The organism is Salmonella sp. 5800, from assembly GCF_046558195.1.
GTDB lineage: Bacteria > Pseudomonadota > Gammaproteobacteria > Enterobacterales > Enterobacteriaceae > Salmonella > Salmonella enterica.
In genome coordinates this window covers 173,015-229,008 of sequence record NZ_JBGDOX010000003.1, presented here as the reverse complement: position 1 = coordinate 229,008, position 55,994 = coordinate 173,015, and the positions used below count along the sequence as shown (strand labels likewise).

At 52.9% G+C, this 55,994-nt stretch carries 52 protein-coding genes, 1 tRNA gene, 3 pseudogenes and 1 riboswitch (2 of these 57 running past the window's edge); of the genes and pseudogenes, 25 read left to right on the top strand and 31 right to left on the bottom strand.

From position 1 onward, the window contains the following. A pseudogene (locus ACLJZ5_RS08355) lies at positions 1-1,138 on the top strand (terminase large subunit); it begins 524 nt to the left of the window's first position. A gap of 87 nt (positions 1,139-1,225) precedes the next feature. Beyond that, complete coding sequence (locus ACLJZ5_RS08350; RefSeq protein ID WP_001650757.1) at positions 1,226-2,074, top strand: hypothetical protein; 849 nt, start codon at positions 1,226-1,228, stop codon at positions 2,072-2,074. A gap of 43 nt (positions 2,075-2,117) precedes the next feature. Here ACLJZ5_RS08350 and ACLJZ5_RS08345 read toward each other — a convergent pair whose 3' ends face one another. Together ACLJZ5_RS08345 and ACLJZ5_RS08340 are read right to left on the bottom strand one after the other, a co-directional pair. Then, positions 2,118-2,264 carry a hypothetical protein gene (locus ACLJZ5_RS08345; RefSeq protein WP_001804916.1) on the bottom strand — a complete coding sequence of 49 codons (147 nt, stop codon included), beginning with the start codon at positions 2,262-2,264 and terminating at the stop codon, positions 2,118-2,120. A gap of 228 nt (positions 2,265-2,492) precedes the next feature. After that, positions 2,493-2,568 (bottom strand) — tRNA-Ile (locus tag ACLJZ5_RS08340). A gap of 125 nt (positions 2,569-2,693) precedes the next feature. Between ACLJZ5_RS08340 and mug the strand changes: the two genes are divergently transcribed. Beyond that, entirely contained in the window at positions 2,694-3,200 is a 507-nt protein-coding gene (gene mug / locus ACLJZ5_RS08335; RefSeq protein WP_000237776.1) for a G/U mismatch-specific DNA glycosylase, read from the top strand. Positions 3,201-3,323: 123 nt separating this feature from the next. Here the strand turns inward: mug and rpoD are convergent, their stop codons facing one another. The 3 genes from rpoD to rpsU all read right to left on the bottom strand — a co-directional run bounded on the left by rpoD (position 3,324) and on the right by rpsU (position 7,517). Then, on the bottom strand, positions 3,324-5,306 hold the full coding sequence (gene rpoD / locus ACLJZ5_RS08330) for an RNA polymerase sigma factor RpoD (protein ID WP_071991605.1): 1,983 nt from the start codon (positions 5,304-5,306) through the stop codon (positions 3,324-3,326). A 14-nt stretch (positions 5,307-5,320) separates the two neighbouring features. Next, positions 5,321-7,066, bottom strand: a complete 1,746-nt coding sequence (dnaG, locus tag ACLJZ5_RS08325; RefSeq protein WP_000918865.1) for a DNA primase — start codon at positions 7,064-7,066, stop codon at positions 5,321-5,323. Between the two features lie 235 nt (positions 7,067-7,301). Beyond that, complete coding sequence (rpsU, locus tag ACLJZ5_RS08320; RefSeq protein ID WP_001144069.1) at positions 7,302-7,517, bottom strand: 30S ribosomal protein S21; 216 nt, start codon at positions 7,515-7,517, stop codon at positions 7,302-7,304. A gap of 227 nt (positions 7,518-7,744) precedes the next feature. Between rpsU and tsaD the strand changes: the two genes are divergently transcribed. Together tsaD and ACLJZ5_RS08310 are read left to right on the top strand one after the other, a co-directional pair. Next, complete coding sequence (gene tsaD / locus ACLJZ5_RS08315) at positions 7,745-8,758, top strand: tRNA (adenosine(37)-N6)-threonylcarbamoyltransferase complex transferase subunit TsaD (protein WP_001264391.1); 1,014 nt, start codon at positions 7,745-7,747, stop codon at positions 8,756-8,758. A gap of 23 nt (positions 8,759-8,781) precedes the next feature. Next, complete coding sequence (locus ACLJZ5_RS08310; RefSeq protein WP_012219240.1) at positions 8,782-8,925, top strand: hypothetical protein; 144 nt, start codon at positions 8,782-8,784, stop codon at positions 8,923-8,925. Here the strand turns inward: ACLJZ5_RS08310 and ACLJZ5_RS08305 are convergent. After that, a pseudogene (locus ACLJZ5_RS08305) lies at positions 8,881-9,024 on the bottom strand (fumarate hydratase); the annotation flags it as partial. The gene ACLJZ5_RS08310 and the pseudogene ACLJZ5_RS08305 sit on opposite strands and share 45 nt — an antisense overlap. Next, the gene (gene plsY, locus ACLJZ5_RS08300; protein ID WP_001272784.1) at positions 9,008-9,619 is read right to left on the bottom strand and encodes a glycerol-3-phosphate 1-O-acyltransferase PlsY; all 612 of its coding nucleotides are present in this window, start codon (positions 9,617-9,619) and stop codon (positions 9,008-9,010) included. The gene plsY and the pseudogene ACLJZ5_RS08305, both read right to left, overlap by 17 nt. Before the next feature lie 106 nt (positions 9,620-9,725). On the opposite strand from plsY, the gene folB reads away from it, so the two are divergent. Next, complete coding sequence (gene folB / locus ACLJZ5_RS08295; RefSeq protein WP_000355776.1) at positions 9,726-10,085, top strand: bifunctional dihydroneopterin aldolase/7,8-dihydroneopterin epimerase; 360 nt, start codon at positions 9,726-9,728, stop codon at positions 10,083-10,085. A gap of 97 nt (positions 10,086-10,182) precedes the next feature. Then, positions 10,183-11,004 carry an undecaprenyl-diphosphate phosphatase gene (gene bacA, locus ACLJZ5_RS08290; RefSeq protein ID WP_001281933.1) on the top strand — a complete coding sequence of 274 codons (822 nt, stop codon included), beginning with the start codon at positions 10,183-10,185 and terminating at the stop codon, positions 11,002-11,004. Positions 11,005-11,108: 104 nt separating this feature from the next. On the opposite strand, the gene ACLJZ5_RS08285 is transcribed toward bacA, so the two are convergent. Continuing rightward, positions 11,109-12,350: a multifunctional CCA addition/repair protein gene (locus ACLJZ5_RS08285; RefSeq protein ID WP_000708447.1), complete on the bottom strand. Its 1,242-nt coding sequence runs from the start codon at positions 12,348-12,350 to the stop codon at positions 11,109-11,111. A gap of 62 nt (positions 12,351-12,412) precedes the next feature. Continuing rightward, the gene (locus ACLJZ5_RS08280) at positions 12,413-13,027 is read right to left on the bottom strand and encodes a TIGR04211 family SH3 domain-containing protein (RefSeq protein WP_001125344.1); all 615 of its coding nucleotides are present in this window, start codon (positions 13,025-13,027) and stop codon (positions 12,413-12,415) included. A gap of 241 nt (positions 13,028-13,268) precedes the next feature. On the opposite strand from ACLJZ5_RS08280, the gene ACLJZ5_RS08275 reads away from it, so the two are divergent. The 3 genes from ACLJZ5_RS08275 to hldE all read left to right on the top strand — a co-directional run bounded on the left by ACLJZ5_RS08275 (position 13,269) and on the right by hldE (position 19,012). Further along, positions 13,269-14,570: an inorganic triphosphatase gene (locus ACLJZ5_RS08275; protein ID WP_001527984.1), complete on the top strand. Its 1,302-nt coding sequence runs from the start codon at positions 13,269-13,271 to the stop codon at positions 14,568-14,570. 117 nt (positions 14,571-14,687) lie between these two features. Beyond that, complete coding sequence (gene glnE / locus ACLJZ5_RS08270) at positions 14,688-17,531, top strand: bifunctional [glutamate--ammonia ligase]-adenylyl-L-tyrosine phosphorylase/[glutamate--ammonia-ligase] adenylyltransferase (RefSeq protein WP_024798010.1); 2,844 nt, start codon at positions 14,688-14,690, stop codon at positions 17,529-17,531. A 47-nt stretch (positions 17,532-17,578) separates the two neighbouring features. Further along, on the top strand, positions 17,579-19,012 hold the full coding sequence (gene hldE, locus ACLJZ5_RS08265; protein ID WP_000867682.1) for a bifunctional D-glycero-beta-D-manno-heptose-7-phosphate kinase/D-glycero-beta-D-manno-heptose 1-phosphate adenylyltransferase HldE: 1,434 nt from the start codon (positions 17,579-17,581) through the stop codon (positions 19,010-19,012). A 159-nt stretch (positions 19,013-19,171) separates the two neighbouring features. On the opposite strand, the gene ACLJZ5_RS08260 is transcribed toward hldE, so the two are convergent. The 3 genes from ACLJZ5_RS08260 to ACLJZ5_RS08250 form a co-directional block, all read right to left on the bottom strand. After that, positions 19,172-19,231 carry a type I toxin-antitoxin system Ibs family toxin gene (locus ACLJZ5_RS08260; protein WP_001804776.1) on the bottom strand — a complete coding sequence of 20 codons (60 nt, stop codon included), beginning with the start codon at positions 19,229-19,231 and terminating at the stop codon, positions 19,172-19,174. Between the two features lie 238 nt (positions 19,232-19,469). Continuing rightward, positions 19,470-21,149 carry a flotillin family protein gene (locus tag ACLJZ5_RS08255; RefSeq protein WP_001748644.1) on the bottom strand — a complete coding sequence of 560 codons (1,680 nt, stop codon included), beginning with the start codon at positions 21,147-21,149 and terminating at the stop codon, positions 19,470-19,472. Positions 21,150-21,167: 18 nt separating this feature from the next. Continuing rightward, entirely contained in the window at positions 21,168-21,788 is a 621-nt protein-coding gene (locus tag ACLJZ5_RS08250) for an OB-fold-containig protein (protein ID WP_000171739.1), read from the bottom strand. Positions 21,789-22,045: 257 nt separating this feature from the next. Here ACLJZ5_RS08250 and glgS point away from each other — a divergent pair, with 257 nt between their 5' ends. Further along, positions 22,046-22,255, top strand: coding sequence for a cell surface composition regulator GlgS (gene glgS, locus ACLJZ5_RS08245; protein WP_000928927.1), 210 nt, complete (start codon positions 22,046-22,048; stop codon positions 22,253-22,255). 74 nt (positions 22,256-22,329) lie between these two features. On the opposite strand, the gene ubiK is transcribed toward glgS, so the two are convergent. Next, positions 22,330-22,626, bottom strand: a complete 297-nt coding sequence (gene ubiK, locus ACLJZ5_RS08240) for a ubiquinone biosynthesis accessory factor UbiK (RefSeq protein ID WP_024798441.1) — start codon at positions 22,624-22,626, stop codon at positions 22,330-22,332. Between the two features lie 132 nt (positions 22,627-22,758). After that, positions 22,759-22,957, top strand: a riboswitch (FMN riboswitch). Between the two features lie 105 nt (positions 22,958-23,062). Between ubiK and ribB the strand changes: the two genes are divergently transcribed. After that, positions 23,063-23,716 carry a 3,4-dihydroxy-2-butanone-4-phosphate synthase gene (gene ribB, locus ACLJZ5_RS08235; protein ID WP_001076978.1) on the top strand — a complete coding sequence of 218 codons (654 nt, stop codon included), beginning with the start codon at positions 23,063-23,065 and terminating at the stop codon, positions 23,714-23,716. 170 nt (positions 23,717-23,886) lie between these two features. Here ribB and dsbI read toward each other — a convergent pair whose 3' ends face one another. From dsbI to ACLJZ5_RS08220, 3 genes are read right to left on the bottom strand one after another with little or no spacing between them, the layout of a single operon-like run. Then, positions 23,887-24,564 carry a protein-disulfide oxidoreductase DsbI gene (dsbI, locus tag ACLJZ5_RS08230; RefSeq protein ID WP_000345576.1) on the bottom strand — a complete coding sequence of 226 codons (678 nt, stop codon included), beginning with the start codon at positions 24,562-24,564 and terminating at the stop codon, positions 23,887-23,889. A gap of 14 nt (positions 24,565-24,578) precedes the next feature. Continuing rightward, entirely contained in the window at positions 24,579-25,250 is a 672-nt protein-coding gene (locus ACLJZ5_RS08225; RefSeq protein ID WP_000096230.1) for a thiol:disulfide interchange protein DsbA/DsbL, read from the bottom strand. 19 nt (positions 25,251-25,269) lie between these two features. After that, entirely contained in the window at positions 25,270-27,066 is a 1,797-nt protein-coding gene (locus ACLJZ5_RS08220; RefSeq protein ID WP_024798442.1) for an aryl-sulfate sulfotransferase, read from the bottom strand. A 399-nt stretch (positions 27,067-27,465) separates the two neighbouring features. On the opposite strand from ACLJZ5_RS08220, the gene ACLJZ5_RS08215 reads away from it, so the two are divergent. Continuing rightward, complete coding sequence (locus ACLJZ5_RS08215) at positions 27,466-27,642, top strand: hypothetical protein (RefSeq protein ID WP_000469259.1); 177 nt, start codon at positions 27,466-27,468, stop codon at positions 27,640-27,642. A 66-nt stretch (positions 27,643-27,708) separates the two neighbouring features. Here the strand turns inward: ACLJZ5_RS08215 and zupT are convergent, their stop codons facing one another. Beyond that, positions 27,709-28,482 (bottom strand): zinc transporter ZupT, encoded by a 774-nt coding sequence (gene zupT / locus ACLJZ5_RS08210; protein ID WP_000115871.1) that lies wholly within the window; start codon positions 28,480-28,482, stop codon positions 27,709-27,711. Positions 28,483-28,622: 140 nt separating this feature from the next. Between zupT and ygiD the strand changes: the two genes are divergently transcribed. Then, on the top strand, positions 28,623-29,411 hold the full coding sequence (gene ygiD / locus ACLJZ5_RS08205; RefSeq protein WP_024797614.1) for a 4,5-DOPA dioxygenase extradiol: 789 nt from the start codon (positions 28,623-28,625) through the stop codon (positions 29,409-29,411). A gap of 61 nt (positions 29,412-29,472) precedes the next feature. Here the strand turns inward: ygiD and ACLJZ5_RS08200 are convergent, their stop codons facing one another. From ACLJZ5_RS08200 to tolC, 3 genes are all read right to left on the bottom strand, one after another. Continuing rightward, complete coding sequence (locus ACLJZ5_RS08200; protein WP_024797615.1) at positions 29,473-30,636, bottom strand: glutathionylspermidine synthase family protein; 1,164 nt, start codon at positions 30,634-30,636, stop codon at positions 29,473-29,475. 5 nt (positions 30,637-30,641) lie between these two features. Beyond that, positions 30,642-31,313, bottom strand: a complete 672-nt coding sequence (locus ACLJZ5_RS08195) for a DUF1190 family protein (RefSeq protein WP_000831528.1) — start codon at positions 31,311-31,313, stop codon at positions 30,642-30,644. 212 nt (positions 31,314-31,525) lie between these two features. After that, entirely contained in the window at positions 31,526-33,007 is a 1,482-nt protein-coding gene (tolC, locus tag ACLJZ5_RS08190) for an outer membrane channel protein TolC (protein ID WP_077914007.1), read from the bottom strand. Positions 33,008-33,207: 200 nt separating this feature from the next. Between tolC and nudF the strand changes: the two genes are divergently transcribed. Genes nudF through parE form a run of 5 tightly spaced genes read left to right on the top strand, consistent with a single transcriptional unit; the run spans position 33,208 to position 37,612 of the window. Continuing rightward, entirely contained in the window at positions 33,208-33,840 is a 633-nt protein-coding gene (nudF, locus tag ACLJZ5_RS08185; RefSeq protein WP_001231950.1) for an ADP-ribose diphosphatase, read from the top strand. Beyond that, positions 33,837-34,259, top strand: coding sequence for a DUF1249 family protein (locus ACLJZ5_RS08180; protein ID WP_024797616.1), 423 nt, complete (start codon positions 33,837-33,839; stop codon positions 34,257-34,259). Before nudF ends, ACLJZ5_RS08180 begins: the two co-directional genes overlap by 4 nt. A gap of 24 nt (positions 34,260-34,283) precedes the next feature. After that, a complete protein-coding gene (gene cpdA, locus ACLJZ5_RS08175; RefSeq protein WP_000444735.1) occupies positions 34,284-35,111 on the top strand; it encodes a 3',5'-cyclic-AMP phosphodiesterase in 828 nt (275 codons plus the stop codon). Continuing rightward, on the top strand, positions 35,111-35,692 hold the full coding sequence (gene yqiA / locus ACLJZ5_RS08170) for an esterase YqiA (RefSeq protein ID WP_000105725.1): 582 nt from the start codon (positions 35,111-35,113) through the stop codon (positions 35,690-35,692). The genes cpdA and yqiA overlap by 1 nt, the downstream gene beginning before the upstream one ends. Before the next feature lie 27 nt (positions 35,693-35,719). Beyond that, positions 35,720-37,612 carry a DNA topoisomerase IV subunit B gene (gene parE / locus ACLJZ5_RS08165; protein ID WP_000195318.1) on the top strand — a complete coding sequence of 631 codons (1,893 nt, stop codon included), beginning with the start codon at positions 35,720-35,722 and terminating at the stop codon, positions 37,610-37,612. A 124-nt stretch (positions 37,613-37,736) separates the two neighbouring features. Here the strand turns inward: parE and ACLJZ5_RS08160 are convergent, their stop codons facing one another. From ACLJZ5_RS08160 to qseB, 4 genes are all read right to left on the bottom strand, one after another. Further along, on the bottom strand, positions 37,737-38,051 hold the full coding sequence (locus ACLJZ5_RS08160) for a putative quinol monooxygenase (protein WP_000958587.1): 315 nt from the start codon (positions 38,049-38,051) through the stop codon (positions 37,737-37,739). 31 nt (positions 38,052-38,082) lie between these two features. Beyond that, positions 38,083-38,664, bottom strand: a complete 582-nt coding sequence (locus ACLJZ5_RS08155; RefSeq protein WP_000065416.1) for an NAD(P)H-dependent oxidoreductase — start codon at positions 38,662-38,664, stop codon at positions 38,083-38,085. A gap of 106 nt (positions 38,665-38,770) precedes the next feature. Next, entirely contained in the window at positions 38,771-40,120 is a 1,350-nt protein-coding gene (qseC, locus tag ACLJZ5_RS08150) for a quorum sensing histidine kinase QseC (protein ID WP_000779334.1), read from the bottom strand. Beyond that, on the bottom strand, positions 40,117-40,776 hold the full coding sequence (gene qseB / locus ACLJZ5_RS08145; protein WP_001221574.1) for a quorum sensing response regulator transcription factor QseB: 660 nt from the start codon (positions 40,774-40,776) through the stop codon (positions 40,117-40,119). Before qseB ends, qseC begins: the two co-directional genes overlap by 4 nt. A 151-nt stretch (positions 40,777-40,927) precedes the next feature. Between qseB and ACLJZ5_RS08140 the strand changes: the two genes are divergently transcribed. The 5 genes from ACLJZ5_RS08140 to ftsP all read left to right on the top strand — a co-directional run bounded on the left by ACLJZ5_RS08140 (position 40,928) and on the right by ftsP (position 47,107). After that, on the top strand, positions 40,928-41,320 hold the full coding sequence (locus ACLJZ5_RS08140) for a YgiW/YdeI family stress tolerance OB fold protein (RefSeq protein ID WP_000731552.1): 393 nt from the start codon (positions 40,928-40,930) through the stop codon (positions 41,318-41,320). 71 nt (positions 41,321-41,391) lie between these two features. After that, entirely contained in the window at positions 41,392-42,258 is an 867-nt protein-coding gene (locus ACLJZ5_RS08135; protein ID WP_024797617.1) for a GyrI-like domain-containing protein, read from the top strand. A gap of 110 nt (positions 42,259-42,368) precedes the next feature. Next, entirely contained in the window at positions 42,369-44,627 is a 2,259-nt protein-coding gene (gene parC, locus ACLJZ5_RS08130; protein WP_001281853.1) for a DNA topoisomerase IV subunit A, read from the top strand. Positions 44,628-44,883: 256 nt separating this feature from the next. Continuing rightward, positions 44,884-45,621: a 1-acylglycerol-3-phosphate O-acyltransferase gene (gene plsC, locus ACLJZ5_RS08125; protein ID WP_023262773.1), complete on the top strand. Its 738-nt coding sequence runs from the start codon at positions 44,884-44,886 to the stop codon at positions 45,619-45,621. Between the two features lie 73 nt (positions 45,622-45,694). Continuing rightward, a complete protein-coding gene (gene ftsP / locus ACLJZ5_RS08120; RefSeq protein WP_000010658.1) occupies positions 45,695-47,107 on the top strand; it encodes a cell division protein FtsP in 1,413 nt (470 codons plus the stop codon). 44 nt (positions 47,108-47,151) lie between these two features. On the opposite strand, the gene ACLJZ5_RS08115 is transcribed toward ftsP, so the two are convergent. The 3 genes from ACLJZ5_RS08115 to ACLJZ5_RS08105 are packed head-to-tail and all read right to left on the bottom strand — an operon-like array spanning position 47,152 to position 49,977. After that, on the bottom strand, positions 47,152-48,459 hold the full coding sequence (locus ACLJZ5_RS08115; protein ID WP_000345261.1) for a TRAP transporter large permease: 1,308 nt from the start codon (positions 48,457-48,459) through the stop codon (positions 47,152-47,154). A gap of 10 nt (positions 48,460-48,469) precedes the next feature. Continuing rightward, on the bottom strand, positions 48,470-48,952 hold the full coding sequence (locus ACLJZ5_RS08110) for a TRAP transporter small permease (protein ID WP_001221828.1): 483 nt from the start codon (positions 48,950-48,952) through the stop codon (positions 48,470-48,472). A gap of 41 nt (positions 48,953-48,993) precedes the next feature. Continuing rightward, complete coding sequence (locus tag ACLJZ5_RS08105) at positions 48,994-49,977, bottom strand: TRAP transporter substrate-binding protein (RefSeq protein WP_000799371.1); 984 nt, start codon at positions 49,975-49,977, stop codon at positions 48,994-48,996. 487 nt (positions 49,978-50,464) lie between these two features. On the opposite strand from ACLJZ5_RS08105, the gene ACLJZ5_RS08100 reads away from it, so the two are divergent. After that, positions 50,465-52,636: a YgiQ family radical SAM protein gene (locus ACLJZ5_RS08100; protein ID WP_001274469.1), complete on the top strand. Its 2,172-nt coding sequence runs from the start codon at positions 50,465-50,467 to the stop codon at positions 52,634-52,636. 135 nt (positions 52,637-52,771) lie between these two features. On the opposite strand, the gene ACLJZ5_RS08095 is transcribed toward ACLJZ5_RS08100, so the two are convergent. From ACLJZ5_RS08095 to yqhD, 4 genes and pseudogenes are all read right to left on the bottom strand, one after another. Continuing rightward, complete coding sequence (locus ACLJZ5_RS08095; protein ID WP_000128242.1) at positions 52,772-53,227, bottom strand: HIT family protein; 456 nt, start codon at positions 53,225-53,227, stop codon at positions 52,772-52,774. 43 nt (positions 53,228-53,270) lie between these two features. Next, positions 53,271-54,756 (bottom strand): annotated as a pseudogene (locus ACLJZ5_RS08090) (DASS family sodium-coupled anion symporter). Positions 54,757-54,921: 165 nt separating this feature from the next. Next, positions 54,922-55,749: a 2,5-didehydrogluconate reductase DkgA gene (gene dkgA / locus ACLJZ5_RS08085; protein ID WP_000013100.1), complete on the bottom strand. Its 828-nt coding sequence runs from the start codon at positions 55,747-55,749 to the stop codon at positions 54,922-54,924. Positions 55,750-55,854: 105 nt separating this feature from the next. Continuing rightward, on the bottom strand, positions 55,855-55,994 hold the 3' end of the coding sequence (gene yqhD / locus ACLJZ5_RS08080; protein WP_001058720.1) for an alcohol dehydrogenase. The gene runs 1,024 nt beyond the window's last position; only the last 140 of its 1,164 coding nucleotides appear in the window; its start codon lies off the right edge, out of view — the gene reads right to left on this strand; the stop codon is at positions 55,855-55,857.

The following is a 55,994-nucleotide window of genomic DNA, read 5'->3' as shown; positions in this document are numbered from 1 at the left end:
ACCGCTGGCGGCAAAAGCGGCCACTATTGAAGGGACTAACCCAAGCCTGGCGATTGTCGATGAATACCACCTTCATCCGGATAACGGAGTTTATTCCGCGCTTGAGCTGGGTATGGGCGCACGTCCTGAGGCGATTTTGTTCGCCATCACTACTGCCGGGAGTAACGTCGTTTCCGCCTGTAAACAGCATTATGACTACTGCTGCCAGATTCTGGCCGGGGAAGAGAGCAACGATTCTCTGTTTGTCCTGATCTACGAGTTGGACGACGAAAGCGAGGTTGAACAGCCGGAAATGTGGATCAAGGCTAACCCTAACCTGCATGTGTCCGTTGACGCCGCGAAACTGGAATCCACCATCCAGAAAGCTCGTAGCATACCGTCGCAGTGGGTGGAAATGCTGACCAAACGTTTCAATATCTGGTGTCAGGGATCCACGCCGTGGATGGGGGCCGGGGCATGGGATGCCTGTGCACTCGATTATGCTGAAGAAGATCTGGCCGGAATGGAGTGTTACGCCGGGTTTGATCTGTCCTCAACCAGCGATATTACCAGTGTAAGTTACGCTTTCCCGTTCGACAGGGAGATCCGACTTCTTACCCGTCATTATCTGCCGGAAGCGCAGCTGCTTAACGTCGCTAACAAAAACCGCACCATCTATCGCCAGTGGGTGAACGCGGGCTGGATACGCACCACGCCCGGCGACTGTATCGACTATGACCGCATCCGTGATGATATCCTGCGAGATGCTGAAAAATTCAGTATCCGGCTGGTGGGCTTTGATACGTGGAACGCGACGCATCTGCGTACCCAGTTACAGGGGGCGGGGCTCGATGTGGAGCCTTTCCAGCAAACTTATCTGCGGTTCAGCCCGGTTGCTAAATCTTTTGAGGTGTTCGTTAACCGTAAGGTATTACGCCATCGTGGCGATCCGGTTCTGTCCTAGGCTATGGGTAACGTGGTGATGGAGTCCGACGCTAACGCCAACATAAAACCTAACAAAAAGAAATCCGGTAACAAGATCGATCCTGCGGTCGCAGCGTTGATGGCGTTCGGTACTTTCCAGGCAGAGCATGAAGAATTCGCTTTTGATATGAGCATGTTTCACAAAGAAAGATTGTTGAAGTTCAATGGTATATAGAATGCTTTTGATGTTAATTTAAACGTAAAAGCATGAATGTAAAAACGTTACTCGTTACTGCATATTTAGAACGATGAGGAAATTAAAATGTCATTTTCGGCAACTGTGTTGAATGTGCTAATTGCATCTCCATCAGATGTACCTGAAGAAAGGGAAGCTATTACAGAGAGTCTTTATGAATGGAATGCCTTAAATTCACAAACGACTGGTTTTGTATTGTTACCAGTAAGGTGGGAGTCCCACAGTGCTCCAACAATGGGGGATAGGCCGCAGGGCATCATTAACAATCAGGTGGTTAGAAACTGCGATATGTTAATTGGTGCTTTTTGGACTCGTTTAGGGTCTCCAACAGGTGTTGAAGAAAGTGGCACCGTTGAGGAGATTAAGTGGTTTTTGAAACAACAAAAACCAGTGATGCTTTACTATTCAAAAAAACAAGTGGATCTCGATCTTATTGATACACAACAGCTTGAGAAATTAAAAGAATTTAAAAAAAGCATCAGAGACAAAGGGATACAAGAGCAATATACGAATGTTGATGAGCTTAAAATGAAGCTATCGCGTCAGTTAACAATCGTTTTGCGAGAAGTTTCAGTTAACACAGTGGTGGATGTGAAAGCTGTCAAGGCAGCGAAAAGTCACGAAGATAAGAAATTTGATGCCGATAGCTCTACGCTTGCTACTTCGAGCCCAAAAGCTAAGGTAAAAAAAACTACTAGCTCTAATGAGATCCGCTTAATTGATTACACCGAAAAGGCGTTTGTAGTGGTAGGAGACACAAATGATTATGCGGAACAACTTAAAGAACTGAGCGGAAAATGGATAACTGTTCGTTGGGGTGGGAAAGCTTGGATGTTTTCTAAGAAGCGATTAAGTGAAGTCTCTGAACTTTTGGATTTAGCGCCAGAAATGTTAAGTGAGGATGAAGCACTCTAAGAGTGGGTGGCCCGGCTTTCGCCGGGCCGGGCTTGTTACGCTGTTACTTACGTAATACATAGACAAGAGCAACACTAACTGGCAGAGCAACAAATGGGCTTAGACCAATATTGCTTAGCGTCATTAGCAAGCCACTCAAGGCAAGCATACGCTTTGACAGCAGGTCTGAGCCCTTAATAGAGTTAGTCATTGAGACCTCCATTAGGGGTTCCTGCCGTCTCATGAAGAGTTGGGAGCAAGAAATACAGACCCGTAGCGCTTGTGTTCTTAGAACATCTTCCAGTGAAAGAGGCCGCTACGACCCAACTGGACGTTTAGGCTTTTAGCCAAACCGTTACTCCAAAATACCTAGTTAAAGTATCCTATAGGTATCCTAGAGATTCTTTAAATTCGCGATTCCTCGCAAATCCTTGATATTTGGTGGCCCCTGCTGGACTTGAACCAGCGACCAAGCGATTATGAGTCGCCTGCTCTAACCACTGAGCTAAGGGGCCGTGGCGGTGGATTATAATGTAACTTTACGCTGTAATCCAGCCGTAACCGTGCGGGTGCTGTTTTTATAAACAATGTGTTTTCAACCCGTTATACTTAAAGAACGTTGTATTGCTCAGGAGTAATAATGGTTAAGGACATACTGGCGCCAGGGCTACGGGTGGTTTTTTGCGGCATCAATCCGGGACTCTCCTCGGCGAATACCGGCTTTCCGTTTGCACATCCCGCGAATCGTTTTTGGAAAGTTATTCATTTGGCCGGTTTCACCGATCGACAGTTGAAACCGGAAGAGGCGGAAAAATTACTGGATTTTCGCTGCGGGGTAACGAAACTCGTCGACCGACCGACGGTACAAGCGACTGAGGTGAAGTTGCATGAATTACGTAGCGGCGGACGCAACCTGATTGAAAAGATAGAGGACTACCAGCCCGCGGCGCTGGCGGTGCTTGGTAAACAGGCTTTTGAACAGGGGTTCAGCCAGCGCGGTATCGCCTGGGGTAAACAAAAGATCGCCATTGGCGCGACGATGGTGTGGGTGTTGCCGAATCCCAGTGGCTTAAACCGAATTAAAACGGAAAAACTGGTCGAGGCCTATCGCGAACTGGATCAAGCGCTCATTATGCGTGGGCTATAGCAATGGGGAATGAGGGCGCGAATACTCGCGCTGTGTAGAAATTCTGCAGGCCAAATAGGGCGCTCGCGCATGACCTGATAAAAAAACGCCGCCTTGCGGCGGCGTTTATACGTGTGCGGCGAATTAATCGTCGAGGAAGCTGCGCAGCACTTCAGAACGGCTCGGGTGGCGCAGTTTACGCAGCGCCTTCGCTTCGATCTGACGGATACGTTCGCGGGTAACATCGAACTGTTTACCCACTTCTTCCAGCGTGTGGTCGGTGTTCATATCGATACCGAAACGCATACGCAGCACTTTCGCTTCACGAGCGGTCAGGCCAGCCAAAACGTCGTGAGTGGCGGCACGCAGGCTCTCGGTAGTGGCAGAGTCCAGCGGCAGCTCGAGGGTGGTATCCTCGATGAAATCACCCAGATGCGAATCTTCATCGTCGCCGATCGGCGTTTCCATGGAGATTGGCTCTTTGGCAATCTTCAGCACCTTACGAATTTTATCTTCCGGCATCAGCATCCGTTCAGCCAGCTCTTCCGGCGTTGGCTCGCGGCCCATCTCTTGCAGCATCTGGCGAGAAATACGGTTGAGCTTGTTGATGGTCTCAATCATATGCACCGGAATACGGATGGTGCGCGCCTGATCCGCGATAGAGCGGGTGATCGCCTGACGAATCCACCAGGTAGCGTAGGTGGAGAACTTGTAACCACGACGGTATTCAAATTTATCTACCGCTTTCATCAGACCGATGTTGCCTTCCTGAATCAGGTCAAGGAACTGCAAGCCACGGTTGGTGTATTTCTTGGCGATAGAAATAACCAGACGTAAGTTCGCTTCAACCATCTCTTTTTTCGCACGGCGGGCTTTCGCTTCCCCGATAGACATGCGACGGTTGATGTCTTTCACCTGTTCGATGGTCAGACCGGTTTCTTCTTCAATCTGCCGCAGTTTTTGCAGACAGCGTTGCACTTCTTCCGCGACATCGTGCAGTTTTTCCGACCACGGTTTGTTCATCGCGATAGCGGCATTGAACCAGGTTTCGCTGGTTTCGTTACCGGTAAACAGCGTGATAAAGTTCTTCTTCGGCATTTTGCACTGCTCGACGCAGAGCTTCATGATCAGACGTTCCTGAGTACGCACGCGATCCATCATCACGCGCATACTGTTGACCAGATAGTCGAATTGCTTCGGTACCAGACGGAACTGTTTGAACACTTCAGACAGCTTCAGAATCTCTTCCTGCGCGGCAGCATGGCTGCGGCCTTTCGCTTTGATGGTGTCGCGCGTAACGACGTATTGCGCGCGCAGCTCAGCGAATTTTTCGCGTGCCAGTTCAGGGTCAATGCTGTTGTCGTCATCGGCGGCGTCATTGTCGCCGTCTTCTTCATCTTCGTCTTCGTCATCATCCAGGTCTTCCTGGGAGAGTTCAGAACCGACGTGAGTTGCGGTCGGCGCCATCTCTTCTTCCGCGTTCGGATCGACAAAGCCGGTGATAAGATCGGACAAACGAGCCTCTTCAGCCTCAACGCGATCGTACTGTTCCAGCAGATAGGTAATGGCTTCCGGGTATTCGGCAACGGAGCATTGAACCTGGTTGATCCCGTCTTCGATACGTTTAGCGATGTCGATTTCGCCTTCCCGGGTCAACAGTTCAACAGTGCCCATTTCACGCATATACATGCGTACCGGGTCAGTCGTACGACCGATTTCAGACTCAACACTGGACAGAACTTGTGCAGCAGCTTCTTCCGCATCTTCATCGGTGCTGGTGGTATTTTCAGCCAGCAGCAGATCATCGGCATCAGGCGCTTCTTCCATTACCTGAATACCCATGTCGTTGATCATTTGGATGATATCTTCAATTTGATCTGAATCGACGATATCTTCCGGCAGATGGTCATTGACCTCAGCATAGGTCAGATAGCCTTGCTCCTTACCACGGGTGACAAGAAGTTTCAGCTGTGACTGCGGGTTTTGCTCCATAAGACGGTATCCACACTTATTCGTTTGATTGGTGTCGACGGTATAGCTGTCGACATTTAAAGCGAGGGCATACTTATATTTTGGCCGCTGCCTCTCACTGCGGCTGTCGGGGGCTTCCCGATCGATATGCGGCATTTAAGCCGTTAAATTCATTTTCTGGCCAGCTCCTGGTTTAACGTCCAGAGCTCTCGGCGTTCTTCGCTGCTTAAACCGTGAGTGCGATCGCGAGCGATCAGCTCTTCTTGTCGCAGTTGCAGCAGCGAATCAAACATATGGTTGAGTGAGTCGGTAAAGGTCTTTTCGGCAATCGCCTTATCTGCTATATCGTCCCACATCGATAATTTTTCAAGGGTCGCAGCATCATTTGTGCCACGGTAGAGTTCCAGAAGTTGTCCGGTAGTAAGACCTGGCTGAGCCAAACAAGTTTTGACCAATTCTTTAAATAAGCCAAGTCCAGGCAGCTTATTCTGATCCAGCGCGTCTAAGGGCGGCACTAACGGCGCGAGATCCGGATTTTGCACCAGTAATCCTATCAGTATACGCATGGTCGTGCGTTTTAGCTGCGGAGCCGGGCGGGAAACGCCGCTTTCCGCCTGTTTTGGCACTAAACGATCAAGCTGACTATCATCGAAAATGCCTAACTTCAGCCCCAACGTCTGGCGCAGCTGAATACGGTGCGCGTCGCCAGGCACCTGATTAATGAGCGGCAGCGCCAGCGCGGCTAACTGCGTGCTGCCATCCGGCGAGCTTAAATCCACCTGCGGCAGGAGGCTATTAAACAGAAACGTAGAGAGCGGCTGCGCCTGCTCCATCCGCGCTTCAAAAGCCGCCTTGCCTTCTTTACGCACCAGCGTATCCGGGTCTTCGCCGTCAGGTAAAAACATAAAGCGTACCTGCCGACCGTCGGTCATATAAGGCATTGCTGTTTCCAGCGCTCTCCAGGCGGCATCACGGCCAGCCCGGTCGCCGTCGTAACAGCAAATTACGTTGTTCGTCGCCCGGAATAACATATGCATATGGTCTGCCGTGGTTGAGGTACCCAGCGAAGCGACCGCATAGTTAATGTCGTATTGCGCTAGTGCGACGACATCCATATAACCTTCGACCACAAGCAAGCGTTGCGGTTCAGCACTATATTGCTGAGCCTCATAAAGACCATATAGCTGGCGGCCTTTATGGAAAATGTCCGTTTCCGGAGAGTTAAGGTATTTCGGCGTGTCGTTCCCCAGAACTCGGCCGCCAAAACCAATCACCCTGCCGCGCTTGTCCCGAATAGGGAACATGACCCGATTACGGAAACGATCGTAAGTGCTGCCCTGCTCGTTATTGACCAGCATTCCGGCATCCAGCAACAATGCCTTGTTATCGCTGTTATTACCGAAGCGCTTTAACGCGTTATCCCAACCTGGCGGCGCGAAGCCAATGGCGAAACGCTGAATAATTTCAGCGCTCAGACCGCGCTTTTGCAGATAGTCACGCGCAGGTTTTGCCGCAGGATGGGTAAGCGACTGCTGATAAAAGTCATTCAGACCATTCATCAACTGATAGAGGTTTTGCCGTTGATGGCGCTCTATCTGGCTAAGCCCGGTGCCTGCTTCATAGGGAATTTCCAGGTTATGCATGGCCGCTAATTCTTCGACGGTTTCGACAAATTCGAGCTTGTCGTAATTCATCAAAAAGTCGATCGCATTGCCATGCGCGCCGCATCCAAAGCAGTGATAAAACTGTTTTTCACCGTTTACGGTGAAAGAAGGGGTTTTCTCATTATGGAATGGACAACACGCGTGATAGTTCTTGCCCTGTTTCTTGAGTTTTACGCGCACGTCGATCAGATCGACGATATCGGTTCTCGCCAGCAGGTCATTAATGAATACGCGTGGGATTCGTCCAGCCATATGCCCCTTTTATACACGTCATTCTTCAGGCTGCCGTAGTGTTGGCTACGTTCGCTCACCCCTGTCGCTGACTTGCGTAAGCGCCGGGGACTTGCTCTCTTGCCGCCTGGACGCAGCATGAATGATTTTGTGTATATGCTAATGCATAAACGAAAACAAGCCGCGCATTCCTTTCGGAAGCACGGCCTTACAACTACAACTCGATCTGAATTGAGAGCAGCCTGCTCTCAAAAGATTAGTACAGACGAGTACGGCGTGCGTTTTCGCGAGCCAGTTTCTTCGCGTGACGTTTCACTGCAGAAGCTTTAGCGCGCTTACGTTCGGTCGTCGGTTTTTCATAGAACTCACGACGACGAACTTCCGCCAGAACACCTGCTTTTTCGCAGGAACGCTTGAAGCGACGCAGAGCTACGTCGAACGGCTCGTTTTCACGTACTTTAATTACCGGCATGTGCCTCTCACCTTTGATTAATTCGGTTTGCCGCTGGCATCAACGCCAGCTTATTTCAAAATGGTGCGGAATTTTACTGCAATTGCTGCTGCTTTGTAAAGCACCGCGGCCTTTTTTGAAAGGGACTTTTATAAGGGGAGGGAGTATACACGAAGTCGGGACTGAGGGTATACATCCACCCGCATTCGACCTACACTGCGCGGTATTAGAGCGAGGTAAAACAAGTCATGCGTGTACTGGGTATTGAAACATCCTGCGATGAAACCGGCATCGCTATTTACGACGACAAAAAGGGTCTGTTAGCCAACCAATTGTATAGTCAGGTGAAATTACATGCTGACTACGGCGGCGTAGTGCCTGAACTGGCTTCCCGCGATCATGTGCGTAAAACCGTGCCGCTGATTCAGGCGGCATTAAAAGAAGCCGGTTTGACGGCGAGCGATATCGACGCGGTGGCCTATACCGCAGGCCCGGGCCTGGTCGGCGCGCTGCTGGTCGGCGCAACCGTCGGGCGTTCGCTGGCATTTGCCTGGAATGTGCCGGCCATTCCTGTACACCATATGGAAGGTCATCTGCTGGCGCCGATGCTGGAAGATAACCCTCCGGAGTTCCCGTTTGTGGCGCTACTGGTCTCCGGCGGACATACGCAGCTCATTAGCGTGACCGGAATCGGTCAGTACGAACTGCTGGGAGAGTCGATTGACGATGCCGCCGGTGAAGCGTTTGATAAAACCGCCAAATTGTTGGGGCTGGATTATCCTGGCGGCCCGATGTTGTCGAAAATGGCGTCGCAGGGGACGGCGGGGCGTTTTGTCTTTCCGCGCCCGATGACCGATCGCCCGGGGCTGGATTTTAGTTTTTCCGGTCTGAAAACCTTTGCCGCTAACACCATTCGTAGTAATGGCGACGACGAACAAACTCGCGCTGATATCGCGCGCGCTTTTGAAGATGCGGTCGTGGATACGCTGATGATCAAGTGCAAGCGCGCGCTGGAAAGCACCGGTTTTAAGCGTCTGGTCATGGCGGGCGGCGTCAGCGCTAACCGCACGCTGCGCGCGAAGCTTGCCGAAATGATGCAAAAACGCCGCGGCGAAGTGTTCTATGCGCGCCCGGAGTTTTGTACTGACAACGGGGCGATGATCGCCTATGCCGGAATGGTGCGGTTTAAGGCGGGCGTTACGGCGGATCTTGGCGTAACGGTACGTCCGCGCTGGCCGCTGGCCGAGCTGCCGGCGGCGTAAAAGCGGAAAAGGGGGGCGACATCATGCCGCCCCAACGGGTTTACAGCAAAACGACGGGCATCCACAACAGCCCGGTGACGATCAGCAGCACCAGGAAGATCAGGCCGAAAATCGCGCCTAACCACGCCAATGGTGGAAGAGTGACGCGCGGCGGATTCGATATGTAAGCCCATCACCGAGCTATTGCCGGTCAACCCTTGTGGGCCGAGCCCCAGACGGTTGCGGCCCTCTTCCAGACGCAGCTCCAGCTCAATCTTTCTGGCGTTTCTTTTTCAGCTTCGTCCAGATTTTCGTCTCCTGACGACGCCACAGACGCTGGATGTTGTCATGATGGCGCAGCAAAATGAGACATGACAGCATCGATACCGGGAAGGTGAACTGCGGTTTAAACCACCAGACGTAAAACGGCGCAATCAAGGCGCTGACAATCGCCCCTAACGATGAATAACCGCTTAACAGGACCGTCAGCAGCCAGGTGCCAGCCATGACGCCGGTTAAATCCCAGCCGATGGGCGCAATGGCGCCAAATGCGGTTGCTACGCCTTTCCCACCTTTAAAGCCAAAAAAGACCGGCCAGATATGCCCCAGACAGGCGGCGATAGCGATAAGCCCCAGCCAGAAAGGGGTAACGCCTAACGCATACGCGCCCCAGACGGGCAACATGCCTTTAAGGATGTCAAAAATAAGTACCGCGACAGCCGCTCCCTTGCCACCGATTCGTAATACGTTCGTCGCGCCCGGGTTGCCGGAGCCGCTTTCACGCGGATCGGGCAGCCCGGCGATGCGGCAAACCAGAATGGCACTGGAAATTGAGCCGCAGAGGTACGCGAAGAGGATCATTCCAGGCGCGATTGCACTCATAAGCTGTTCCGTATTGAAAGTGTCGTTTTATTTACTATTTCTGTGGATAATACGCACATTTCGCCGGAAGTGGTATCCGGGTTAGCCAAAAAGCAGGCAGGTCGTGATGGATATTGTATTTATAGAGCAACTTTCGGTAATCACCACTATCGGTGTTTACGACTGGGAACAGACTATCGAGCAAAAACTGGTGTTCGATATCGAAATGGCATGGGATAACCGCAAGTCGGCGAAAAGCGATGATGTCGCAGATTGTCTAAGTTACGCGGATATCGCCGACACGGTGATAAATCATGTTGAAGGCGGGCGTTTTGCTCTGGTCGAGCGTGTGGCGGAAGAGGTGGCGGATCTACTGCTTAGCCGATTCAATTCTCCGTGGGTTCGCATCAAACTGAGCAAGCCTGGCGCCGTCGCGCGCGCGGCGAACGTAGGGGTAATTATTGAGCGTGGCAATAATCTGAAATAAAAATAAATAATTTTATATTTTTTAAACCAAACGGTTATATATGGGGTCTTAACGCGAGATCCATTTTTGCAGTGTTTTTCATTTTAGGGGTTTATTGATGAGCGATATGCACTCGCTGCTGATAGCGGCAATTTTGGGTGTGGTCGAAGGATTGACGGAGTTTTTGCCGGTATCCAGCACGGGCCATATGATTATTGTGGGTCATCTGCTGGGGTTTGAAGGCGATACGGCCAAGACATTCGAAGTGGTGATTCAACTTGGATCTATTCTGGCGGTCGTGGTGATGTTCTGGCGGCGGTTGTTTGGTCTCATCGGTATTCACTTTGGCCGCCCGCTACAGCGTGAAGGTGAAAGTAAAGGTCGATTAACGTTGATTCACATCCTGCTGGGCATGATTCCGGCGGTGGTGCTGGGGTTAGTCTTTCATGACACGATCAAGTCGCTATTTAACCCAATTAACGTGATGTACGCGCTGGTGGTAGGCGGTCTGTTGCTGATTGCCGCCGAGTGCCTGAAGCCGAAAGAACCGCGCGCGCCGGGGCTGGATGATATGACGTATCGTCAGGCGTTTATGATTGGCTGTTTCCAGTGTCTGGCGCTGTGGCCGGGCTTCTCGCGTTCCGGAGCGACCATTTCCGGTGGGATGCTGATGGGCGTCAGCCGTTACGCCGCCTCTGAGTTCTCGTTCTTACTGGCTGTGCCGATGATGATGGGCGCAACGGTTCTGGATCTCTACAAAAGTTGGTCATTCCTGACCGCAGCGGATATTCCGATGTTCGCAGTGGGCTTTGTGACGGCGTTTGTGGTGGCGCTGATCGCCATCAAGACCTTCCTGCAACTGATTAAGCGTATCTCGTTTATTCCGTTTGCGATTTACCGCTTTGTGGTGGCGGCTGCCGTTTACGTTGTCTTCTTCTGATGATTGACCGTGCCGGATGGCGGCGTACCGCCTTGTCCGGCCTAACTGTTTTGTCGGTCTGATAAGCGCAGCGCCATCAGGCAATTTATCGTGCCGGATGGCGTTTAGCTGGCGGGGTTCGGGCAGCGCTTCTCTTTCCAGTTGGCGACCGCTGCAATTCGTCGCTTCGTCAGCTCCTCGCGAATCTCAATGCCCTTAAATCCGGCCTCCACCACCTCTTTCGTCGGTACCGCCTGCGCCACCTGCCAGGCTTCGCGCAGCCAGCGCCCCTGCGGGTAATCCGACGCTTCAAATCCGGTACGTCCACGGACATCGGCTTCGCTGGTCAGCGCAATCTGCTCGACGCGCTGCGGTTTACGCCATGCATCAATGGCGTCAAACAGCTTAACGATCGTTTTCGGCTGGAGTATCGGAAAGGTGTGGATCAGATCGTGGTATTCGGCGACCAGTTTAGCTAAATCACGCAGGTCATTGGGGACGCGCAAACGCTGGCATAACTGTTCGACCAGTTTCACGCCCGCCGGGCCGTGACCATGATGGCGCGGCCAGAGGTTTTTCGGCGTTAAGCCTTTGCCAAGATCATGACAAAGCGTGGCGAAACGGACATCAAGCTGCGGACTGAGCATGGCGGCCATCGACAGCGTCATCAGCGTATGAACTCCGGTATCAATTTCCGGATGCCACTTTGCCGGCGCGGGTACGCCAAACAGGGCGTCGATTTCCGGAAACAGGACGCGCAGGGCGCCGCAGTCGCGCAATACCTGGAAGTAAACCTGCGGATTGCGGGTGGTAAGCGCATTTTCCGTCTCTTTCCATACCCGTTCCGGCGTCAGATGTTCCAGCTCGCCTGCCGCGGTCATTTCGCGCATTAGCGCCAGTGTTTCATCGGCGATACGGAAACTAAGATGAGCGTAACGGGCGGCAAAACGCGCCACGCGCAATACGCGCAAGGGATCTTCGCCAAACGCGGGAGAGACATGGCGCAGTAGACGCGCCTCCAGATCCCGGCGCCCGTGGTAAGGGTCGATAATCTGGCCGTCATCGTCGCGCGCCAGAGCATTAATGGTCAGATCGCGACGCTGGAGATCGGCTTCCAGGGTAACGTCCGGCGCGGCATAGCAGGTGAAGCCCGTGTAGCCGGAACCGGATTTACGCTCGGTACGCGCCAGCGCGTATTCTTCGTGAGTTTGCGGATGGAGAAACACAGGAAAATCACGGCCTACCTGCTGGTAGCCCGCATCAAGCATCTCCTGCGGCGTGGCGCCGACAACGACCCAATCTTTATCTTTAACCGGTAGCCCTAACAACGCATCCCGAACCGCACCACCGACCAGATAAATCTTCACGCCACTTTCCTTTTAAAAACGATCATCCTCTAATGATAAGACAGTGCCGCAGAGAAGGCGATTTAGTTCATCCAGCGGTCTTTGCGTTTACGGCTTGGGATCATATGCGGCAGCACCAGCCCTAACAGCAAGCCAATACCCAATACGCCGCCGCCATACATAAACCACTGCATAATAATGGTGCGCTGTTTGTCATCCAGCTGCAGATTCGCGGCGCTAACTTTTTTCTGCGCGACAATCAGCTCGTTTTTCAGCTTCTGGTTCTCTTCTTTTAGCCCGTTGATGACGCTGTCGCTTTGCGCCACTTTCTGCTGCATATCGGCGGTGCGCTGATTCCACGTGGTATCAATATTGTTGAGTTTATCGGTCAACGTTTTGACCTGATTTTCCAGATCCGGCACGCGGGTACGCAGGCTTGGCGTGGTATTCAGTTCTTTTAACGGTATCCAGGCAGTACGACCAGAACTGTCTTTGATTTGACCATAGTTGGCATCGCTCTGTAAGAGCGTGACTTCCTCGCCGGCGTTGACGGTACCCACAAGGCGATAATTATCTCCCGGACCGCTGCGGACCCAGGTATTCAGTTCATCAGAAACGTAACGCGTCTCTTCAGCATGAGAGACGGCGGTGGCGCTAAGCGCAAGTAAAGTTAGTCCAATCAGGCGTAATTTTGGCATCAGGCTGTCGTTATTGTCAGAGAAAGTGGAACGATAGTAACGGCATCAGTGTCGCTACGCAAAGCAGTCGACATCAATCGGAATCATCTGTGTCGCCTTTGCCGCTACGTCAAACTTTTACGCCCGTCAAATTGCTCGTTGCATGGCAATTTGGCGCAAAATACTATCTACTGACAAAAATAATGCGGGTAAGTTCGCCAAGAATCTTCCCAGATGTGACATAACCCATAAGTACAAGGCCATGGCTCAGGAAATCGAATTAAAGTTTATCGTCAATCACGACGCCGTAGATGCGCTGCGAAATCATCTTCATACGCTCGGCGGCGAGCATCATGCGCCCAGCCAGTTACTGAATATCTACTTCGAAACGCCTGATAACTGGCTACGCCGCCATGATATGGGGCTGCGTATTCGTGGTGAAAATGGGCGCTATGAAATGACCATGAAAATTGCCGGCCGGGTAACGGGCGGGCTGCACCAGCGACCCGAATACAATGTCGCGCTAAGCGAACCCGTGCTGGATCTGACGCAACTTCCGGCGGAGGTCTGGCCGGATGGCAACCTGCCCGCCGGCCTGGCATCAAGCGTACAGCCGCTGTTCAGTACCGATTTTTACCGGGAAAAATGGTGTCTGGACGTTGACGGCAGCAGGATTGAAATTGCGCTCGATCTTGGCGACGTAAAAGCGGGCGAGTTTGCCGAACCGATTTGTGAGCTGGAGCTTGAGTTGCTTCGCGGCGATACGCGCGCCGTGTTAAAACTGGCGAAGCAACTGCTGTCGCAAACCGGTTTGCGTCAGGGCAGTCTGAGTAAGGCGGCGCGAGGTTATCACCTGGCGCAGGGGAATGCGCCGCGAGAGAATACACCAACGGCAATTCTGCGGACTGCCGCGAAAGCCACGGTAGAGCAAGGGCTGGAGGCCTCGCTGGATCTGGCGTTGTCACAGTGGCAGTACCATGAAGAGCTCTGGCTGCGCGGCGACGAGTCGGCGAAAGAACACGTGCTGGATGCTATGGGGTTGGTGCGCCATGCCTTAATGCTCTTTGGTGGCATTGTTCCGCGTAAAGCGAGCGCTCACTTACGTGATCTACTTACCCAGGCGGAAGCGACGATGACATCCGCGGTGTCCGCCGTCACAGCCGTTTATAGTACGCAAACGGCGATGGCGAAACTGGCATTGACGGAATGGCTGGTGACGAAAGCCTGGCAGCCATTTCTGGACGCGAAGGCGCAGGCCAAAATGGCCGATTCTTTTAAGCGTTTCGCCGACATTCATCTTTCTCGTCATGCTGCTGAATTAAAAAAAGTCTTTGGACAACCGCTGGGTGATAAGTATCGCGACCAGTTGCCGCGTTTGACTCGCGATATCGACAGCGTTTTACTGCTGGCTGGGTATTATGATGCGATGATCGCGCAGGCATGGCTGGAGAACTGGCAGGGATTGCGTCACGCCATTATTACCGGACAACGTATTGAAATTGAACATTTCCGTAATGAGGCCATTAACCAGCAGCCGTTCTGGTTGCACAGCGGAAAACGATAATCAGAACCGTAGAAAGCGCCTGATGACGCTGCGCTTATCAGGCTTACGGTATGCGGACTTGTAGGCCGGGTCAGGCGAAATGCCGCCACCCGGCATTATTTAAAGGATATCCCCTAAATGACGCCGCTCTCTTCACCCTTATCGCAGTACTGGCAGACCGTTGTTGAGCGCCTACCAGAAGGATTTACTGAGACATCGCTTAGCGTGCAGGCGAAGTCAGTACTTACATTTAGCGATTTTGCGCTGGATAGCGTGATAGCGCATCCGGAGTGGCTTGCCGAACTGGAATCCGCATCGCCGCAGGCTGATGAATGGCGACATTATGCTGGCTGGTTACAGGAGGCGTTGGCAGGTGTCTGTGACGACGCCTCGCTGATGCGTGAACTGAGGCTTTTTCGTCGTCGCATCATGGTACGCATCGCCTGGGCGCAGACGCTGTCGCTGGTGGACGATGAGACTATTTTACAACAGTTGAGCCATCTGGCGGAGACGCTCATTGTGGGGGCGCGCGACTGGCTGTATGCCGCCTGTTGCCGCGAATGGGGAACCCCCTGTAACCCGCAGGGCGTTCCGCAGCCGCTGTTGATTTTAGGCATGGGCAAGCTGGGCGGCGGCGAACTGAATTTTTCGTCTGATATCGATCTGATTTTCGCCTGGCCGGAACATGGCGAGACCCGGGGCGGGCGTCGTGAACTCGATAACGCCCAGTTTTTTACGCGTCTCGGGCAGCGGCTGATCAAAGCGCTGGATCAGCCCACAATGGATGGTTTTGTCTATCGGGTGGACATGCGCCTGCGACCGTTTGGCGACAGCGGCCCGCTGGTACTGAGTTTTGCCGCGCTGGAGGATTACTATCAGGAGCAAGGACGCGACTGGGAACGCTACGCCATGGTGAAAGCGCGGCTAATGGGCGATAACGACGACGCCTGGTCTCGTGAATTACGCGCCATGCTGCGGCCTTTCGTTTTCCGCCGCTATATCGATTTCAGCGTCATCCAGTCGCTACGTAATATGAAAGGGATGATCGCCCGCGAAGTGCGACGCCGCGGTTTGAAAGACAACATTAAACTTGGCGCGGGCGGTATTCGTGAAATTGAGTTTATCGTGCAGGTATTCCAGCTCATCCGCGGCGGACGCGAGCCGTCGCTACAGTCGCGTTCGTTACTGCCAACGCTGGATGCTATCGCTGCGCTGCATTTGCTGCCTGAGAATGACGTGGCGCAACTGCGCGTGGCCTATCTTTTTCTACGTCGTCTGGAGAATCTGCTGCAAAGCATCAATGACGAACAGACGCAAACGTTGCCTGCCGACGATCTGAATCGGGCGCGGCTGGCCTGGGGAATGAAGGCGGAGAACTGGCCGCAGCTTGTTGGCGAACTGACGGATCATATGGCTAATGTACGCCGCGTATTCAACGAATTAATTGGCGATGATGAAGCCGATACCCCGCAGGAGGAAGAACGTTCAGAGCCGTGGCGTGAAGTATGGCAGGATGCGCTACAGGAGGATGATTCGACGCCAGTGCTGGCGCATTTAGCCGATGAGGATCGGCGACAGGTTCTGACCCTCATCGCTGACTTCCGTAAGGAACTGGATAAACGCCCTATCGGCCCGCGCGGGCGGCAAGTGCTGGACCAACTGATGCCGCACCTGCTTGCTGATGTCTGTTCTCGCGAAGACGCCGCTGTTACGCTATCGCGGATAACGCCGTTGCTGGCGGGGATTGTCACTCGCACCACCTATCTGGAGCTGCTGAGCGAATTTCCCGGCGCGCTGAAACACCTGATTATGCTCTGCGCCGCTTCGCCAATGATAGCGAGCCAACTGGCGCGTTATCCGTTGTTGCTTGATGAACTGCTCGACCCCGGCACGCTTTATCAGCCGACGGCTACCGACGCTTACCGCGACGAATTACGCCAGTATTTGCTGCGCGTGCCGGAAGAGGACGAAGAACAACAACTGGAGGCATTACGCCAGTTTAAACAGGCACAGCTTTTGCGGATTGCGGCGGCGGATATTGCCGGTACGCTGCCGGTGATGAAAGTAAGCGATCACCTCACATGGCTGGCGGAGGCGATGATTGATGCTGTGGTGCAGCAGGCGTGGACGCAAATGGTTGCGCGTTATGGTCAGCCAGCGCATCTGGACGAGCGCCAGGGGCGGGGGTTTGCGGTTGTCGGTTATGGCAAGTTGGGCGGATGGGAGCTGGGCTACAGTTCCGATCTGGATCTCATCTTCCTGCATGACTGTCCGATGGACGTCATGACCAACGGCGAACGCGAAATCGACGGGCGGCAGTTTTATCTGCGCCTGGCGCAGCGCATTATGCATCTGTTCAGTACGCGCACCTCCTCCGGCATTTTGTATGAGGTGGATGCGCGTCTACGCCCCTCTGGCGCGGCGGGAATGCTGGTGACTTCAGCGGACGCGTTTGCCGATTATCAGCAGCATGAAGCCTGGACCTGGGAACATCAGGCGTTGGTACGCGCTCGCGTGGTATATGGCGACCCGCAGCTTACCTCACAGTTTGATGAGGTGCGCCGCACTATCATGACGACGGCGCGCGACGGCAAGACATTGCAGACTGAAGTGCGTGAAATGCGCGAGAAAATGCGGGCGCATCTCGGCAATAAGCATCGTGATCGTTTTGATATTAAAGCTGATGAAGGCGGTATTACGGATATTGAGTTTATCGCGCAATATCTGGTACTGCGCTACGCTCATGAAAAACCTAAATTAACGCGCTGGTCTGATAACGTGCGCATCCTGGAGCTTCTGGCGCAAAACGGCATTATGGATGAACACGAGGCGCAGGCGCTGACGGTAGCTTACACCACACTGCGTGATGAACTGCACCACCTGGCGTTGCAGGAGCTTCCCGGTCATGTGGCGCAGACGTGTTTTAGCAAAGAGCGCGCGCTGGTGCAGGCAAGCTGGCGGAAGTGGCTGGTAGCCGTTTGAATTATGCTATTATCGCGCGCAAATTTTGAATCTCTCAGGAGACAGGAATGAAAGTAAATCTGCCAGCGTTTGAACGTGCAGGCGTCATGGTTGTGGGTGATGTAATGCTGGATCGCTATTGGTATGGCCCCACTTGCCGTATTTCACCGGAAGCGCCGGTGCCCGTGGTTAAGGTAAATACCGTTGAGGAACGTCCGGGCGGCGCGGCGAACGTGGCGATGAACATTGCGTCTCTGGGAGCGAACGCCCGTCTGGTCGGCCTGACGGGTATTGATGACGCCGCGCGCGCGCTGAGCAAAACGTTGGCGGAGGTCAATGTGAAGTGCGACTTCGTTTCTGTGCCGACGCATCCGACGATTACTAAACTGCGCGTACTATCACGTAATCAGCAGCTCATTCGTCTTGATTTTGAAGAAGGCTTTGAGGGGGTGGACCCGCAGCCGTTGCATGAGCGTATCAACCAGGCGCTGGGATCGATCGGCGCGCTGGTATTGTCCGATTATGCCAAAGGCGCTCTGACCAGCGTGCAGACTATGATTTCCCTGGCGCGCCAGGCGGGCGTGCCGGTGCTCATCGATCCGAAAGGAACGGATTTTGAACGTTACCGCGGCGCCACGCTGCTGACGCCAAACCTTTCTGAGTTCGAGGCGGTCGCGGGGAAATGTAAAAGCGAAGACGAACTGGTTGAACGCGGCATGAAGCTCATTGCCGATTACGACCTTTCCGCGCTGTTGGTCACGCGTTCCGAACAGGGAATGACGCTGCTGCAACCGAATAAAGCGCCGCTACATATGCCGACGCAGGCGCAGGAAGTTTATGATGTTACCGGTGCGGGCGATACGGTGATCGGCGTGCTGGCGGCGACGCTGGCGGCGGGAAATACCCTGGAAGAGGCGTGTTATTTCGCCAATGCGGCGGCGGGCGTAGTGGTAGGTAAACTCGGGACGTCAACGGTTTCCCCTATTGAGCTGGAAAACGCAGTGCGCGGACGCGCGGATACCGGCTTCGGCGTTATGACCGAAGAGGAGTTGAGACAGGCCGTCGCCAGCGCGCGTAAGCGTGGCGAGAAAGTGGTCATGACCAACGGCGTTTTCGATATTCTGCACGCGGGCCACGTCTCTTATCTGGCGAACGCGCGCAAACTGGGCGACCGCCTGATTGTTGCGGTCAATAGTGACGCCTCGACTAAACGTCTGAAAGGCGAAAGCCGTCCGGTTAATCCGCTCGAACAGCGTATGATCGTGCTGGGCGCGCTGGAGTCGGTCGACTGGGTAGTCTCTTTTGAAGAGGATACGCCGCAACGACTGATTGCCGGTATTCTGCCGGATCTGCTGGTAAAAGGCGGCGACTATAAGCCGGAAGAGATCGCGGGCAGCGAAGAGGTCTGGGCCAACGGCGGCGAAGTCATGGTGCTGAACTTCGAAGATGGTTGTTCCACGACCAATATCATCAAAAAGATCCAGACCGAGAGCGAGAAGTAAAACCGCGTCATCAGGCGTTACAGACGCTGCGGGCGCTGATTTTGAAGGCGCGTCGGACATTTTGTTTCGACGCGTATCTCACGGTTGACGCTGCTTTTTTTTCGACCTAAAGTAAAGGAATAAGGGTGAGAGGGGATCTCTCCCCCCTCTGATTGACTGTTAGTAAGCTGCGAAACTTATCAGTAACAGAACAATCAGTATGATGACCTGGTGCATCATAACCCTTTCCTTATTAAAGCCCCTTCCTCGGGAGGGGCTTTCCCGTTTCAGCCCCTTGCTGACATCGCGATTGTTGGTGAGTGGCCTGTCTGGCGCAAGGGCTTTCTCCCGCCGATTTTGCGTTACTGGATCGCCCACGCAAAACGGCCTGCTGGTCATAACGCTTTGTACAGACAAGGTGGAAAAAAGATAAAAAAATCCCCGGCCTTATGACCAGGGACAGGAGATATGGCGGGGGTTATTGCTCTTTTACCGTTGCTTCGTGATTAATCTCATCCGTTGCCGATGAAACCAACGGCGTGGTCAGCGCCTTTAGCGAGCCGCCAGCGATGCCAATCTCGTTTAACAGCGAATCGATCAGCGGTGCCTGGGTACGATAGGTGAGCGCGGCAGATAACGCTTGTTCCGCCAGGTTTCCCCCGTTAGCGCCGCCAGCGGCGACGTCGCCCGCCGTCGCGCCGCGATTGAGGCCATCGACCTGAATAATCTTAATGCCGTCGATGGATTTCATCGGTTCAACAGACTTCTCAATAACAGCAGGCAACGATTGTAAGAGCGCTAGTTTAAATTTGAGGCTGGTTTGTTCGTCAGAAAGCACGTTGATAGCGTCATTCAGCGCCCGTTGCGCTTCGGCTTCCGCCAGACCTTTTTTACGCGTTGCTTCCGCCAGTTCGATGATGGCGGCGGCTTGCAATTCTGCCGCTTCTTTCTCTGCTTTTGCCCGAACGGTCAGTTCGACCGCTTTGGTTTCCGCATCCTGCGCCGCGGCGATCAGAGCGACCTGCTTGGCGCGATCCGCTTCGGCGGTCTGGCGGGTGGTTTCTACGTTTTGCTGGGCGCGAACCGCATCGGCCAGCGCGTCGTTGGCGCGCGCTTCCGCTTGCGATTGCTGCTCGGATTTGGCGGCAATGGCGATAGATTTCGTCTGGTTGGCGATTTCTGTCACCTGTTGCTGTTCGATCTCTTTAATACGTACTTCACGCTCGGCCTCAACTTTCCTGGACCGTACTGCTTGCTCACGTTCGATCTCCGTCTCCTGGATCTGCCGCTCAGCAAGAATGCGCGTCTGTTCTGCTTCACGATGGCGCTCGGCCTCAAAAGCGGCAATTTTAGCGTTTTGTTCGGCGGTGCGGGTTTTAACCTGTTGCTCCTGCTCCAGAGTCATAAAGGCTTCTTGTTGCTCGATTTCCAGCTTGCGCTCAAGCGCGTCGCGGTTCTTTTCGCGCACCGCCACTTCCACATCCTGTTCCACTTCATTACGTTCACGACGGCGGCGTTCGGTTTCCTGTGTCAGTTTCGTCAGACCTTCGGCATCAAAGGCGTTGTTTGGGTTGAAATGTTCTTTGGACGTTTGGTTAAAGTTGGTTAAGGAGACGCTTTCCAGCTCCAGACCGTTTTTCGACAAATCTTCCGCAACGGTGTTTTGTACGCCCTGAACGAAGTTTTCACGCGTATCCTGTAGCTCATGCATCGTCATCTGGGCGGCGGTAGCGCGTAAGGCGTCAACGAATTTATCCTCAACCAGCATACGCAGATCTTCCGGCGACAGCGTTCGCTGGCCAAGCGTTTGTGCGGCGGTGGCAATACCTTCAACAGAGGGTTTTACACGCACGAAGAAAGCAACGACCACGTCAACGCGCATACGATCTTTGGTGATCAGGCTGTCGACGGTAGCACGGCTGACTTCGAGTTTTAGGGTATTCATATTGATCGGAATAATTTCGTGAAAGATTGGCATCACAATAGCGCCGCCGCTCATCACCACTTTTTGCCCGCCAAGCCCGGTACGGACAAACGCCTGTTCCGCAGATGCGCGGCGATAGAGGCGAGCAAAAATGATCCCGATAATTAGTAAGACGATAACCGCCACGATGGCGGTAAACATCCATGATGGCAATATGCCAAAAACATCATCCATTATGTAAGTTCCTCTCAATTAGACATAGAAGGTACGCTCAGCCAAATAACGCGTTGCGGAAAGTCGGCAGACAATCAGCACCTTGTCTCCTTTTTTAAATTCTTTTCCCTTTTCGGGTTCCAGCAGTAAATAGTGAATCTGGCCGAACTTATCGGTAAATTTTCCTTCGCAAGGTGTACCGGCGACGGCGGCGTGGCCGGTAATAATCGCCATGCCGCCGATAAATTCCTCTTCCCGGAGGGCGGAGCTTTCATCTCTGGGTAGCCAGGGCGCGAGGATTTTTCCGCTGTAATGCACGGCAAAGACCGACAGGACAATGCTCAACGGGACCAGCAGCAGATTGCTGAGCGGCGCTTGCCAGAGCATGATCCCGCCATGCTGGATGAGGATACCGAAGAGGCCGAAATAACCGGCCAATAGACAGAGGACGACCAGGGCGGGAACGCGTCCAATATTCAGATAATGAAGCGCCTGGCCCGCAGGGCCGGATGACAGGGCGTCATAATGATCGAGATGGGCGTCGAGCGCGCCTGAAAGAAAGTGGCCAAAAATCAGCGAAATCATCTCCAGCACGCCGATAAAGAAAACGAACGCGATGGCAAACAGATAGGGGCTGTTATACTCCGCAAATAAGGTCATATTTTCTATCCTTGTCGCCGCCTTCAGAAGGGTGTTCGCGTGATAATTTTCATGCTTGTTATTTTATTGCGTTACAATATCATGTGACCCATATCTCCTTAAGTCCGAAAAGCGATTTATCCGTCGTTATATTTGGTGAATATTGTGATTTTGCGCATTAAATTTGCGCACGTTATGTATAAAACCGCCGTACATATAGGGAAATACTGAAATTAGAAAAAGCATATAGCCTTAACAGAATTCAATAACTGGAGGGTATGCTGATGAACAACAATAACGTCTATTCATTAAATAATTTCGATTTTCTGGCGCGCAGTTTTGCCAGAATGCAGGCGGAGGGGCGTCCTGTTGATATTCAGGCGGTAACCGGCAATATGGACGAGGAGCACCGCGACTGGTTTTGCAAGCGTTACGCGCTTTACTGCCAGCAGGCGACTCAGGCGAAAAGGTTAGAATTAGAACACTAATGCCGGCTCCCTTATACAGGCGCAGGGCATTATTCAGATCTTATATGAGCGGGCCGTCAGGCCCGTTCACGTTTTTACTCTTGTGGATCGACTGGCGGAATGGCGGGCGCAGGTTTTACTTCTTCAGGCTTGTCGCGAGCTTCCAGTTCGCTGAGGCGTTGCTCCAGCAGCGCCAGTTTTTCCCGGGTGCGCAGCAAGACCTGAGTCTGGACATCAAAATCTTCGCGGCTCACCAGATCGAGACGCGTCAGCTGAGATTGCAGCGTTTGACGGATTTTTTTCTCGATATCTTCCCCGAACTCGCGAATACCTTTCGGCATTGACTCATGAACCTGGCGTGCGATTTGCTCAATTTTTTTCGGGTCAATCATTGTGGTTTCCCTGAACTGGTAAGTGTTAGCTCTTATTGTAGTGCGATATGTGGACGCCATAAACCAGAATTGTGTGACGTCATACGGAGTAAAGGCGTTGATGAAGGTAATCAATAGCGTTATAGTTAACCCGCTTATTCTCAGGGCGGGGCGAAATTCCCCACCGGCGGTAAATCAGCGATGTTTAACGCATTTCTCATCACGGCGCGCCGTGACGGAACGCGGAGAGCAGGTTGAAAGCCCGCGAGCGCTTTTTGCCATAGCGAAAAGGTCAGCAGATCCGGTGTAATTCCGGGGCCGACGGTTAAAGTCCGGATGGGAGAGGGTAACGATCCAGTCGGGCATGGACCCGCTCACGTTATTTTTTTGCCGCTTGTCGGCACTCCTAAGACTGCCCTGATTCTGGTAACCATAATGTTAATGAGGTTTTTTTACCATGAATCAGACGCTACTTTCCTCTTTTGGTACGCCTTTTGAACGTGTTGAACTTGCACTGGATGCGCTGCGTGAAGGACGCGGTGTGATGGTGCTTGATGATGAAGATCGTGAAAACGAAGGCGATATGATTTTCCCCGCAGAGACGATGACCGTAGAACAGATGGCGTTAACCATTCGTCACGGTAGCGGTATTGTTTGCCTGTGTATTACTGAAGATCGTCGTAAGCAGCTCGACTTGCCAATGATGGTGGAAAACAACACCAGCGCCTACGGCACCGGTTTTACCGTGACCATTGAAGCCGCAGAAGGCGTGACCACCGGCGTTTCCGCCGCTGACCGTGTCACTACGGTGCGTGCGGCAATTAAGGATGGCGCAAAACCGTCCGATCTTAACCGTCCGGGGCACGTTTTCCCACTGCGCGCTCAGGCGGGCGGCGTGCTGACGCGCGGCGGTCATACGGAGGCGACCATCGATCTGATGACGCTGGCCGGTTTTAAACCTGCAGGTGTACTGTGCGAGTTGACTAACGACGATGGGACGATGGCGCGCGCGCCGGAGTGTATCGCGTTTGCAGGCCAGCATAATATGGCTGTAGTCACGATTGAAGATCTGGTGGCTTACCGCCAGGCGCATGAGCGCAAAGCCAGCTGATCGAACGGATCATGGTTGAAAAAAGCCGATGAGATGTCATCGGCTTTTTTGTATTCCTTCGGTGCCATACTGTTCAGTTTCAAAGAACGACGAATAAGCTGAATGGTAAAATTATTGTGAGAAAAGCAGAGGCCTGAATGCAGACCTCTGCTTTGGTTTATCTATTCAGGTTATTTGCCTCTGGCCAGTTTCAATGCCCAGGCGCCGCTCATCACCAGCAGCAGAATCAGGCACAACCCAAAGGCCAACATACATGCCTGCGCCATGTTCATAAAGTGCCAGGGCGGAAGCAGATACCAGCCTTCGGACTGCTGGTAGAGATCGACAAACCACTGCTGTACGCTACTGAGCGTTACGCCATCAGGGACGATAGGCGCGTCATAACCGCAGTCTCCGGTAGGTTTAAACCACTCCGGTGCCCATTCCGCCAACGGTAAGTTGAAAGGAAAGGTCGGGTCAGTCGAACATCCTTGCACGCCAAAAAGTGAATCGGGGTCCGCATTATGTACCGCATGATGGATACCATTAAGCTTAATAGAAAACTTAATGCCCATAATGCTGCCATAAAACGCCGCGATGCAGCCAATCAGCTTCAGCACGATATTTTTGGGATTTATCGCCGCAATCACCCCGCCAATTACCATCACAAACATCGCGTAACGAATGTAAACACACTGTTCGCACGGCGCCATGTAGAGATAGATTTGGAAGAACGAGTGCGCCAGGATAATTAACCCTCCCATCGCGATGGCCATTAACAGCCACAGAAAGCGCTGTTCCTGCCATCTCACCAGCGTATCTACTGGTCTTGCGCGTAGGTCTCGCCATAATCCCTTAATAAAATCCATAATCGTTTCCCTGCTTATTTTTTAGTGGCCAGTTCCCGAACGAGTTCAGCCATAGAATCGATGGATTTGATGTTTTTGGTATAGATAAGGTACTTGCCGTTGACGACGTAAGCCGGAACACCCTGAATTTTGGCAACGTCATAGGCGGCTTTCCATTTTTCCAGAGTCTCCTGAACGGCAGGATCTTTCAGCGCCGCTTCAAAATCAGCCTGGCTCATGCCTGCGGCGTCCAGCCCGGTTTTAATAAATGCCGCCGGATCTTTCCCATCTGACCAGCGCTCTTTCTTATCATGGTAAGCCGCATACCAGGCGAACTTCGCTTTTTTGAATTGTGATTTAGCATCAAATAACGAAATCCCGGCAGCTTTATCTTTGGCGATCAGGACTGCAAATACTTCGCTGGCCTGTTTGCCATATTCGCCTTTTGTTTCCAGGTGGAACGGAGTGAACGTAACGAGATCGGCTACTTTATCAGAAACCGGACCTGTTACGGCTTTGTCATATTTGTAGCAGAAAGGGCAGGCGTAGCTAAATACCTTAATCAGCGTTTTATCCGCATTAGGAATCGGTTTCTCCAGAACCATATAATCTGTGCCCTCGGTAAAAGCCGATGCCGCAAAAGGAGTGACCAATGCCGCGGTTAATACTACGCTTTTAAATAAAGAGGTAATCCATTTAGATGACATATTAATTCCTTCCCGTGATTTATTTAAACATTTGCGTTGGATGAACCAGTAACGCACGATAGTGCGTCTGGTTGGGCTTATCCGACAGCACATCAATTTCAACTTTCACTTCTTTCGTTTTATAGTCAATCTCATTCAGTTTGCCGACTGTTGGTTTACCAACGTCGAACAGGTTAATAGAACCGCCAAAGCCGAACATGGTGTCGCGGTCTTTTTGATATTCAACAACCGAGGTAATAGGACTATAGAAATCATATCCACGTTCTTTACCGTATTCCCAAACTTGTTGTACGGTGCCTTTCTTCTCATCGATCTTATATTCGACAAAACGGGAATATTTCATGGTCGGTAGAGCCGGTTGCTCCAGGCCGCGACCATCGCCGTTATCAAAGACCGTTAACGTGCCTTTGCTGGAAAGCCATGCCGTATGTTGGGTATAGGTGAAATCGAAATCGGTGTCCTTACACTTGCCGTTTTCGTCACAGGTCAACGGCTTACCATGATCGTCTACCGGTTTCAGCAATTTACTGGTTAGCTGCTTATTCCAGCCTTTAGACGGTGCCAGTATCCATTTCACCTGCTTATCGCGACCAATTTTTACAATACCCTGATGGCGGGAAGAAAGGATGATGGAGTCGTCTTTCGCGTCATAAGCGATAGAGTTGACGTGCGCCCAGTTACGACCGGCACCAACGCCAAGCGCATCGCCATACGGCGTATCCGGTTCGAGTTTCGCCTGCTGTCCGGCATGGGCCAGATCGACGTTCACGCATACTGCGCCCGCATCCAGCGCGCCGAGCAGCGCATCACGCATAGGGTCGAGGATTTTGGTTAAATCCCAAACGTCTACTACGCGGCCAGACTTATCAACCTCAATGATTTGGTCACGAATAGTATGAACATGTATGCCGTCTTCTTTGCGGTAATCGCGTTTGCCGACGCGCAGCAGTACGGTGCCGTTCACGGTTTCGATGGATTCATGAGACGCATCCAGGAACCCGCGCGGCAGTTTGTGATCGGCAAGAATTTGCCCCATCATGTCAAACTCGTACCAGTGTTGGCCCTGCACTGCGGTAAAGGTGCCGCGAGGCGTTTCACGAATACCCATCAGATAGCCGCGTTTGTTGATATTCATATCGTGGCCGTCGTAGAAGGTATCTTGATCCAGCCACCAGCGGTATTCACCCTGGGTGTCGACTACAAACGTATAAGGGGCGATATCGAAAGGCAAAGCCCCGCCCGCCGGGCCGGCATCAAGAATGCCCGCATTTTTATCTTTTTCGCCGTGCCAGTGAAATTCAGCGCCCTGCGGCGTAAAGGTATGGGTATTTACCAGATAAAGGCGATCTTCAAATCCTGGCGCAACTTTAATAACTTTCGTTTGCTGGAGATCTGAAATAGAACGGTTATCCATATAATGGTTGACGATGGCGGACGTCTGCACCACATAGTCATCCTTCATGGCTTTGCCGTTTTCTTTATATTCTACCGTGACGTTGTTGGCAAATTTCTGATAAAGGCCAAAAATAGGAATACCGTCATAGGTTTCTAAAGATTCTTTCCCAACGGTATAAGTAACGGGAACGCCTTTTTCCCCTTTGCCATGTACAGTAACTTTAACGTCTGAAATAACATGGCTATCTAATTCCACCAGTGCGGTGAGAGGGGCATTACCGTAAGGATCGACAACGACTGCGCCTAATTTCCCTGCGGGCTGCGCCGGTTGAAAACCTGCGGCAAACGTACTGGCTGCGGTGAGTCCGCATGTCAGTGCGACGGCGCCGGCAAGTATTGTTTTCCGGTATTGGTCAAACATGGATATATCTCCTTATATACAACTTCTAAATATAATACTTCTGAATATACTATGTTTTTATGAATGATAAATGAGGTAAATGATTGGTCTTTAAATATAAGTCATAATACTATTGCTTATTTTAAAATATACTCTGTATCAATGTTTTTTAATTGCCTTAATAAGTCGATAGTAGGAGCGTGATATTTTAAGAACAATATAAATTAGTACGAAGTGTGATCTTATCGACATTGTTTTCTGCTTAATACCTCTTTCATTATTGTGTTTCACCACTGATTTATATGATCAAAATCATTTATTTGTTCCACAAATATGCCAGTATATGAATACGTCAAAATAAGGGTATGTAAAATTTTAACGTTAAATGTTTAGTGATGTTAAATTTTAAGGGTAAAAAGGATGTTTATTGCCTGGTATTGGATAATATTAATCGTTCTGGTGGTAGTAGGGTATATTTGCCATATGAAGCGTTATTGCAGAGCGTTTCGGCAAGACAGAGATGCATTACTTGAAGCGCGAACGAAGCGTTTTCGCCAGACGAGCGAAGGCGACAGCGTGATGAATGAGCAGAAATAGCGCATATCCTTGACGGGCAGCCGGATGTTGCCTGGCTAAAGGCCTGCATCCGGCGCGACGTTTCTCTTAACCGATACCTATCGTCTGCAAAATGACGAGACTGAGCCCCATGATGGACATACCGCAAAGCACGCCATAGCTGGGGTTATTGTTAGGATCGATCTCTTTTGCCAGCGGCATCAGTTCATCGACGGAGAGCGCCACCATAATACCGGCGACTGCCGCCATGATAGCCGCCATAACGATTGGCGAAACCAGACTGCCCAAAATCAGCCACGCCAGCACGCCGCCAAGAATTTCCGCCATGCCGGAGATACCGGCCCAAAAAATCGCGGTACGTTTTGAGCCCGTCGCGGCATAAACCGGGCCGGCAACCGCCAGACCTTCAGGAATATTGTGCAACGCCACCGCCAGTGCGATGCCGAAACCCAGTTCAAGATTGCTGCTGGCAGTGACAAAGGTGGCGATCCCTTCCGGAAAGTTGTGCAGGCTAATGCCGAGCGTCAATAAAATCGCAGTGCGTTTTATCGAGCCGGGAAGCGGCTGCTGCCTTTTTTGCATCAGATCCTGCGGATGAGCGTGAGGAAGCAGGCGGTCCAGCCCGAAGTAGCCCAACAGGCCGATAATAAACATTCCGTAGCCCAGTACAGGCGACATCCCCTCGGTATCAAGCGCGGCGGGCAGCATCTCCATCAGCGAGATGAGCAGCATGATCCCTGCGGCGAAGCCCAGCGAAAAAGCCAGCACGCGATTAGACGGTTTTTGGCCGAGAACGCCAAGAAACGCGCCAATAAAGGTGGCGGCGCCCGCCAGTAAGGTCAGAATAAGTGGTACTGACATCCATTACTCCTTATCAATTTGCCGTCCGAACCTGACCTTCAAAATAACTGATGATCTTCATCATAGTTATCTGAGTTCTTCCTCTGTGAAGAAAGCGTATGGTGATGTTAACAAAATGTCTTTCCTGTAAGGATAACATCATGTCTTTAACGTGTATGCCAGCATTGTTTTTGGGGCATGGCAGCCCGATGAACGTGCTGGACGATAACGATTATACCCGCGCCTGGCGGCGATTGGGGGAAGCCCTACCGCGACCGCAGGCGATAGTGGTGGTGTCGGCGCACTGGTATACCCGCGGGATGGGCGTCACAGCGATGGAAAGGCCGCAAACTCTCCATGATTTTGGCGGTTTTCCGCAGGCGCTGTATGACACGTATTATCCGGCCCCTGGATCGCCTGCGCTGGCGCAGCGTCTGGTTGAACTGTTGGCTCCCGTTCCCGTCGCGCTCGATAAAGAGGCGTGGGGATTTGATCACGGCTCCTGGGGCGTATTGATCAAGATGTACCCGAATGCGGATATCCCGATGGTGCAGCTTAGTGTTGATAGTACCAAACCGGCGGCATGGCATTTTGAGGTGGGTCGTAAGCTGGCGACGCTGCGTGACGAAGGCGTGATGCTGGTGGCCAGCGGGAATGTGGTTCATAACCTGCGGACTGTGCGTTGGCACGGTGACAATATACCGTATCCTTGGGCGGCGTCATTTAATAACTTTGTGAAAGCCAATCTGACGTGGCAGGGGCCGGTAGAACAGCACCCGCTGGTGAATTATCTGCAACATGAAGGGGGGGCCTTATCAAACCCGACGCCGGAGCACTTTTTGCCTTTGCTGTATGTACTTGGCGCCTGGGATGGCAAAGAACCTATCACCATCCCGGTCGACGGTATTGAGATGGGCAGTATAAGTATGTTGTCGGTGCAGGTGGGGTAGGCCGGATAAGGCGCTGAATGATTGCCCGATGGCGCTACGCGCATCGGGCTTACAGGAGAATCTATCCTTCGACAAAAATATGTGGATAGAAGCGGGAGAGATCCTGGGTGATCAACGCCCGATCTTCACGGATACCAATTCCGGCTGGCTGATCGTTAATCAGCCAGCTACCAATCAGGGTGTAACTGTCGCCGAATTTTGGCAGCGGATAGAACTGTTGCACGATCATACCCTCTTCGCCATACGGGCCTTCCACGGATTCGATCGTTTTACCGTTCTCAATAATCGATACGTTCGCCCCTTCGCGGGAGAAGATCGGTTTCACGACATATTTATCCATTTGTGGATGTTCGTCTTCGGCGAAATACGCAGGCAACAGATTCGGATGGTCCGGGAACATCTCCCACAACAGCGGCAATAACGCTTTATTGGAGATAATGCTTTTCCAGGCCGGTTCCAGCCAGCGCACGCCGGCATCTTCCAGCTTGGTGGAAAACATCTCGCGCAGCATAAATTCCCACGGATAGAGCTTGAACAGGTTCGCAATGACCTGATCCTGCAGATCCGTAAATTGGCCTTTTTCCCCCAGACCAATATCGTCGATATAGAGAAATTCGGTGGCGATTTCCGCTTCGGCCGCGCAATCCTGTAAATACTGAATGGTGCCGCGATCCTCAACCGTATCGCGACAGCAGGTGAGATGCAGCAACTGAAAACCGTACTGCTCGCGAAGTTCAGCAAAGCGTTCAATCAGCTTTTCCTGCAGGCTATTAAACTGATCGCTGCCTTCCGGCAGATTGCCCGCGTTGATCTGATCTTCCAGCCAAATCCACTGAAAAAACGCCGCTTCATACAGCGACGTTGGCGTGTCGGCATTATTTTCGAGCAGCTTAGGCTCGCCGATACCGTCCCAGGCCAGATCGAGGCGGGAATAGAGCGACGGTTGTTGCGTTTGCCAGGACTGGCGAACAAAACCCCAGGTATGTTTTGGAATACGAAACTTCGTCATCAGCTCATCGCTGGCGATGACGCGTTCTACTACCTTGAGGCACATCTGGTGCAGCTCGGCGGTAACCTCTTCCAGTTTTTCCACCTGGGCGAGCGTTAACTTGTAATAAGCGTCTTCACACCAGTACGGTTCACCATACATAGTGTGAAAATTAAACCCGTATTCAGTCGCTTTATCGCGCCAGTCCGGGCGCTCGGTAATACTGACTCTTTCCATGCGTATCAGCCGCCCATCGAACGTGTTGAAGTACCGGCAGCGCTACGCTGCATGGTGCTCTGTTTGGCGACGGATTCGCCAAAACCGCCGCGGGTAACGGTTGTTGTGGTGGCAGGTTTCGGCGCCATAGCGGTTTTCGGTACGGTCATTGTCCGGCCCGGTTGCGCCGCGCCGTAGTTTTTACCTGCCGCATCGGTATATTTGCCGTATGCAGGGCTGGCCGGGTTTTTCGAGCTAAACAGCGGCTGTTGCGCAAAGCCTGCGCCGCCGCCCATCAGACGCCCCATCATGTAACCTGCCATAAGCGGCATCCAGAAACTGCCGCTGGATTGTTGGGCCTGCGCCTGATTTTCCGGTGCCATGCCAGCCTGTGCGGGCGCTTGCTGGCACTGACCTTCGCCAAACTCAGCGACGCAATCTTCGCGTGTAGCGTACTTAGGCGCAGTACGTTCGGCCTCTTTCAGCGCATTGTTATACGCGGTTGTACACTCCGCGCTTTTGCCCGGATTCGCCGCTGAACAGTCATCAGCGTTTTGATACAGCGATACGGTTTCATCGCTTTTTTCACAGCCAGCCAGCATAAAAACAGCCGTAACCGCCAGGGCGACCGGCGTTAAATGCCGCGCGCTCCAGCTTTTGCGAAATGATGCGTGATGGATGGATTTTGTCCGTTTCATATTTGTCTTCCAGGACCCAGTGGTAAATACAACATGCGTTCAGAATAGAGGATGACTGGTCGAAATTGAAGCGAGAAAAGGCGAGAATACGGCGGAATAGCAGGATCTTTACGTTGTCTTACGTTCAGGCGCGGCTTTATGACAGGTAGCGCCGCGCTTACCAGACCTACAAGGGCATAGGTCTGATAAACGCAGCGCCAGCGAATAACTTATCAATGCCGGAATGGATTGCCGTTATTGCTGTTGGCGCGAGCGGCGGTCGGCTGTACTGCCGGCGCGGCGCTATGGGCATTATAACCGTCTGCGGCAGCATCCTGCTCTGGCGTTTCCGGCGCTACGCTTTCCGGCGACGTCGGGATAGGTTTACCCAACGTACTGTTAAGCGCGAGCAGATCCTGCTCGTTCAGCGTACCGAGCGCATATTTGATATTTAACTGATTAATCAAATAGGTATAACGCGCGTTGGCCAGTTGCTGCTTGGCATCATACAGAGTGGTGGTGGCATCCAGTACGTCAACAATGGTACGTGTACCGACCGAGTAACCGGCTTCCATTGCATCCAAAGAACTTTGCGCGGAAACGACCGCCTGTTTGTACGCGTTGATGCTGCTGATGGAGGCGTTAATATTGTTAAAGGAAGAACGTACGGTCTGCACCACGCTACGGTGCGCGCTTTCCAGCTGTTCGCTTGCGCCGACGAAGTTATACTGCGCCTGTTTTACCTGCGAGTTAACCATCCCACCTTGATACAGCGGCAGGGAGAAGTTCAGGCCGATTTTATTCTGCCCCATGTTGCTATCGTCGTACTGGCTACCTGGACCGTGGGTGTTAGAACCGCTATAAGAGGTATCAGAAATGCCGGTTGAGGCCGTTAAATTCAGCGTCGGCAGATGGCCATCCTGCGCCTGACGGATTTGCTCGCGCGCCAGATCCTGACTTAAACGCGCCTGCAACAGCGACAGGTTACGGTTTTCCGCTTCCTTCAGCAGCGCATTAACAGCTTTGGGTTTGTCGGTTTTAAAATGCTCGACGTTAAGCGACGCCAGCTCCGGGTAATAATTGCCGGTTACCTGGCGCAGCTCTTCTACCGCGTTATCCAGGTTGTTGCGGGCGGTCACTTCATTCGCCAGTACGGTATCATATTGCGCACGGGCGTTTTGCACGTCGGTAATGGCGACCAGACCCACGTTAAAACGTTGCGTCGTTTGATCTAACTGACGGTAGATAGCCTCTTTTTGTGCCTGGGTATAGGAAAGCACATCAATGGCGTTCAATACCTTAAAATACGCGTTCGCGGTATTGAGGATCAGCGTCTGCTGATCGGTCTGATAGGTGACATCCTGAATGCCTGCTGCTTTTTCTTGCAGGGTGAGCCCGCGCCATTTCGACATATCAAATAGCGTCTGCGTTAATTGCAGGGAAGCGCTGGTTTCATTGGAGTTGATACCGTTCGCATCGCGATAACCGTTGCTGTAGGTGTAGTCGGCACCTAAACCCAGTTGCGGCAGTAAAGGACTACGCGCTTCGTTAATTTTTTCGAATGCAGCATCGCGATCGGCAGCGGATTTACGCAATTCCGGGTTGCTCAGGCGTGCTTGCTGATAAACTTGCATCAGGTTCTCTGCCTGGCTTAGTGTGCTGAACCCCGACAGGCTCAGGCCGATAAGGATGGGGAGCAATTTCTTCATTTGCATTCCTTGTTGTGAAGCAGTATTTAGCGCTGATCAATTTGTAAAAATAATTGCTGATTCTAGCAGAATCCGCCACTGCAAAAAGTTGGCGTTACGTGCCATACGAGCCTTAATTGGCACCAATTTACCACAAGGGTGATAAAACAGCAGTCAACCACCCTTGAAATTCATCATTTAATCATTATTGCTAGCAGGGCAGCACAATGCGTAAATCAGACAACTTGCCAGTTACTTTCACCAAAAGCGATGTAGAAATTATTGCACGGGAAACGCGCTATCGCGGTTTTTTTTCATTGGATGTGTATCGATTCCGCCATCGTTTATTCAACGGAGAAATGAGTGGCGAGGTAAAGCGCGAAATTTTTGAGCGCGGGCACGCCGCCGTCTTGCTACCCTTTGACCCTGAACGCGACGAGGTGGTGCTGGTCGAACAGATTCGTATTGCCGCGTATGACACAAGCGTTACGCCGTGGCTGCTGGAGATGGTCGCCGGCATGATAGAAGAAGGCGAAACCATTGAGGCGGTCGCCCGGCGAGAGGCGATGGAAGAAGCGGGGCTGACTGTAGGCCGCACCCGACCGGTCATCAGTTACCTGGCGAGTCCAGGAGGAACCAGCGAGCGCTCATCTATTCTGGTGGGTGAAGTGGACGCCACGACCGCGGCAGGTATTCATGGTCTGGCGGATGAAAACGAAGATATTCGGGTTCATGTGGTAAGCCGGGAACAGGCATACCAGTGGGTAGAAGAGGGGAAAATCGACAACGCAGCCGCAGTCATCGCTTTGCAATGGCTTCAGTTGCATCATCAAGAGTTAAAAAACGAGTGGAAAAAATGAAGCGTTATACACCTGACTTCCCAGAAATGATGCGTTTGTGCGAAACCAATTTTTCGCAATTGCGCCGCCTGCTGCCGCGCAATGACGCCCCCGGTGAAATGGTGAGCTATCAGGTGGGCAACGTACAATATCGGTTAACGATTGTGGAATCGACTCGATACACTACGCTTGTAACGATCGAGCAAACGGCGCCAGCCATCACCTACTGGAGCCTGCCGTCGCTGACGGTGCGCCTCTACCATGATGCGATGGTGGCTGAAGTGTGTTCAAGCCAGCAGATCTTTCGCTTCAAAGCGCGGTATGATTATCCAAATAAAAAGTTGCATCAACGCGACGAAAAGCATCAAATTAATCAGTTTCTGGCCGACTGGCTACGATTCTGTTTAGCACATGGAGCGATGGCGATTCCGGTTTATTAGCGTCGTGAAACCTAAGGACACCATTTGGAAAGCCTGTTAACCCTACCTCTGGCTGGTGAGGCCCGAGTCAGGATTTTACAAATTACAGATACTCACCTGTTTGCCGAAAAGCATGAAACGCTGTTAGGCGTCAATACCTGGGAAAGTTACCAGGCCGTGTTGGAGGCTATTCGGGCGCAACAGTATGAATATGATCTGATCGTGGCGACCGGCGATCTGGCGCAGGATCAATCCGCTGCGGCTTATCAGCATTTTGCTGAGGGTATCGCAAGCTTTCGCGCGCCTTGCGTTTGGCTACCGGGCAATCACGATTTTCAGCCGGCAATGTACAGCGCGCTGCAAGAGGCGGGGATTTCCCCGGCTAAACGCGTGTTAATCGGTGAACAATGGCAGATTTTGTTGCTGGATAGCCAGGTGTTTGGCGTTCCGCATGGCGAACTGAGCGAGTTTCAACTGGAATGGCTTGAGCGTAAGCTCGCCGATGCGCCAGAGAGACAGACATTGCTCCTTTTGCACCACCATCCGTTGCCGGCAGGGTGCAGTTGGTTGGATCAGCACAGCTTGCGTAATGCCGGTGAGCTGGATAGCGTGCTGGCGAATTTCCCGCGTGTAAAATATCTGTTATGCGGACATATTCACCAGGAGCTGGATCTTGACTGGAACGGTCGCCGTCTGCTGGCGTCGCCGTCAACCTGCGTACAGTTCAAACCACACTGCGCGAACTTTACGCTGGATACTATCGCGCCGGGCTGGCGTACGCTGGAGCTCCGGGCGAACGGCGTCCTGGAGACGGAAGTGCATCGCCTGCAGGATACCCGGTTCCGACCCGATACCGCTTCGGAAGGATACTGATGTCTACGCTTCTCTATTTGCACGGATTCAACAGTTCCCCTCGCTCGGCAAAAGCGTGCCAGCTAAAAAACTGGCTGGCGGAGCGTCATCCGCATGTCGAGATGATCGTCCCTCAATTACCGCCGTATCCTGCCGATGCGGCGGAGTTGCTGGAATCTCTCGTGCTTGAGCATGGTGGTGCGCCATTAGGGCTGGTAGGATCGTCGCTGGGTGGTTATTACGCCACCTGGCTGTCGCAATGTTTTATGCTGCCGGCTGTGGTGGTGAATCCCGCCGTGCGGCCCTTTGAATTACTGACCGACTATCTCGGTCAGAACGAGAACCCCTACACCGGGCAGCAATATGTGCTAGAGTCTCGCCATATTTATGATCTTAAAGTCATGCAGATTGACCCGCTGGAAGCGCCGGACCTGATCTGGCTACTGCAACAGACGGGCGATGAAGTGCTGGATTACCGCCAGGCGGTGGCATATTACGCCTCCTGCCGTCAGACAGTGACCGAGGGTGGTAATCACGCATTCACGGGCTTCGAAGATTATTTCAACCAGATTGTCGATTTTCTTGGACTGCACAGTTGCTGACAATCAATTCGAATTGCTAATTAAACCATGACGCAAACTTATAACGCTGATGCCATTGAGGTACTCACTGGGCTTGAGCCGGTACGCCGCCGCCCGGGGATGTACACCGATACGACCCGCCCCAACCATTTGGGTCAGGAAGTGATTGATAATAGTGTGGATGAAGCACTGGCAGGTCACGCCAAACGCGTGGATGTCATTTTACATGCCGATCAATCGCTGGAAGTGATTGACGACGGACGCGGGATGCCGGTGGATATCCATCCGGAAGAGGGGGTTCCGGCGGTAGAACTGATCCTCTGTCGACTTCATGCCGGCGGTAAATTCTCCAATAAGAACTATCAGTTCTCTGGTGGTCTGCATGGGGTGGGGATTTCGGTAGTGAATGCCCTGTCAAAGCGCGTGGAAGTGACCGTGCGCCGCGACGGTCAGGTCTATAACATCGCGTTTGAAAACGGCGAAAAAGTGCAGGATTTGCAGGTTGTCGGCACCTGCGGTAAACGTAATACTGGCACCAGCGTGCATTTCTGGCCGGACGAAAGTTTCTTCGACAGCCCGCGTTTTTCTGTCTCTCGCTTAATGCACGTTCTGAAAGCAAAAGCGGTGCTGTGTCCCGGCGTGGAAATCACTTTTAAAGATGAAGTGAATAACAGCGAGCAGCGCTGGTGCTACCAGGATGGCCTGAACGACTATCTGGGCGAAGCGGTAAATGGCCTGCCAACTCTGCCGGAAAAGCCGTTTATCGGTAATTTTAACGGTGAAACGGAAGCGGTTGACTGGGCGCTATTGTGGCTGCCGGAAGGCGGCGAATTACTGACGGAAAGCTACGTCAACCTGATCCCGACCATGCAGGGGGGGACGCACGTCAACGGTCTGCGCCAGGGCCTGCTCGACGCGATGCGCGAATTTTGCGAATACCGCAATATTCTGCCGCGCGGCGTCAAACTGTCGGCGGAAGATATCTGGGATCGCTGCGCTTATGTGCTCTCCGTGAAAATGCAGGACCCGCAATTTGCCGGGCAGACTAAAGAGCGTCTGTCGTCGCGTCAATGTGCGGCATTTGTTTCCGGCGTGGTGAAAGATGCTTTCAGCCTGTGGCTGAACCAGAACGTGCAGGCGGCGGAACAACTGGCAGAGATGGCGATTGCCAGCGCGCAGCGGCGACTGCGCGCCGCAAAAAAAGTGGTGCGCAAAAAGCTCACCAGCGGTCCGGCGTTGCCGGGGAAACTGGCGGACTGTACCGCGCAGGATCTTAATCGGACCGAGCTGTTCCTTGTGGAAGGGGATTCGGCAGGCGGTTCCGCCAAGCAGGCGCGCGATCGCGAATATCAGGCGATCATGCCGCTCAAAGGTAAGATCCTTAACACCTGGGAGGTCTCTTCCGATGAAGTGCTGGCCTCGCAGGAAGTGCATGATATTTCCGTGGCGATCGGTATCGATCCGGACAGCGACGATCTGAGTCAGCTGCGCTACGGCAAGATCTGTATCCTGGCGGATGCGGACTCCGATGGTTTGCATATCGCTACGCTGCTTTGCGCGCTGTTTGTCAGACATTTCCGCGCGCTGGTGAAGAATGGTCATGTCTACGTCGCGCTACCGCCGCTATACCGTATCGATTTGGGTAAAGAGGTCTATTACGCGCTGACGGAAGAAGAGAAGGCGGGCGTACTGGAACAACTGAAGCGTAAGAAAGGCAAGCCGAACGTACAACGTTTCAAAGGCCTGGGTGAAATGAACCCAATGCAGTTACGCGAAACCACGCTTGATCCAAATACTCGCCGCCTGGTGCAGCTCACCATTAGCGATGAAGACGATCAGCGTACTAATGCGATGATGGATATGCTGCTGGCGAAGAAACGTTCTGAAGATCGACGCAACTGGCTACAGGAAAAAGGCGATCTCGCGGATCTTGACGTGTAACGGTTGTTGCACGCTTTATCCGGTCTGCATGCCGCAGGCCGGATAAGCGAATCCGACATGACGCCGCAGCCTGATGGCGACACTTGCGCATCGCATCAGGGCGACGTCAGACGAGGGTAATAACTTAAACGCCGGATTCCAGAATACGAATATTCATTTCCAGCACATCGTCTTTTACCGCGTCGCTGTAGGCTTTCATATGCGGGGTTTGCAGATGCGCCTCAAGGTGCGCAACGCTTTCCCACTGTTCAATCATCACGATCGAGTCAGGCGCCAGAGTCTGAAAACTCACGCCCGCGGCATGATCCACCATCGGCGCGTAACCGTGGCACCCCTCTTCTTTAAGAACGGTTGGAATAATTTTCGCAAACTGATCGAGGACGGCCTGACGGTGATGTTGGCCCGGACGCGTGCGAATTTCGGCAATGACGGTAAGCATGGTTAACTCCTTCTAATTCCAGGATGACCAGTTAAGCAAAAATTTCGCTCAGATGCTTGCGATATTCTGCGGTATAGCGCGGAACATCCGGCATTTTAATCACGTCGTTGGCAATAAATGTTGGTAGCGCGTCCATGCCCAGGAACTGGTTGGCTTTATGGAATGGCAGATAGACGCCATCTACGCCTACGCCGTGGAAAAACTGATCTTTTTCGGTAAATGCTTCCATCGGCGCGTTCCACGTCAGTGACAGCATATATTTTTTCCCCTGCACCAGACCGCCGGAACCGTACTTTTTAGCGGCATCGGAACGCGTGCGGCCATCGCTGGCATAGAGCGTGCCGTGACCTTCGGTAAAGACATCATCCATATATTTTTTTACTGTCCATGGCGCGCCCATCCACCAGCCTGGCATCTGCCAAATCACCACGTCAGCCCAGACGAAATTCTGCACCTCTTCTTTAATGTCATAGTCGCTGTCGGCACGGACGATCTTAACCTGATGACCCAGATCGCGCAGAAGCCCATCGGCAACTTCGGTCAGGGTGTCATTTAACTGGCCGTTGGAGTGCGCGAATTTTTTCGCCCCGTTGATAATCAGGATGTTACTCATTTTGTATCCTCAAGAAATGCGTTTGCTGCTGATTCTACGCTGACGGGCGGTGCGGTGAAATTAGCAAAATGTGCAAAGTCTTTTGCGTTTTTGGCAAAAGTCTCTGTTACCAACTTACTACGGCCTCAAATCCACCTTCCGCGGCGTTGCCAAACGACACCGTCATGCCGTGTAGCGTAGCGATGCGGCGGACGATTGATAATCCCAGACCGCTGCCGGTCACACTTTGGCCAGGCGGGCGGTAAAAACGCTCGCCGATATGCGTCAGAATCTCTGGCGCTACGCCGGGGCCATTATCTCTGACGGTGAAGCTGCGGGCATGTAAGGTAACGTCGACGACGCTGCCCTGCGGACTGTAGCGAATCGCATTATCCAGCAGGTTACGCACTAACAGGCTTAAGAGTAGCGGCTGGCCGGTACGTATGACGTCATGGGCGTTAAGCTGTAAACGCACGTCGATATTCGCCTGCTGCGCCGGATGATAAATATCCATTACCGCGGACTGCAGCAGCTCTTCCAGCGAAATCTCCGCTACATCCTGCAAATTATTGAGCGAGTCGAGACGCGATAACGTCAGTAGCTGATCGACCAGCCGCGTGGCGCGATCGATCCCCGCATGGAGCTGGGTCAGCGCTTTATCACGCGATAGCGGATCGTCGCCCGAGAGCTGCGCCACCTCGGTTTGTACTTTCAGCGCGGCCAGCGGGCTGCGCAATTCATGGGCGGCGTCGGAGGTAAATCGCCGTTCGCGCACCATCATGGAGTGGATGCGGCTAAAAAGCTGATTAAGCGCTTCGACCAGTGGGCGAACCTCGCTCGGTACGCCTTTGGCGTCGAGCGGCGTTTCCGATTCCGGCGACCGGAAGCGCAGCGCCTGCGCCAGTTTTTTCAACGGTCTGAGCTCGCGGTGAAGCAGGAGTAATAAAATCAGCAGCATGAAGGGAAGGGCGATCAGCCACGGCGTTAATTGCGCCGCCACGATCGCCAGCGCCATATCTTCGCGGTAATCCCACTCCTGACCGACGACGATACGATACTTACCGTCCACCGAGTTCAACCACAAAAAACGCCAGAGGTCGTTGTCATCCTTCAGATAGCCATTGTCGAAACCTTCCCGGCGATAGCGATACGGAATATCCTGGCCGTTGTCGCCATCATGCAGCAACATTTTGCCGTCAGCGGAAAAGATGGCGAATGCCAGCGCATCGTCATCGATATGCCCATGTTTTAATTTCTTTGGCGTATGCGCCATGCGCTGCGGGGCGTTGATCTCGTTAAGATCGAGGGTGCTAAGCCGTCTGGCGAACAACATCAACTGTGTGTCAAACAGCTCGTCGACATTATCCGTCGTCTTTCTCCAGGCCACAAAACTGGAGATTGCCCAGGTGATGGAGACCAGAATCAGGAAAATAAGCGTCAGCCTGACGCGCAGGCTGAGACGTTGCGTCAATTTCATGCGTCACCCAGGGTGTAGCCGATGCCGTGTACGGTGCGAATAAATTCGCTGCCGAGCTTGCGGCGTAAATGATGAACATGGACTTCCACTGCATTGCTGGACACGTCGTCATCCCAGTTATACAGCTTCTCTTCAATAAGCTTGCGCGGCAGCACGCGACCTTTGTTGCGCAGTAAGAGTTCCAGCAACGCGAACTCTTTTGGTTTTAAGGCCAGCGGTTCGCCGGCAAGCGTTGCGACGAGATTGCCTGGATTGAGCGTCACCTGGCCGTGGCGCAATTCGCTACTGGCCTGACCGCTGGCGCGGCGTACCAGCGCCTCCAGACGGGCGGCGACCTCAATGAGCGCGAAAGGTTTACATAAATAGTCATCGGCGCCCAGACGTAGCCCCTCGACGCGCTCTGCTAACGCGTCGCGCGCCGTCAGGATCAGTACCGGTTCCTGTTTACCCTTTTCGCGCCATTCGCGCAAAATATCCCGTCCGTCCATTCCTGGCAGCGTCAAATCTAAAATAACCGCATCATAAGGCGCGCTGTAAAGCGCCTCTTTGCCCGGACGTCCCTCGGTAAACCAGTCGACGCTGAAACCCATTTTACTCAGGCCCGCTTTTATGCCATCGCCAATAAGTGTGTCATCTTCTACCAGTAAAATTCGCATCTGTTCTTCCTTGCGGTAACTCGCGTTGTCGTCAGTTAACCTTGTCGCCGCAGGCGATGTACAGAAAAAAAGATTCTTTTTTTGCCTTAAGAAGTTGTTAAGGATTACCTTATTAAATGGATCTGAAACGACATGAAAGGGAAAAGTAATCATGAAAAAATTAGCTGCAATCGTTGCCGTTATGGCACTGTGTTCTACCCCGGTTCTGGCGGCTCAGCAGGGTGGTTTCTCCGGCCCGTCGGCGACGCAAACGCAAGGCGGCGGATTTGTCGGCCCGAACGGCAGCAGCACGACGGTAGAGAGCGCTAAATCGCTGCGTGACGATGCGTGGGTAACGCTGCGCGGGAATATCGTCGAGCGCATTTCCGACGACCTGTATGTGTTTAAAGATGCGACCGGTACTATCAATGTGGATATTGACCACAAGCGCTGGAACGGCCTGACCGTAACCCCGCAGGATACCGTTGAAATTCAGGGCGAAGTGGATAAAGACTGGAACTCTGTCGAAATCGACGTAAAACAGATTCGTAAAGTGAATCCGTAATCCCACATTGCGCAAGATCGGTCAGGATTCACAGCCGCCCGGTGGGCAGAATAGGCCACAAGGAGGCAGTGATGAATGACCTGATCAGCGCGGCTTATTCCGAACGTCTGCGGCGCGTTTGCGACCACATTGAGCGTCATCTGGATGAGCCTCTGTCGCTTGAGGTGTTAAGCCGGATGGCGCACAGCTCGCCGTTTCATTTTCACCGGCAGTTTACCGTCTGGAGCGGGCTTCCGCTCTATCGCTATATCCAGTGGTTGCGTTTGCGCCGCGCGTCATGGCGGCTGGCGTTTAACCCGCAGGATAAAGTTATCGATATCGCGCTGGATGCCGGGTTTCAGAATCCGGAGTCGTTCACACGTGCTTTCAAAACCGCGTTTGGTCAAAGCCCGCGCCGGTTTCGGCAATCGCCGGACTGGCTGGCCTGGCACCAGCGCGTTCCTAAACTTGCGTTACAGGAGCAGCATGTCATGGACGTAAAAATCGTTGAATTTCCACCTACCCGCGTCGCGATGCTGACGCATCTGGGGCATCCGGATAAGGTCAACGCCAGCGCGGCGAAATTTATTGCATGGCGGCGCGAAACGGGGCAGTCGCCGATTGCCAGCAGTCAAACTTTTGGTATTGCCTGGCACGACCCGCAGACGACGCCGCCGGATCAATTCCGCTTTGATATCTGCGGCAGCGTCCGCCAGCCGATAGCCGAAAATGACGTTGGCGTGGTGAATAGCGAGATTCCTGGCGGGCGCTGCGCGGTGGTGCGCCATCAGGGATCGCTCGACAGCCTCCCGGAGAGCGTGTGGTATTTATTCCGCGAATGGCTACCCGCCAGCGGTGAGACGCTGCGCGATTTTCCGGTCTTCTTCCAGTACCTGAATTTCGTCCATGAGGTGGCGGAACATGAGCTGCTGACGGATATCTATCTGCCGCTTCGTTAACTTCCTCGCAACCTGTCTCACGGTTTGTGACTCAGACCGTGAGATAGGGTATTATCTGCGGCAATATTGCCGTCCGAACGGTCAGCATGCAGATTGAGGATCCCCTGTTAATGAGCGATATGGCAGAGCGCCTTGCGCTACATGAATTTACGGAAAACGCCTACTTAAACTACTCCATGTACGTGATCATGGATCGTGCGTTGCCGTTTATTGGCGACGGCCTGAAGCCGGTACAGCGCCGCATCGTCTATGCGATGTCAGAGCTGGGGCTGAACGCCAGCGCTAAATTTAAAAAATCCGCCCGTACCGTCGGTGACGTACTGGGTAAGTATCATCCGCACGGCGACAGCGCCTGCTATGAAGCCATGGTGCTGATGGCGCAGCCGTTCTCTTACCGTTACCCGCTGGTCGATGGCCAGGGGAACTGGGGCGCGCCGGATGATCCGAAGTCATTCGCGGCAATGCGTTATACCGAATCTCGCCTGTCCAAATACGCCGAGCTGCTGTTAAGCGAACTCGGTCAGGGGACGGCGGACTGGGTGCCAAACTTCGACGGCACGATGCAGGAACCGAAAATGTTACCGGCGCGTCTGCCGAACATCCTGCTGAACGGCACCACCGGTATTGCGGTGGGGATGGCAACAGATATCCCGCCGCACAACCTGCGCGAAGTGGCGAAAGCGGCGATTACGCTGATTGAGCAGCCGAAAACGACGCTGGATCAGTTGCTGGATATCGTCCAGGGGCCGGATTACCCGACCGAAGCGGAGATCATTACCCCACGTGCGGAAATTCGTAAAATTTACGAAAACGGGCGTGGCTCCGTGCGTATGCGCGCGGTATGGACCAAAGAAGACGGCGCCGTGGTAATTTCCGCGCTGCCGCATCAGGTCTCTGGCGCGAAAGTGCTGGAACAGATTGCTGCGCAGATGCGTAATAAAAAACTGCCGATGGTAGACGATCTGCGCGATGAATCGGATCACGAAAACCCGACGCGTTTAGTGATTGTCCCGCGCTCCAACCGTGTGGATATGGAACAGGTGATGAACCATCTGTTCGCCACCACCGATCTGGAAAAAAGCTACCGTATTAACCTGAACATGATCGGTCTGGATGGTCGTCCGGCGGTGAAAAACCTGCTGGAGATCCTCACCGAGTGGCTGGCGTTCCGCCGCGACACGGTGCGTCGTCGTCTGAACTATCGTCTGGAGAAAGTGCTTAAGCGCCTGCATATCCTCGAAGGTTTGCTGGTGGCGTTTCTCAACATCGACGAAGTGATTGAGATTATCCGTAACGAGGATGAGCCGAAACCCGCGCTGATGTCGCGTTTCGGCATCAGCGAAACTCAGGCGGAAGCGATTCTCGAACTGAAACTGCGTCATCTCGCCAAACTGGAAGAGATGAAAATTCGCGGTGAGCAGGACGAGCTGGAAAAAGAGCGGGACCAGTTGCAGGGCATTCTCGCGTCCGAACGCAAAATGAATACCTTGCTGAAAAAAGAGCTACAGGCAGATTCCGATGCCTATGGCGACGATCGCCGTTCTCCGCTGCGTGAGCGCGAAGAAGCTAAAGCGATGAGCGAACACGATATGCTGCCGTCCGAACCGGTGACTATCGTGCTGTCGCAGATGGGCTGGGTGCGCAGCGCCAAAGGTCATGATATTGATGCGCCGGGGCTTAACTATAAAGCGGGCGATAGCTTTAAAGCCGCGGTGAAAGGTAAGAGCAATCAACCGGTGGTGTTTATTGATACCACCGGTCGCAGCTATGCCATTGATCCCATTACGCTTCCGTCGGCGCGCGGGCAGGGCGAACCGCTGACCGGCAAACTCACGCTGCCGCCGGGGGCGACCGTAGAGCATATGCTGATGGAAGGCGATGACCAGAAACTGCTGATGGCGTCGGATGCGGGCTATGGCTTCGTTTGTACGTTTAACGATCTGGTTGCCCGTAACCGTGCCGGTAAAGCGTTGATTACACTGCCGGAAAATGCGCACGTCATGCCGCCGCTGGTGATTGAAGACGAGCACGATATGCTGCTGGCGATTACCCAGGCCGGACGGATGTTGATGTTCCCGGTTGACTCTCTGCCGCAGCTGTCGAAAGGCAAAGGGAATAAGATCATTAATATCCCCTCTGCGGAAGCGGCAAAAGGCGATGATGGACTGGCGCACCTGTACGTGCTGCCGCCACAAAGCACTCTGACTATCCATGTCGGGAAGCGCAAAATCAAACTGCGCCCTGAAGAGTTACAAAAGGTGGTCGGCGAACGCGGACGCCGTGGCACATTAATGCGCGGCCTGCAGCGTATCGATCGCATTGAGATTGATTCACCGCATCGCGTAAGTCATGGCGACAGCGAAGAGTAAGACAGAGGCACCCGTAGGCCGGACAAGGCATTTAAGCCGCCATCCGGCGCTCTGCCGTTGCCGGATGACGACGCAGTAGCGTCTTATCCGGCCTACGGTTTCAGATCGGATTAACATTAAAATTTCCCGTAAAACCGTTGTTTATTCGTGCATTGCGATTAACAATACGTTTTTCCAGAGAGCCACACTTACCAAAATCCTAACCTGAATTTCAGGTGACGTAGAATGCCGGGCTCTTAGGCCTTCAGAGGTTGTTATGCTATATATTTTTCGTCTTATTGTTACCGTTATTTACTCCATTCTGGTCTGTGTTTTCGGTTCTATTTACTGCCTTTTCAGCCCACGTAACCCAAAACACGTGGCGACGTTTGGGCATATGTTCGGCCGTCTGGCCCCGCTGTTTGGCCTGAAAGTGGAGTGCCGCAAACCCGCCGACGCGGAAAATTATGGCAATGCTATCTACATTGCTAACCATCAGAATAATTATGATATGGTCACGGCGTCGAATATTGTGCAGCCGCCAACGGTGACGGTGGGGAAAAAAAGCCTGCTTTGGATCCCGTTTTTTGGGCAACTGTACTGGCTGACCGGTAATCTGTTGATTGACCGTAATAACCGCGCCAAAGCGCATAGCACCATTGCGGCAGTGGTTAACCATTTTAAAAAGCGCCGTATTTCTATCTGGATGTTCCCTGAAGGTACGCGTAGCCGGGGACGCGGTCTGCTGCCGTTTAAAACCGGCGCGTTTCATGCGGCTATCGCGGCTGGTGTGCCGATCATTCCTGTCTGCGTTTCCAACACCTCTAACAAAGTCAATCTAAACCGCCTGAACAACGGACTGGTTATTGTGGAAATGCTGCCGCCAGTCGACGTCAGCGAATATGGTAAAGATCAGGTTCGCGAGCTGGCGGCCCACTGCCGTGCGTTAATGGAGCAAAAAATCGCGGAACTTGATAAAGAGGTTGCGGAACGTGAAGCGACCGGTAAGGTTTAAGCAGCCTTACTCTGTTATTGTAGAAATCATTTTTTCAGGCACAACTCTTTAGCCTGTTTTACATGGAGCTTATATGTCATTCAGTCGGCGTCAGTTTCTTCAGGCATCGGGAATCGCACTATGTGCAGGCGCGATTCCCCTCAGGGCGAATGCTGCCGGTCAGCAACAGCCGTTGCCTGTTCCGCCGTTGCTGGAGTCCCGTCGCGGGCAGCCGTTGTTTATGACGCTACAGCGAGCGCACTGGTCCTTTACGCAAGGCACGCGCGCGCCGGTCTGGGGAGTGAACGGTCGTTATCTGGGGCCGACAATCCGCGTCTGGAAAGGCGATGACGTTAAACTCATCTATAGCAACCGCCTGGCGGAAAATGTCTCCATGACGGTTGCTGGTTTACTGGTGCCGGGGCCGCTGATGGGTGGCCCGGCGCGTATGATGTCGCCGAACGCGGACTGGGCGCCGGTGTTGCCGATTCGTCAGAGCGCCGCGACGCTGTGGTATCACGCTAACACGCCTAACCGCACTGCGCAGCAGGTGTATAACGGCCTGGCCGGAATGTGGCTGGTCGAAGACGACATCAGTAAAACGCTGCCCATTCCGAACCATTACGGCGTGGATGATTTTCCCGTCATTATCCAGGATAAGCGGCTGGATAACTTTGGGACGCCGGAGTACAGCGAACCGGGAAGCGGTGGTTTTGTCGGCGATACGCTGCTGGTGAACGGCGCGCAAAGCCCCTATGTCGAAGTGTCCCGCGGCTGGGTGCGGTTACGGTTGTTGAACGCCTCGAACTCGCGGCGCTATCAGCTTCAGATGAGCGATGGCCGGGCGCTGCATGTGATTTCAGGCGATCAGGGCTTTTTACCTGCGCCGGTTTCCGTCAAACAGTTGTCTCTGGCGCCCGGCGAGCGACGTGAAATCCTGGTTGATATGACCAACGGCGACGAAGTCTCGATCACCTGCGGGGAAGCGGCCAGCATAGTCGATCGGATTCGCGGTTTCTTTGAGCCTTCCAGTATTCTGGTTTCGACCCTGGTGCTGACGTTACGGCCAACCGGATTGCTGCCGCTGGTGACCGATAATCTGCCGATGCGTCTGTTGCCGACGGAGATCATGAGCGGCGCGCCTGTCCGCAGTCGGGACATCAGTCTTGGCGACGATCCGGGGATTAACGGCCAACTGTGGGATGTGAATCGCATTGATATTACCGCCCAACAAGGCACCTGGGAGCGCTGGACGGTACGCGCCGATATGCCGCAGTCGTTCCATATTGAGGGCGTCTCTTTCCTGATTCGTAACGTCAACGGCGCTATGCCGTTCCCGGAAGATAGAGGCTGGAAAGATACCGTCTGGGTGGATGGGCAAGTCGAATTGCTGGTCTACTACGGTCAGCCGTCCTGGCCGCACTTCCCGTTCTATTTCAACAGCCAGACGCTGGAAATGGCTGACCGCGGTTCGATTGGGCAAATGCTGGTGAATCCAGCGTCGTAAAGCGTCCGAGTACGGGTCTGAATAGCGCAGACCCGTCAGGGTTTTCAGGAAGGGGCAAACAGCGTGGGAAGCAGCAGACTCAACTGCGGGAAGTAGCAAATCATCGCCATGACCACAAAGAGTGCCAGAAACATCGGTAATAGCGGTTTGACGACTTTATCAATACTGATTTTGCCGATACTGCAACCGACGAACAAAATAGTGCCTACCGGGGGCGTACACAGTCCGATGGTTAAATTGAAAACCATAATAATGCCAAAATGGACAGGGTCGATTCCCAGATGTTGAGCAATGGGAAGGAAAATAGGCGTAAAGATCAGAATAGCCGGGGTAATATCCATAAACGTCCCGACGAGTAACAAAATGAGATTGATAATCAGCAAGATGACCCATTTATTTTCGGACACGCTGGTAATCATTTCATTAATCAGTTCAGGAACATCAGCATTGGTCATCGCCCATGACATTCCCATTGAGCAGCCGACCAGTAAGAGAACAATAGAGCTGGTTACTACCGAATCCAGCAGAATATCGCGCAACTTACTCACATTAATTTCTCGATAAATGGCCGCCAGCGCCAGGCTATAGATTACCGCGATCGCAGAGGCCTCTGTTGGCGTAAATACGCCGCCGATAATGCCGCCGATAATAATAAATATCAGCAACAGGCTGGGCAACGAATCGCGGAATACCGACAGAAACTGCCGCAGGTTGATACGTTCGGCAACCGGGTAATGGTGGCGATGGGCATACAGCGCAGCTACCGTCATTAAAGCCAGCGCGGTTAAGATGCCGGGCAGGTAGCCCGCCAAAAACAGGGCGGCGACAGAGGTGCCGCCGCTAGCCAGCGAATAGACAATTAGCACGTTGCTGGGCGGGATCATCAGGCCAATCGGCGCCGAAGCGACGTTGATCGCCGTAGAGAACGCCGGAGAGTAGCCCTCTTTTTCCTGTAATGGCGACATGATGCCGCCCACCGCGGCCGCAGAAGCGACCGCCGAGCCGGATATCGCGCCAAACAGGGTGTTCGCCAGAATATTGCAGTGCGCCAGCGAACCGGGAAGGCGGCCAACTAACGCCTGAGCCAGATTCACCAGGCGCCGGGCGATTCCCCCGGTATTCATGATATTGCCGGCTAACACAAAAAAGGGGATCGCCAGCAGCGTAAAGCCATCGAGACCGACGGTCATTTTTTGCGAAATAACCGAGATTGCCGCATCCGGGGGAAGGGCTATCAGGATTGAGAATAAGGACGACAGCCCGATAGCGAATGTAATAGGAACGCCGACCGCCAGCATAATGGCAAAGCTGCCAAATAAAACAATTATTGGGTAAATATATTCAAAGTCCATATATCCCTCGTTAGCGAAGATGGCGCTGATGATAATTATCAATAACGTTCACAATGGTGTAGTACACCAGGATGACGCCGCTAATCGGCATGACCCAATAGACTTTATCCATAGGCCATTTTAATACCGGGGACATTTGGCTGACGTGCGCCGCTTTTTCAACAATAATATCACCGCCGTACACCATAAAAATCAGCGCGAACACGGTAATAATCACCTGAATGATACTGTCGAGCACGAGGGCGGGCGTTCGGGAGAGTTTTTGCGCTAACAAATCGATAGCTAAATGTTTTTTTAATCCGGCGGTATAGACGCCGCCTAACAGAATCATCCACATAAAAAGAATCTGGGTGAATTCGTCGAGCGTGCTGCTTGGCGCGTTGAATATAAAGCGCGCCGCCACCTGCCAGGATACGCAGGCAACCATGACCGCCAGAATAATACAGCAGCACCCGGCCAGTATTTTGTTCAGTGCATTGGTGAGTATTCGCATATTACATCCTGTAAAGGGCAGGAGAACCCTGCCCGGCAGATTTACATATTCTCGATGTATTCCAGATCCTTCGCTGACTGAGCGTCTTTTGCGCGGAACTCATCAAACAAGGGCTTAACACGCTGTTTGAACGCGGATTTATCAATATCAACAACAGTCGCGTTCATGGCCTTCATGCTCTCATAAGCCTCTTTTTCCGCGGCGGGCCAGATGACGTCTTTCATTTGCTGCATGGATTCATCTGCGGCTTTATATAACGCTTTCCGCTCTTTATCGCTCAATTTGTTAAGTACTTTGGTACTGATGACCAGGACATCCGGCACCATCGTGTGCTCGTCGCGGGAATAGAATTTCGCCACCTCCGCATGACGCATATCGGCATAAACCACGGGGTTGTTTTCGCCGCCATCGACCACGCCTTGCTGGAGCGCGGTATAGAGTTCGCCTTGCGCCATCGGCGTCGGCACGCCGCCGAGCGCTTTCACCATCGCGATAGCGCTGGGGCTTTGCTGCACTCTGATTTTCATACCGGCTAAATCGTCGGGTTGAGTGATGGGCTTACCAGCGTAAAAACTGCGGGCGCCGCCGTCGTACCAGGTTAAGCCGACGAAGCCTTTGCTTTCGGAGGACGCGAGAATGCGTTTCCCTAAGTCGCTTTTCAGTACGTTGTAGTAGTGATCGCGGTCACGGAATAAAAACGGCAGGCTAAACACGCTATATTCCGGCGCAAAAGACTCCAGCGATGCCGCATTGACTTTCACCATTTGCAGAGCGCCGGAGTTCATCAATTCCAGCGATTCACGTTCGTTGCCCAGCGTGGCGTTGGGGTAAATACGAATATTTAATTCGCCGTCCGAATAGGCTTTCGCTTTGTCGGCCAGATAGCTCATCGCTTTGTGAACGGCGTGGCTTTTATCCTGATTGTGGCTCAGTTTCAGCGTGGTTTTGGCGAGCGTTGGGAATGCCAGTAGCAAACAGCCGGCCAGTAATACCGCTGATGTTGTGAATGAACGTGTGTTTTTCATATCTGCTTCCTTATAGGTTGGGATTCCTGTGGTTATCGTTGATTAATTAATAACCTGCTGATACGTAAGGTATTGTGTTGGGGAAAGGCGTGGTGATGGTGTTCTTTATCCCCTGAATTCTGTCAGCCAATTTAATTTAATCAATAGACCAAAGAAAGAGATCTGGTTCACAGAAGAAAGTCATGGTAAAAACAGTGTCGTGAGCAATTCAGCGAAGTTTTTTTATATATTGCTGATAATGCGATGTTTTTTTACTTTTTGTTGTTATGGCGATACTGCGTTTTTAGACGTGGGTATAATTAATTGCATACCAATTTGAAGATATTCATAAGACCAATTTCAAACACCTCAGGCCAGGCCGTTGAAAGTTGTTTCTATTTCGCGCCAGCCCTGCATATAAGGCGATAATCTCCTTCATTTTCGCTATAGATACGGCTTATAATCCCCGACCTTTGATTATTTTTTTGCCAATCGTTTTGGAAGCAATATGAGCGCTATCTCCCTGATCCAACCGGATCGCGACCTTTTCTCCTGGCCGCAGTACTGGGCCGCCTGCTTTGGGCCGGCGCCGTTTTTGCCGATGTCACGTGAAGAGATGGATCAACTTGGCTGGGATAGCTGCGACATTATTCTGGTAACCGGAGACGCCTACGTCGACCATCCGAGCTTCGGCATGGCGATTTGCGGTCGTATGCTGGAAGCGCAGGGCTTCCGCGTGGGGATCATCGCCCAGCCGGACTGGAACAGTAAAGACGACTTTATGCGTCTGGGTAAACCGAACCTGTTCTTCGGCGTGACCGCTGGCAATATGGATTCGATGATCAACCGTTACACCGCTGACCGTAAGCTGCGCCACGATGACGCCTACACCCCGGATAACGTCGCGGGCAAACGCCCGGACCGCGCCACGCTGGTCTATACCCAGCGTTGCAAAGAAGCATGGAAAGACGTCCCGGTGATCCTCGGCGGCATTGAGGCCAGTCTGCGTCGTACCGCGCATTACGACTACTGGTCTGATACTGTGCGTCGTTCAGTGTTAGTCGATTCCAAAGCCGACATGCTGATGTTTGGCAACGGCGAGCGTCCGCTGGTGGAAGTGGCGCACCGTTTGGCAATGGGCGAAACCATCGATCAGATTCGCGACGTGCGTAACACTGCGATTATGGTTAAAGAAGCTCTGCCTGGCTGGAGCGGCGTCGACTCCACTCGTCTGGACACGCCGGGTAAAATCGATCCAATTCCCCATCCCTATGGCGAGGATCTGCCGTGCGCGGATAACAAGCCGGTCGCGCCGAAAAAGCAGGAAGCTAAAGCGATTACCGTGCAGCCGCCGCGTCCGAAGCCGTGGGAAAAAACCTATATCCTGCTGCCATCCTTTGAAAAGGTGAAAGGCGACAAGGTGCTGTACGCCCATGCGTCGCGTATTCTGCATCACGAAACTAACCCTGGCTGCGCGCGGGCGCTGATGCAAAAACACGGCGACCGCTATGTCTGGATCAACCCACCCGCCATACCGCTCTCCACTGAAGAGATGGATAGCGTGTTTGCGCTGCCGTATCAGCGTGTGCCGCACCCGGCTTACGGCAATGCCCGTATTCCGGCCTATGAGATGATCCGCTTTTCGATCAATATCATGCGCGGCTGCTTTGGCGGCTGCTCTTTCTGCTCGATCACTGAACATGAAGGGCGCATCATTCAGAGCCGCTCGGAAGACTCTATTATCAACGAGATCGAAGCGATCCGCGACACGGTGCCGGGGTTTACCGGCGTGATCTCCGATCTGGGCGGTCCTACCGCGAACATGTATATGCTGCGCTGTAAGTCGCCGCGTGCGGAGCAGACCTGTCGTCGCCTGTCGTGCGTCTATCCGGATATCTGTCCGCATATGGATACTGACCATACGCCGACGATCAATCTTTATCGCCGCGCCCGTGAGCTGAAAGGCATTAAGAAAATCTTAATTGCCTCCGGCGTGCGCTACGACATCGCCGTAGAAGATCCTCGCTACATTAAAGAGCTGGCGAGCCATCATGTGGGCGGCTATCTGAAGATTGCCCCGGAGCATACTGAAGAAGGTCCGCTGTCGAAAATGATGAAGCCGGGTATGGGCAGCTACGATCGCTTTAAAGAGTTATTTGACCTTTACTCTAAACAGGCCGGAAAAGAGCAGTATCTGATCCCGTATTTTATCTCCGCACATCCGGGCACGCGGGACGAGGATATGGTGAATCTTGCGCTGTGGCTCAAGCGCCACCGCTTCCGTTTGGATCAGGTGCAGAACTTCTACCCGTCGCCGTTGGCGAATTCGACCACCATGTATTACACCGGCAAAAACCCGCTGGGTAAAATTGGTTATAAGAGTGAAGATGTGGTGGTGCCGAAGGGAGACAGGCAACGTCGCCTGCATAAGGCACTGCTGCGTTATCACGATCCGGCGAACTGGCCGCTGATTCGCCAGGCGCTGGAAGCGATGGGGAAAAAGCATTTGATTGGCGGTCGCCGTGAGTGTCTGGTGCCTGCGCCGACCATTGAAGAGATGCGCGAAGCGCGTCGCCAGAACCGCAACACGCGCCCGGCGTTGACCAAGCATACGCCGGTGGAACATCAGCGGCAGGGGCTTGCTGCGAATAAGAAGCGCGGGAAAGGCGCGGGGCGTTAAACGGTTTTACAGGTATCCTGTCAGGCTGGATAAGGCGAAGCCGCGATCCAGCGATTATTTTGCCTGATGGCGCTGTGTTTATCAGGCCCACAGATCGACCCAGGCCGAACACCATCCGGCAGAAGTGCTCCGTATTTATGCCTCACGAATTCTGGCCGCCAGCGCGGCTAGTTTTTCGTCATCAGCCCGTTCATGATCGTGTGACGACAGATATCCTTCATACTGTTCGAAAAATTTATTCTGCCGCGATTCAATCGGTTTCCAGTGGGTTAAATCGCCAGTACCGTGCATGGGGCTTAATTTACTGTGCACATGGTCTACGCCGAAACCTTCGAAGAACATTCCCGTACGACTGACATCCGGGAAAGCCTTATCCAGTTTCTTAGCCACTTTTTGGGTCGCCAGCATCAGGTCCGCTAACGCCTGCGGTGGTAGATCGAACGCGTAGCTGGGGTAATGTTTTTTCGGGATCACTACGGTAAACCCATCGGTATTCGGAAAAATCGACAAAAAAGCCAGGTGATGCTCATCTTCCCAAACTTTATGACAAGGTGCTTTACCTTCAACTATTTGACAGAAAATGCAGGTCATTCCATTTCTCCGTTAACCGAGGGCTTATCGATGCGTTAAGCGTTTAATACAACCCTAACACTTTCCACCATGCGAGGCCGACTGTCAAAAAGACCGCCTGATTAAAGAGACTGATAATAAATCCCGTTCGCCACCAGACGCCCGTTGGCACATAGCCGGCGCCAAATAGAATGGGGCCGCGTGCGTGGGTATACTGCGTAAGAGAGCAGTACAGGCTGCTGGTAAACGCCAGCATAAGCGCCATCGGCGCCGCCGGTATATTCAGATGCAGACCGACACCCAGAAACACCGCATACAGCGCGGCGATTTGCGCGTTGCCGCTGGCGAAAAAATAGTGGGTATAAAAATAGGCTGCGTTAAGCAGCAGCAGGATGATTATCCAACTGGTTCCATGCATCGTACTGCCGATGCTGTCGCCAATCAGGTTGCCAAACCAGCTGGTGAATCCTAGTTTCTTCAACTGGTTAGCCATCATCAGCAGCGCGGCAAACCAAATCAACGTATCCCAGGCGCCTTTTTCGCTTTTAACGTCTTCCCAGGTGAGCACGCCGCTCAGTAATAAAATCGAGAGACCGACAAAAGAGGCCGTCGTGGCATCCACGCCGAGCGAGCTGCCAAAAATCCATAGCACCAGCAACACGCCGACGGTCGCCAGCATGAGCCACTCGCCGCGCGTCATACTGCCCATTTGCGCCAGCTCTTTGCGCGCCAAATCCGGCGCATCCGGCGTATGTTTAATTTCCGGACGCGTCAGCCAGTAGACCAGCAGCGGGACGATAAGAAAAGAGACCAGGCAAGGCAGGAGCGCGGCGATAAACCAGCTTCCCCAGCTCAACGTAACGCCGGCGTTCGCCGCCAGTTTTACCGCCAGCAGGTTACCCGTATAACCGGTCATAAACAGTGCGGCGGTGACGTCGTTAACATTGCCAATACAGGTGATCAGAAAGGTGCCGATTTTGCTGCGAGACTCATCTTCCGGATGTGAATCAAAGCTGCGCGCCAGCGAGTCGGCGATCGGGTAAATCACGCCGCCGCAGCGCGCGGTGTTACTGGGCATCGCGGGGGAGAGGATCAGATCGGCAAACGCCAGACCATAAGCCAGACCCAGCGTTCGTTTACCTAACAGACGGATCATTTGTAGGGCGATACGCCGACCCAGCCCGGTTTTGATAAACCCACGGGCAATCATAAAGGCGACGACGATAAGCCAGATCAGCGAACTGTTCAGCTCGCTCAACGCCGTGGTAATCGCGCCGCTGGCCGTTTTGTCGCCGGCAGCATAGGCGAGCGCAAAGACGGTGATACCAATAATACCGACCGCGCCAATAGGCAGCACTTTCGCCACGATAGAGGCGATCGTCGCGACAAAAATAATCGCGGAATGCCAGGCCGGCGCGCTTAACCCGGAAGGGGGCGTTAGCTGCCACAGTCCGGCGGCGATAACCAGAATAAGAATAAATGGGAGCCATTTGACGCCCTGAGATTTTTTTTCCGCCACAATCACACATCCATAAATATTTTATATACATTAAGTAAATTGATAATAATCATGAATAAATATTCACAAAATCAGAATAATTCTGCGCTTGTGTGTGGGGGAAATATACTGTTAAATGCGCGTAATTGTTTCTTAATATTTCGAAATGAAAAAAAGCCCGACGACATCGTCGGGCATGGCGTGCGATAAATCCGGCTTAACCGCCGAACTGATCCGGATCGGGGCCGAGGCGTTTTCCTTGATCCAGTTTTGCGATCTCGCCTAATTCATCTTTATCGAGACGGAAATCCCAGACAGCAAAGTTTTCCGCGATACGGGAAGGGGTGACGGATTTCGGAATGACGACCAGCCCGCAGTCCAGATGCCAGCGAATAACAATCTGGGCGGGCGTTTTGCCGTATTTATCCGCCAGTTCGCGAATCACTTTCTGATCGAATACGCCTTCGCCGCCCTGCGCCAGCGGGCTCCAGGACTCGGTCTGGATTTTATGCGTCGCATTCCACGCATGTAGCTGGCGCTGTTGCATCAAGGGGTGAAGCTCGATCTGGTTGATCACAGGGGTAACGCCGGTTTCATCGATCAGACGCTGGAGGTGATGGATCTGAAAGTTACAGACCCCGATACTCTTTACCAGCCCCTCTTTTTGCAGCGCGATCATGCCTTTCCAGGCGTCGACATAGTGATCGATAGCCGGTACGGGCCAGTGCATCAGATAGAGATCGAGATAATCAAGCTGCAGTTTTTTCAGGCTCTCCTGCAGGGCTTCGCGGGGACGTTTTTGATCGTCATTCCACAACTTGGTGGTGATAAACAGCTCTTCCCGCGCCACGCTCGCTGCTTTTAGCGCTTTGCCGACGCCTTCTTCATTCTGATATGCTGTGGCGGTATCAATCGATCGATAGCCCACCTCCAGCGCTTTATGAATCGCCGCGATCACCTCTTCATTGCTTGCTTTCCAGACTCCCAGCCCAAGTTGTGGCATTACGTTGCCATCCTGTAGCCTGATAATGGTTGGATTAGCCATGATGTGTTCCTCTTTTAATTGGCTCGCCGGAGTCGGGGCCGGCGAGACTAAATGACTTAAGTCTGGACGAAATGGCCAAAAACGAAAGTCAGAGGCGAAAAAACCTTAGCGCGCCGCTTCATAAATCCGACGGCTGACATCCAGCGTAATATCCTGATTTTCACCTAAATTTGTGCATCCATGCGCCTCAAGTTTAGCCAGTAGCGCCGGAATAGTGCTGCCATCCAGACCGTAATCGGACAAGT

Coding starts and splice junctions, on each gene's coding strand:
- ACLJZ5_RS08350 (WP_001650757.1), top strand. CDS start 1,226: ATGTCATTTTCGGCAACTGTGTTGAATGTGCTAATTGCATCTCCATCA.
- ACLJZ5_RS08345 (WP_001804916.1), bottom strand. CDS start 2,264: ATGACTAACTCTATTAAGGGCTCAGACCTGCTGTCAAAGCGTATGCTT.
- mug (WP_000237776.1), top strand. CDS start 2,694: ATGGTTAAGGACATACTGGCGCCAGGGCTACGGGTGGTTTTTTGCGGC.
- rpoD (WP_071991605.1), bottom strand. CDS start 5,306: ATGCCGCATATCGATCGGGAAGCCCCCGACAGCCGCAGTGAGAGGCAG.
- dnaG (WP_000918865.1), bottom strand. CDS start 7,066: ATGGCTGGACGAATCCCACGCGTATTCATTAATGACCTGCTGGCGAGA.
- rpsU (WP_001144069.1), bottom strand. CDS start 7,517: ATGCCGGTAATTAAAGTACGTGAAAACGAGCCGTTCGACGTAGCTCTG.
- tsaD (WP_001264391.1), top strand. CDS start 7,745: ATGCGTGTACTGGGTATTGAAACATCCTGCGATGAAACCGGCATCGCT.
- ACLJZ5_RS08310 (WP_012219240.1), top strand. CDS start 8,782: ATGCCGCCCCAACGGGTTTACAGCAAAACGACGGGCATCCACAACAGC.
- plsY (WP_001272784.1), bottom strand. CDS start 9,619: ATGAGTGCAATCGCGCCTGGAATGATCCTCTTCGCGTACCTCTGCGGC.
- folB (WP_000355776.1), top strand. CDS start 9,726: ATGGATATTGTATTTATAGAGCAACTTTCGGTAATCACCACTATCGGT.
- bacA (WP_001281933.1), top strand. CDS start 10,183: ATGAGCGATATGCACTCGCTGCTGATAGCGGCAATTTTGGGTGTGGTC.
- ACLJZ5_RS08280 (WP_001125344.1), bottom strand. CDS start 13,027: ATGCCAAAATTACGCCTGATTGGACTAACTTTACTTGCGCTTAGCGCC.
- ACLJZ5_RS08275 (WP_001527984.1), top strand. CDS start 13,269: ATGGCTCAGGAAATCGAATTAAAGTTTATCGTCAATCACGACGCCGTA.
- glnE (WP_024798010.1), top strand. CDS start 14,688: ATGACGCCGCTCTCTTCACCCTTATCGCAGTACTGGCAGACCGTTGTT.
- hldE (WP_000867682.1), top strand. CDS start 17,579: ATGAAAGTAAATCTGCCAGCGTTTGAACGTGCAGGCGTCATGGTTGTG.
- ACLJZ5_RS08255 (WP_001748644.1), bottom strand. CDS start 21,149: ATGGATGATGTTTTTGGCATATTGCCATCATGGATGTTTACCGCCATC.
- ACLJZ5_RS08250 (WP_000171739.1), bottom strand. CDS start 21,788: ATGACCTTATTTGCGGAGTATAACAGCCCCTATCTGTTTGCCATCGCG.
- glgS (WP_000928927.1), top strand. CDS start 22,046: ATGCTGATGAACAACAATAACGTCTATTCATTAAATAATTTCGATTTT.
- ubiK (WP_024798441.1), bottom strand. CDS start 22,626: ATGATTGACCCGAAAAAAATTGAGCAAATCGCACGCCAGGTTCATGAG.
- ribB (WP_001076978.1), top strand. CDS start 23,063: ATGAATCAGACGCTACTTTCCTCTTTTGGTACGCCTTTTGAACGTGTT.
- dsbI (WP_000345576.1), bottom strand. CDS start 24,564: ATGGATTTTATTAAGGGATTATGGCGAGACCTACGCGCAAGACCAGTA.
- ACLJZ5_RS08225 (WP_000096230.1), bottom strand. CDS start 25,250: ATGTCATCTAAATGGATTACCTCTTTATTTAAAAGCGTAGTATTAACC.
- ACLJZ5_RS08220 (WP_024798442.1), bottom strand. CDS start 27,066: ATGTTTGACCAATACCGGAAAACAATACTTGCCGGCGCCGTCGCACTG.
- ACLJZ5_RS08215 (WP_000469259.1), top strand. CDS start 27,466: ATGTTTATTGCCTGGTATTGGATAATATTAATCGTTCTGGTGGTAGTA.
- zupT (WP_000115871.1), bottom strand. CDS start 28,482: ATGTCAGTACCACTTATTCTGACCTTACTGGCGGGCGCCGCCACCTTT.
- ygiD (WP_024797614.1), top strand. CDS start 28,623: ATGTCTTTAACGTGTATGCCAGCATTGTTTTTGGGGCATGGCAGCCCG.
- ACLJZ5_RS08200 (WP_024797615.1), bottom strand. CDS start 30,636: ATGGAAAGAGTCAGTATTACCGAGCGCCCGGACTGGCGCGATAAAGCG.
- ACLJZ5_RS08195 (WP_000831528.1), bottom strand. CDS start 31,313: ATGAAACGGACAAAATCCATCCATCACGCATCATTTCGCAAAAGCTGG.
- tolC (WP_077914007.1), bottom strand. CDS start 33,007: ATGCAAATGAAGAAATTGCTCCCCATCCTTATCGGCCTGAGCCTGTCG.
- nudF (WP_001231950.1), top strand. CDS start 33,208: ATGCGTAAATCAGACAACTTGCCAGTTACTTTCACCAAAAGCGATGTA.
- ACLJZ5_RS08180 (WP_024797616.1), top strand. CDS start 33,837: ATGAAGCGTTATACACCTGACTTCCCAGAAATGATGCGTTTGTGCGAA.
- yqiA (WP_000105725.1), top strand. CDS start 35,111: ATGTCTACGCTTCTCTATTTGCACGGATTCAACAGTTCCCCTCGCTCG.
- parE (WP_000195318.1), top strand. CDS start 35,720: ATGACGCAAACTTATAACGCTGATGCCATTGAGGTACTCACTGGGCTT.
- ACLJZ5_RS08160 (WP_000958587.1), bottom strand. CDS start 38,051: ATGCTTACCGTCATTGCCGAAATTCGCACGCGTCCGGGCCAACATCAC.
- ACLJZ5_RS08155 (WP_000065416.1), bottom strand. CDS start 38,664: ATGAGTAACATCCTGATTATCAACGGGGCGAAAAAATTCGCGCACTCC.
- qseC (WP_000779334.1), bottom strand. CDS start 40,120: ATGAAATTGACGCAACGTCTCAGCCTGCGCGTCAGGCTGACGCTTATT.
- qseB (WP_001221574.1), bottom strand. CDS start 40,776: ATGCGAATTTTACTGGTAGAAGATGACACACTTATTGGCGATGGCATA.
- ACLJZ5_RS08140 (WP_000731552.1), top strand. CDS start 40,928: ATGAAAAAATTAGCTGCAATCGTTGCCGTTATGGCACTGTGTTCTACC.
- ACLJZ5_RS08135 (WP_024797617.1), top strand. CDS start 41,392: ATGAATGACCTGATCAGCGCGGCTTATTCCGAACGTCTGCGGCGCGTT.
- parC (WP_001281853.1), top strand. CDS start 42,369: ATGAGCGATATGGCAGAGCGCCTTGCGCTACATGAATTTACGGAAAAC.
- plsC (WP_023262773.1), top strand. CDS start 44,884: ATGCTATATATTTTTCGTCTTATTGTTACCGTTATTTACTCCATTCTG.
- ftsP (WP_000010658.1), top strand. CDS start 45,695: ATGTCATTCAGTCGGCGTCAGTTTCTTCAGGCATCGGGAATCGCACTA.
- ACLJZ5_RS08115 (WP_000345261.1), bottom strand. CDS start 48,459: ATGGACTTTGAATATATTTACCCAATAATTGTTTTATTTGGCAGCTTT.
- ACLJZ5_RS08110 (WP_001221828.1), bottom strand. CDS start 48,952: ATGCGAATACTCACCAATGCACTGAACAAAATACTGGCCGGGTGCTGC.
- ACLJZ5_RS08105 (WP_000799371.1), bottom strand. CDS start 49,977: ATGAAAAACACACGTTCATTCACAACATCAGCGGTATTACTGGCCGGC.
- ACLJZ5_RS08100 (WP_001274469.1), top strand. CDS start 50,465: ATGAGCGCTATCTCCCTGATCCAACCGGATCGCGACCTTTTCTCCTGG.
- ACLJZ5_RS08095 (WP_000128242.1), bottom strand. CDS start 53,227: ATGACCTGCATTTTCTGTCAAATAGTTGAAGGTAAAGCACCTTGTCAT.
- dkgA (WP_000013100.1), bottom strand. CDS start 55,749: ATGGCTAATCCAACCATTATCAGGCTACAGGATGGCAACGTAATGCCA.